This window comes from Burkholderia sp. 572 (assembly GCF_040545135.1).
Classification (GTDB): Bacteria; Pseudomonadota; Gammaproteobacteria; order Burkholderiales; family Burkholderiaceae; genus Burkholderia; species Burkholderia cepacia.
Window position 1 is genome coordinate 112,691 of record NZ_JBEPLH010000015.1, and the last position, 56,188, is coordinate 168,878.

The 56,188-nt window shown below is 66.4% G+C and carries 58 protein-coding genes and 1 riboswitch (2 of these 59 cut by a window edge); of the genes, 8 read left to right on the forward strand and 50 right to left on the reverse strand.

The annotated features are described in order from the left end of the window. The 6 genes from ABIC51_RS26895 to ABIC51_RS26920 all read right to left on the reverse strand — a co-directional run. Positions 1-73: the 5' portion of a ClpXP protease specificity-enhancing factor gene (locus tag ABIC51_RS26895; RefSeq protein WP_027788532.1), read on the reverse strand. It extends 455 nt beyond the left edge of the window; only the first 73 of its 528 coding nucleotides appear in the window; the start codon lies at positions 71-73; its stop codon lies beyond the left edge, outside the window. A 71-nt stretch (positions 74-144) separates the two neighbouring features. After that, on the reverse strand, positions 145-756 hold the full coding sequence (locus ABIC51_RS26900; protein ID WP_006400565.1) for a glutathione S-transferase N-terminal domain-containing protein: 612 nt from the start codon (positions 754-756) through the stop codon (positions 145-147). A gap of 93 nt (positions 757-849) precedes the next feature. Beyond that, the gene (locus ABIC51_RS26905; RefSeq protein WP_021161843.1) at positions 850-1,608 is read right to left on the reverse strand and encodes a cytochrome c1; all 759 of its coding nucleotides are present in this window, start codon (positions 1,606-1,608) and stop codon (positions 850-852) included. 21 nt (positions 1,609-1,629) lie between these two features. Then, positions 1,630-3,012: a cytochrome b gene (locus tag ABIC51_RS26910; protein ID WP_091924937.1), complete on the reverse strand. Its 1,383-nt coding sequence runs from the start codon at positions 3,010-3,012 to the stop codon at positions 1,630-1,632. Beyond that, positions 3,009-3,629 carry a ubiquinol-cytochrome c reductase iron-sulfur subunit gene (gene petA, locus ABIC51_RS26915; protein WP_011350741.1) on the reverse strand — a complete coding sequence of 207 codons (621 nt, stop codon included), beginning with the start codon at positions 3,627-3,629 and terminating at the stop codon, positions 3,009-3,011. Before petA ends, ABIC51_RS26910 begins: the two co-directional genes overlap by 4 nt. Before the next feature lie 218 nt (positions 3,630-3,847). Beyond that, positions 3,848-4,594, reverse strand: a complete 747-nt coding sequence (locus ABIC51_RS26920; RefSeq protein ID WP_175901194.1) for a Nif3-like dinuclear metal center hexameric protein — start codon at positions 4,592-4,594, stop codon at positions 3,848-3,850. A 21-nt stretch (positions 4,595-4,615) separates the two neighbouring features. Here ABIC51_RS26920 and ABIC51_RS26925 point away from each other — a divergent pair, with 21 nt between their 5' ends. Beyond that, a complete protein-coding gene (locus ABIC51_RS26925; RefSeq protein WP_175901197.1) occupies positions 4,616-5,821 on the forward strand; it encodes a Do family serine endopeptidase in 1,206 nt (401 codons plus the stop codon). A gap of 204 nt (positions 5,822-6,025) precedes the next feature. On the opposite strand, the gene tatC is transcribed toward ABIC51_RS26925, so the two are convergent. The 29 genes from tatC to ABIC51_RS27070 form a co-directional block, all read right to left on the reverse strand. Continuing rightward, a complete protein-coding gene (gene tatC / locus ABIC51_RS26930) occupies positions 6,026-6,814 on the reverse strand; it encodes a twin-arginine translocase subunit TatC (protein WP_021161848.1) in 789 nt (262 codons plus the stop codon). Between the two features lie 41 nt (positions 6,815-6,855). Next, positions 6,856-7,386: a Sec-independent protein translocase protein TatB gene (tatB, locus tag ABIC51_RS26935; RefSeq protein ID WP_060319287.1), complete on the reverse strand. Its 531-nt coding sequence runs from the start codon at positions 7,384-7,386 to the stop codon at positions 6,856-6,858. A gap of 26 nt (positions 7,387-7,412) precedes the next feature. Beyond that, positions 7,413-7,643, reverse strand: coding sequence for a Sec-independent protein translocase subunit TatA (gene tatA, locus ABIC51_RS26940; RefSeq protein WP_021161850.1), 231 nt, complete (start codon positions 7,641-7,643; stop codon positions 7,413-7,415). 93 nt (positions 7,644-7,736) lie between these two features. Next, positions 7,737-8,102 (reverse strand): histidine triad nucleotide-binding protein, encoded by a 366-nt coding sequence (locus ABIC51_RS26945; protein ID WP_021161851.1) that lies wholly within the window; start codon positions 8,100-8,102, stop codon positions 7,737-7,739. A 31-nt stretch (positions 8,103-8,133) separates the two neighbouring features. Beyond that, positions 8,134-8,526, reverse strand: coding sequence for a DUF4870 family protein (locus ABIC51_RS26950; protein ID WP_011350734.1), 393 nt, complete (start codon positions 8,524-8,526; stop codon positions 8,134-8,136). A 69-nt stretch (positions 8,527-8,595) separates the two neighbouring features. Beyond that, positions 8,596-8,961, reverse strand: coding sequence for a phosphoribosyl-ATP diphosphatase (locus ABIC51_RS26955; RefSeq protein WP_006485344.1), 366 nt, complete (start codon positions 8,959-8,961; stop codon positions 8,596-8,598). Next, complete coding sequence (gene hisI, locus ABIC51_RS26960; protein ID WP_039366640.1) at positions 8,958-9,374, reverse strand: phosphoribosyl-AMP cyclohydrolase; 417 nt, start codon at positions 9,372-9,374, stop codon at positions 8,958-8,960. Before hisI ends, ABIC51_RS26955 begins: the two co-directional genes overlap by 4 nt. Then, positions 9,374-10,147 carry an imidazole glycerol phosphate synthase subunit HisF gene (hisF, locus tag ABIC51_RS26965; RefSeq protein ID WP_011350732.1) on the reverse strand — a complete coding sequence of 258 codons (774 nt, stop codon included), beginning with the start codon at positions 10,145-10,147 and terminating at the stop codon, positions 9,374-9,376. The genes hisI and hisF overlap by 1 nt, the downstream gene beginning before the upstream one ends. 108 nt (positions 10,148-10,255) lie before the next feature. Next, a complete protein-coding gene (gene hisA, locus ABIC51_RS26970) occupies positions 10,256-11,011 on the reverse strand; it encodes a 1-(5-phosphoribosyl)-5-[(5-phosphoribosylamino)methylideneamino]imidazole-4-carboxamide isomerase (RefSeq protein ID WP_021161854.1) in 756 nt (251 codons plus the stop codon). A 163-nt stretch (positions 11,012-11,174) separates the two neighbouring features. Beyond that, positions 11,175-11,816 (reverse strand): imidazole glycerol phosphate synthase subunit HisH, encoded by a 642-nt coding sequence (gene hisH, locus ABIC51_RS26975; RefSeq protein WP_354006704.1) that lies wholly within the window; start codon positions 11,814-11,816, stop codon positions 11,175-11,177. Further along, complete coding sequence (locus ABIC51_RS26980; RefSeq protein WP_027788538.1) at positions 11,813-12,433, reverse strand: MarC family protein; 621 nt, start codon at positions 12,431-12,433, stop codon at positions 11,813-11,815. Before ABIC51_RS26980 ends, hisH begins: the two co-directional genes overlap by 4 nt. A 66-nt stretch (positions 12,434-12,499) precedes the next feature. Beyond that, positions 12,500-13,087 carry an imidazoleglycerol-phosphate dehydratase HisB gene (gene hisB, locus ABIC51_RS26985; RefSeq protein WP_011350728.1) on the reverse strand — a complete coding sequence of 196 codons (588 nt, stop codon included), beginning with the start codon at positions 13,085-13,087 and terminating at the stop codon, positions 12,500-12,502. Positions 13,088-13,152: 65 nt separating this feature from the next. Next, positions 13,153-14,226: a histidinol-phosphate transaminase gene (gene hisC, locus ABIC51_RS26990; protein ID WP_175901200.1), complete on the reverse strand. Its 1,074-nt coding sequence runs from the start codon at positions 14,224-14,226 to the stop codon at positions 13,153-13,155. A gap of 145 nt (positions 14,227-14,371) precedes the next feature. After that, entirely contained in the window at positions 14,372-15,688 is a 1,317-nt protein-coding gene (hisD, locus tag ABIC51_RS26995) for a histidinol dehydrogenase (RefSeq protein WP_027788539.1), read from the reverse strand. A gap of 24 nt (positions 15,689-15,712) precedes the next feature. Beyond that, positions 15,713-16,366 (reverse strand): ATP phosphoribosyltransferase, encoded by a 654-nt coding sequence (hisG, locus tag ABIC51_RS27000; protein WP_027788540.1) that lies wholly within the window; start codon positions 16,364-16,366, stop codon positions 15,713-15,715. An 8-nt stretch (positions 16,367-16,374) separates the two neighbouring features. Continuing rightward, on the reverse strand, positions 16,375-17,637 hold the full coding sequence (murA, locus tag ABIC51_RS27005) for a UDP-N-acetylglucosamine 1-carboxyvinyltransferase (RefSeq protein ID WP_205713752.1): 1,263 nt from the start codon (positions 17,635-17,637) through the stop codon (positions 16,375-16,377). A gap of 101 nt (positions 17,638-17,738) precedes the next feature. Then, a complete protein-coding gene (locus tag ABIC51_RS27010) occupies positions 17,739-17,978 on the reverse strand; it encodes a BolA family protein (protein ID WP_006477131.1) in 240 nt (79 codons plus the stop codon). Positions 17,979-18,034: 56 nt separating this feature from the next. Further along, a complete protein-coding gene (locus tag ABIC51_RS27015; protein WP_226127385.1) occupies positions 18,035-18,862 on the reverse strand; it encodes an ABC transporter permease in 828 nt (275 codons plus the stop codon). After that, positions 18,859-19,785, reverse strand: a complete 927-nt coding sequence (locus ABIC51_RS27020) for an ABC transporter ATP-binding protein (RefSeq protein WP_027788543.1) — start codon at positions 19,783-19,785, stop codon at positions 18,859-18,861. The genes ABIC51_RS27015 and ABIC51_RS27020 overlap by 4 nt, the downstream gene beginning before the upstream one ends. 192 nt (positions 19,786-19,977) lie before the next feature. After that, complete coding sequence (locus tag ABIC51_RS27025; protein ID WP_027788544.1) at positions 19,978-20,253, reverse strand: STAS domain-containing protein; 276 nt, start codon at positions 20,251-20,253, stop codon at positions 19,978-19,980. Continuing rightward, positions 20,250-20,879 (reverse strand): MlaC/ttg2D family ABC transporter substrate-binding protein, encoded by a 630-nt coding sequence (locus ABIC51_RS27030; protein WP_027788545.1) that lies wholly within the window; start codon positions 20,877-20,879, stop codon positions 20,250-20,252. The genes ABIC51_RS27025 and ABIC51_RS27030 overlap by 4 nt, the downstream gene beginning before the upstream one ends. A gap of 111 nt (positions 20,880-20,990) precedes the next feature. Beyond that, positions 20,991-21,956 (reverse strand): MlaA family lipoprotein, encoded by a 966-nt coding sequence (locus ABIC51_RS27035; protein ID WP_027788546.1) that lies wholly within the window; start codon positions 21,954-21,956, stop codon positions 20,991-20,993. Between the two features lie 31 nt (positions 21,957-21,987). Then, positions 21,988-22,539, reverse strand: a complete 552-nt coding sequence (gene mlaD / locus ABIC51_RS27040; protein ID WP_060082835.1) for an outer membrane lipid asymmetry maintenance protein MlaD — start codon at positions 22,537-22,539, stop codon at positions 21,988-21,990. Positions 22,540-22,563: 24 nt separating this feature from the next. Next, a complete protein-coding gene (gene mlaE, locus ABIC51_RS27045; protein WP_021164333.1) occupies positions 22,564-23,331 on the reverse strand; it encodes a lipid asymmetry maintenance ABC transporter permease subunit MlaE in 768 nt (255 codons plus the stop codon). Continuing rightward, a complete protein-coding gene (locus ABIC51_RS27050; protein WP_014898316.1) occupies positions 23,328-24,149 on the reverse strand; it encodes an ABC transporter ATP-binding protein in 822 nt (273 codons plus the stop codon). Before ABIC51_RS27050 ends, mlaE begins: the two co-directional genes overlap by 4 nt. 84 nt (positions 24,150-24,233) lie before the next feature. Then, complete coding sequence (thiE, locus tag ABIC51_RS27055; RefSeq protein ID WP_175901203.1) at positions 24,234-25,358, reverse strand: thiamine phosphate synthase; 1,125 nt, start codon at positions 25,356-25,358, stop codon at positions 24,234-24,236. Further along, positions 25,355-26,170, reverse strand: coding sequence for a thiazole synthase (locus tag ABIC51_RS27060; RefSeq protein ID WP_021163925.1), 816 nt, complete (start codon positions 26,168-26,170; stop codon positions 25,355-25,357). The genes thiE and ABIC51_RS27060 overlap by 4 nt, the downstream gene beginning before the upstream one ends. Before the next feature lie 38 nt (positions 26,171-26,208). Next, the gene (thiS, locus tag ABIC51_RS27065; RefSeq protein ID WP_011350713.1) at positions 26,209-26,406 is read right to left on the reverse strand and encodes a sulfur carrier protein ThiS; all 198 of its coding nucleotides are present in this window, start codon (positions 26,404-26,406) and stop codon (positions 26,209-26,211) included. Between the two features lie 32 nt (positions 26,407-26,438). After that, on the reverse strand, positions 26,439-27,575 hold the full coding sequence (locus ABIC51_RS27070) for an FAD-dependent oxidoreductase (protein WP_027788549.1): 1,137 nt from the start codon (positions 27,573-27,575) through the stop codon (positions 26,439-26,441). A gap of 225 nt (positions 27,576-27,800) precedes the next feature. Next, positions 27,801-27,924, reverse strand: a riboswitch (TPP riboswitch). 269 nt (positions 27,925-28,193) lie between these two features. Between ABIC51_RS27070 and ABIC51_RS27075 the strand changes: the two genes are divergently transcribed. The 4 genes from ABIC51_RS27075 (at position 28,194) to ABIC51_RS27090 (ending at position 33,603) form a co-directional block, all read left to right on the forward strand. Next, complete coding sequence (locus ABIC51_RS27075; protein WP_059698116.1) at positions 28,194-29,963, forward strand: ABC transporter ATP-binding protein/permease; 1,770 nt, start codon at positions 28,194-28,196, stop codon at positions 29,961-29,963. After that, entirely contained in the window at positions 29,960-30,736 is a 777-nt protein-coding gene (locus ABIC51_RS27080; protein ID WP_059698117.1) for an SDR family NAD(P)-dependent oxidoreductase, read from the forward strand. The genes ABIC51_RS27075 and ABIC51_RS27080 overlap by 4 nt, the downstream gene beginning before the upstream one ends. A gap of 244 nt (positions 30,737-30,980) precedes the next feature. Continuing rightward, positions 30,981-32,243: an MFS transporter gene (locus ABIC51_RS27085; RefSeq protein ID WP_027788552.1), complete on the forward strand. Its 1,263-nt coding sequence runs from the start codon at positions 30,981-30,983 to the stop codon at positions 32,241-32,243. Positions 32,244-32,268: 25 nt separating this feature from the next. Further along, positions 32,269-33,603, forward strand: a complete 1,335-nt coding sequence (locus tag ABIC51_RS27090) for a D-amino acid dehydrogenase (protein WP_060194609.1) — start codon at positions 32,269-32,271, stop codon at positions 33,601-33,603. Positions 33,604-33,711: 108 nt separating this feature from the next. On the opposite strand, the gene thpR is transcribed toward ABIC51_RS27090, so the two are convergent. Next, positions 33,712-34,290 carry an RNA 2',3'-cyclic phosphodiesterase gene (gene thpR / locus ABIC51_RS27095; protein WP_175901206.1) on the reverse strand — a complete coding sequence of 193 codons (579 nt, stop codon included), beginning with the start codon at positions 34,288-34,290 and terminating at the stop codon, positions 33,712-33,714. Then, positions 34,287-35,777, reverse strand: a complete 1,491-nt coding sequence (locus ABIC51_RS27100) for an alanine/glycine:cation symporter family protein (RefSeq protein WP_175901209.1) — start codon at positions 35,775-35,777, stop codon at positions 34,287-34,289. Before ABIC51_RS27100 ends, thpR begins: the two co-directional genes overlap by 4 nt. Before the next feature lie 525 nt (positions 35,778-36,302). Here ABIC51_RS27100 and ABIC51_RS27105 point away from each other — a divergent pair. Together ABIC51_RS27105 and ABIC51_RS27110 are read left to right on the forward strand one after the other, a co-directional pair. Further along, complete coding sequence (locus ABIC51_RS27105; protein WP_354006705.1) at positions 36,303-37,436, forward strand: lipid II-degrading bacteriocin; 1,134 nt, start codon at positions 36,303-36,305, stop codon at positions 37,434-37,436. Between the two features lie 76 nt (positions 37,437-37,512). After that, positions 37,513-37,911, forward strand: coding sequence for a hypothetical protein (locus ABIC51_RS27110; RefSeq protein WP_027788557.1), 399 nt, complete (start codon positions 37,513-37,515; stop codon positions 37,909-37,911). A gap of 60 nt (positions 37,912-37,971) precedes the next feature. Here ABIC51_RS27110 and ABIC51_RS27115 read toward each other — a convergent pair whose 3' ends face one another. The 3 genes from ABIC51_RS27115 to ABIC51_RS27125 form a co-directional block, all read right to left on the reverse strand. Continuing rightward, a complete protein-coding gene (locus tag ABIC51_RS27115; protein ID WP_021162703.1) occupies positions 37,972-39,438 on the reverse strand; it encodes a glutamate synthase subunit beta in 1,467 nt (488 codons plus the stop codon). An 85-nt stretch (positions 39,439-39,523) separates the two neighbouring features. Continuing rightward, positions 39,524-44,227 (reverse strand): glutamate synthase-related protein, encoded by a 4,704-nt coding sequence (locus tag ABIC51_RS27120; RefSeq protein WP_027788558.1) that lies wholly within the window; start codon positions 44,225-44,227, stop codon positions 39,524-39,526. Positions 44,228-44,515: 288 nt separating this feature from the next. Continuing rightward, on the reverse strand, positions 44,516-45,229 hold the full coding sequence (locus tag ABIC51_RS27125; protein ID WP_027783329.1) for a transposase: 714 nt from the start codon (positions 45,227-45,229) through the stop codon (positions 44,516-44,518). Between the two features lie 193 nt (positions 45,230-45,422). On the opposite strand from ABIC51_RS27125, the gene ABIC51_RS27130 reads away from it, so the two are divergent. After that, a complete protein-coding gene (locus ABIC51_RS27130; protein WP_027788559.1) occupies positions 45,423-46,154 on the forward strand; it encodes an OmpW/AlkL family protein in 732 nt (243 codons plus the stop codon). A 163-nt stretch (positions 46,155-46,317) separates the two neighbouring features. Here the strand turns inward: ABIC51_RS27130 and ugpQ are convergent, their stop codons facing one another. From ugpQ to ABIC51_RS27180, 10 genes are all read right to left on the reverse strand, one after another. Continuing rightward, positions 46,318-47,082 carry a glycerophosphodiester phosphodiesterase gene (ugpQ, locus tag ABIC51_RS27135; RefSeq protein WP_175862504.1) on the reverse strand — a complete coding sequence of 255 codons (765 nt, stop codon included), beginning with the start codon at positions 47,080-47,082 and terminating at the stop codon, positions 46,318-46,320. A gap of 28 nt (positions 47,083-47,110) precedes the next feature. Next, positions 47,111-48,196, reverse strand: coding sequence for a sn-glycerol-3-phosphate import ATP-binding protein UgpC (locus ABIC51_RS27140; protein ID WP_027788561.1), 1,086 nt, complete (start codon positions 48,194-48,196; stop codon positions 47,111-47,113). Between the two features lie 32 nt (positions 48,197-48,228). Next, on the reverse strand, positions 48,229-49,074 hold the full coding sequence (ugpE, locus tag ABIC51_RS27145) for a sn-glycerol-3-phosphate ABC transporter permease UgpE (protein ID WP_027788562.1): 846 nt from the start codon (positions 49,072-49,074) through the stop codon (positions 48,229-48,231). After that, entirely contained in the window at positions 49,071-49,955 is an 885-nt protein-coding gene (ugpA, locus tag ABIC51_RS27150) for a sn-glycerol-3-phosphate ABC transporter permease UgpA (protein ID WP_119338273.1), read from the reverse strand. The genes ugpE and ugpA overlap by 4 nt, the downstream gene beginning before the upstream one ends. 97 nt (positions 49,956-50,052) lie before the next feature. After that, the gene (gene ugpB, locus ABIC51_RS27155; RefSeq protein ID WP_175901215.1) at positions 50,053-51,387 is read right to left on the reverse strand and encodes a sn-glycerol-3-phosphate ABC transporter substrate-binding protein UgpB; all 1,335 of its coding nucleotides are present in this window, start codon (positions 51,385-51,387) and stop codon (positions 50,053-50,055) included. 90 nt (positions 51,388-51,477) lie between these two features. Next, a complete protein-coding gene (locus ABIC51_RS27160) occupies positions 51,478-52,686 on the reverse strand; it encodes a deoxyguanosinetriphosphate triphosphohydrolase (RefSeq protein ID WP_021162708.1) in 1,209 nt (402 codons plus the stop codon). Positions 52,687-52,728: 42 nt separating this feature from the next. Then, positions 52,729-53,808, reverse strand: a complete 1,080-nt coding sequence (gene aroB, locus ABIC51_RS27165; protein WP_027788565.1) for a 3-dehydroquinate synthase — start codon at positions 53,806-53,808, stop codon at positions 52,729-52,731. Next, positions 53,805-54,359 (reverse strand): shikimate kinase AroK, encoded by a 555-nt coding sequence (gene aroK / locus ABIC51_RS27170; protein ID WP_027788566.1) that lies wholly within the window; start codon positions 54,357-54,359, stop codon positions 53,805-53,807. Before aroK ends, aroB begins: the two co-directional genes overlap by 4 nt. Positions 54,360-54,399: 40 nt before the next feature. Next, positions 54,400-56,043 (reverse strand): type IV pilus secretin PilQ, encoded by a 1,644-nt coding sequence (locus ABIC51_RS27175; RefSeq protein ID WP_175901218.1) that lies wholly within the window; start codon positions 56,041-56,043, stop codon positions 54,400-54,402. Then, positions 56,040-56,188, reverse strand: the 3' portion of a protein-coding gene (locus tag ABIC51_RS27180) for a pilus assembly protein (protein WP_175901221.1). Its footprint extends 718 nt past the window's final position; the window shows 149 of its 867 coding nt (coding positions 719-867); its start codon lies beyond the right edge, outside the window; its stop codon occupies positions 56,040-56,042. The genes ABIC51_RS27175 and ABIC51_RS27180 overlap by 4 nt, the downstream gene beginning before the upstream one ends.

The window sequence follows — 56,188 nt, forward strand, 5'->3', positions numbered from 1 at the left end:
GTGTGTAACCGTTATCGGTGCACCACTCGTACAGCGCGCGCAGCAGATAAGGCTTCGTTGAAATCTCTTGCATCACAATCCTCGAACCCGGAGCGGGCGCGCGGCACGCCGCGCCGCCCTCCCCGTCTTGCCTTCATTGCATCATCAACGACGCATGACCTTTTCGGACGGCGTCAGTGCTTCGATATAGGCCGGCCGGCTGAAGATCCGCTCGGCGTACTTCATCAGCGGCGCGGCGTTCTTCGACAGCTCGATGCCGTAGTGATCCAGACGCCACAGCAGCGGCGCGATCGCGACGTCGAGCATCGAGAATTCCTCGCCGAGCATGTACTTGTTCTTCACGAAGATCGGCGCGAGCTGCGTCAGGCGATCGCGAATCGCGAGGCGTGCCTTCTCGTGATTCTTCTCCGCTGCCTTGCCCTTCTCGTTCTCGAGCGTGCTGACGTGGACGAACAGTTCCTTCTCGAAGTTGAGCAGGAACAGGCGTGCACGTGCGCGCTGCACGGGGTCGGCCGGCATCAGTTGCGGGTGCGGGAAGCGCTCGTCGATGTACTCGTTGATGATGTTCGATTCGTACAGGATCAGGTCGCGTTCGACCAGGATCGGCACCTGACCGTACGGGTTCATCACCGAAATGTCTTCCGGCTTGTTGAACAGGTCGACGTCACGGATTTCGAAGTCCATGCCCTTCTCGAACAGCACCAGCCGGCAACGCTGGGAGAACGGGCAAGTTGTGCCGGAATACAGAACCATCATGTTTGCGTTTCCTCAAAAAAGCCGAGGGCCGGCACGCGGCGAACCTCCTTCCGGGGTTCCACCTTGCGCCGGCCCCACGCCGGTCAGGCGTGATTACTTGATATCTTTCCAGTACGCGGCATTGAGCCGCCAGGCCAGGAAAGTCAGGACACCGAGAAAGATCAGCACCCATACGCCGAGGCGTTTGCGGGTCTGCTGAGCCGGCTCGGACATCCAGGTCATGTACGCCACCAGGTCGGCAACCGCAGCATCATAATCCACCGCGGACAGTGTCCCCGGCGTGACCTGCTGGAAGCCGACGAGCGTATGGACCTTCTCGCCCGTCTCCTCGTCCGTCTTGTCTTCGAATTTGGCAGTGCGCTGCCCTTGCAGCTGCCACAGTACATGGGGCATGCCGACGTTCTCGAACACCGCGTTGTTCCAGCCGGTCGGCCGCGTATCGTCGCGGTAGAAGCTGCGCAGATACGTATACAGCCAGTCGCGGCCGCGCGCGCGCTCCTCGACCGACAGGTCGGGCGGCGAGGTGCCGAGCCAGTTCTTCGCGTCTTCAGGCCGCATCGCGACGGACATCGTGTTGCCGACCTTGTCGGTCGTGAACAGGAGATTCTTTTCGATCTCCTTCTGGGATATGCCCAGATCCGTCAGACGGTTGTAGCGCATCAGGTTCGCGCTGTGGCAGTTCAGGCAATAGTTTACAAACAATTGCGCGCCGTGCTGAAGCGAAACGAGATTTTCCGTGTTATCGGGCGCCCGGTCGAGCGGAAAATTACCTTCCGCCCGCACCGCCGGCGCCACCAGCAGCGCACACGCGGTCGCCCCGATCAGCGCGAGTGTCGAAAGCAGTTTCTTCATGTCGTTCTCTCCTCGCTCACGTTAATGGGGCTTGAAGCGCACCCGCTCCGGCGGCTGCTTGAACGTGCCAAGCGGCGTCCAGACGGGCATGCCGAGGAAGAACGCGAAGTAGATCAGCGCGCAACACTGCGCGATCAGCGTGGCCGCCGGCGACGGTGGCCGCGTGCCGAGGAACGCGAGGGTCAGGAACGCCGCGACGAAGATCCCGAGGAACACCTTGTGGAACAGCGGCCGGTAGCGGATCGACTTCACCGGGCTGCGGTCGAGCCACGGCAGGAAGAACAGCGTGATCACCGCCGAACCCATCACGACGACGCCCCAGAACTTCGACTCCGTCAGGTACATGAAGACGACGATCGCCGCGGCCAGCACCGGCAACCCGGCCTTCCACTTGCCGCGCGCGCGGATCAGCGCGAGCACGCCGAGCAGCGCGATGACGATCATCAGGACGATCTTGAACGGGTCGGTGGTCGCGCGCAGCATCGCGTAGAACGCGGTGAAGTACCAGACCGGCGCGATCTCGGGCGGCGTCTGCAACGGGTTCGCCGGGACGAAGTTGTTCGCCTCGAGGAAGTAGCCGCCCATCTCCGGCGAGAAAAACACGATCAGTGCGAAGACCATCAGGAACACGCACACGCCGAGGAAATCATGCACCGAGTAGTACGGGTGGAACGGGATGCCGTCGAGCGGAACGCCGTTCTCGTCCTTCTTCGCCTTGATCTCGATGCCGTCCGGGTTGTTCGACCCCACTTCGTGCAGCGCCACGAGGTGCGCGATCACGAGGCCAACCAGCACGAGCGGAATCGCGATCACGTGGAACGCGAAGAAGCGGTTCAGCGTGACGTCCGACACGACGTAGTCGCCGCGAATCCACAGCGACAGGTCGGGGCCGACGAACGGGATCGCCGAGAACAGGTTCACGATCACCTGCGCGCCCCAGAACGACATCTGGCCCCACGGCAGCAGGTAACCGAAGAACGCCTCGGCCATCAGGCACAGGAAGATCGCGCAGCCGAAGATCCACACGAGCTCGCGCGGCTTGCGGTACGACCCGTAAAGCAGCCCGCGAAACATGTGCAGGTAGACGACCACGAAGAACATCGACGCGCCCGTGGAGTGCATGTAGCGGATCAGCCAGCCCCACGGCACCTCGCGCATGATGTACTCGACCGACGCAAACGCGAGCGTCGAGTCGGGCTTGTAGTTCATCGTCAGGAAGATGCCGGTGACGATCTGGTTGACGAGCACCAGCAGCGCGAGGGAGCCGAAGAAGTACCAGAAGTTGAAGTTCTTCGGCGCGTAGTACTCGGAAACGTGCTTTTTCCAGGTGGACGTGAGCGGGAAGCGCTGATCGATCCAGCCGGTGAGACCTGTCGTGGAGACTTCCTTGTTGTCGGCCATCACGCTTCTCCTTTCTCGTCCTTGCCGATCACGAGGGTCGTCGCCGACGTGAACATGTAGGGCGGGATGTCGAGATTCTGAGGCGCCGGCTTGTTCTTGAACACACGGCCGGCGAGGTCGTAGGTCGAACCGTGGCACGGGCAGAGGAAACCGCCCGGCCAGTCGTCCGGCAGGTTCGGCTGCGGACCCGGCGTGAAGCGCTGGCTTGGCGTGCAGCCGAGGTGCGTACACACGGCCATCACGACGAGAATGTTCTTGCGATCGGCCCGCGAGCGATATTCGTTCGCGCAATACGCGGGCAACGGCATCGTATAGGGCTTTTCGGTGGTCGGATCGGCCACTTCCTTGTCGGCCTTGACCACGTCGGCAAGCATCGCGTCGGTGCGGTTCAGGATCCACACCGGCTTGCCGCGCCACGGCACGGTCACCATTTCACCGGGCTTCAGCCCGCTGATGTCGACCTCGACCGGTGCTCCGGCCGCTTTCGCTTTCGCGGACGGCGCAAGCGACGCCGCGAAAGGTATGACGGTGGCGACGCCTCCTACGCCACCTGCTACGGATGTCGCAATCAGCCAGGTACGGCGGCCGCTGTCGACGCGTTTCTCTTCCTTGTCTCGCATCACACGCCCCACTTCTGAGTTGGATTTTCCGTCACGACTTTCCATTCCGCCGCTAGTTTGCTCGAATGGAGTCGCCATTTACAAGGCCCGGAGATGAAAATCCCTTCGAAGTGATTGATAGTTAAGGGTTTCCCCCCACTATCGGAGCGATTAAATCATTTCGCTATTAAGCATCCGCTACATTGAGAAATTTCGATGCGCTGCCGCAATTCCGGCACTCAGACCGGGTTATGGATATCGATAAAAAGGTGTTCGATACCGAATTCTTCGGACAAGTGAGCGCCGAGTGCCTGAATTCCATAGCGTTCGGTCGCATGGTGCCCTGCCGCAACGAACGCGACGCCGCTCTCCGCGGCCGTGTGCGTCACGTATTCGGACACCTCGCCGGTCAGGAACACGTCCGCGCCGGCATCGATCGCCGCGTCGAAATAGCTCTGCGCGGCGCCCGTGCACCACGCGATGCGCCGCAGCTGCATGTCCGGATCGCCGAGCACGAGCGGCGTGCGGCCGAGCGTACGCTCGACCTTCGCGACGAAGTGCTCGAGCGAAACGGGCATCGGCAGCGTGGCCATCCAGCCGAGGTCGCCTTCGCCGAAACGCTGCTCGCCGATCAGCCCGAGCCGCTCGCCGAGCTGCACGTTGTTGCCGAATTCGGGATGCGCGTCGAGCGGCAGGTGGAACGCGAACAGGTTCAGGTCGTTCGCGAGCAGCAGCTTCAGGCGCTGATACTTGCGGCCCGTGATCTGCGGCGGCTCGTTGCGCCAGAAATAGCCGTGATGGACGAGCACGGCATCCGCACCCCATTCGAGCGCGGCTTCAAGAAACGCGACCGACGCCGTCACGCCGGTGGCGATCTTCTCGATCTTGCGACGCCCCTCGACCTGCAGGCCGTTCGGGCAATAGTCCTTGAAGCGCGCGGTTTCAAGGGTATTGTTCAAGTACAATTCAAGTTCGATCCGATCCATATAAACCTCTAATCCATTCAGATGCTTAGACGCTTCTGGCTGTTCTTCGCGCAGGCGGTTACCGTGCTGCTCGCGCTGATGTTCATCGTCGTGACGCTCAAGCCGCAATGGCTGCAACGGCAAGGACAGCTCGGCAAGCAGCTCGCCACGCCGATCGTTGCGCTGCGGGAAGTCGCGCCGGGCATCAGCGGCGCGCCGGCGACCACGTCGTACGCGGAAGCCGCGCAGAAGGCGATGCCGGCCGTCGTCAACGTCTTCTCCAGCAAGGACGGCTCGCTACCGCCCGATCCGCGCGCGAAAGATCCGCTGTTCCGCTACTTCTTCGGCGACCGCAACGCCCGCAAGCAGCAGGACGAACCGGCCGCCAACCTCGGCTCGGGCGTTATCGTGAGCCCGGAAGGTTACATTCTAACGAACCAGCACGTCGTGGACGGCGCCGACCAGATCGAGGTCGCGCTCGCCGACGGGCGCACGGCCACCGCGAAGGTGATCGGCAGCGATCCCGAAACGGACCTCGCCGTGCTGAAGATCAACATGACGAACCTGCCGACGATCACGCTCGGCCGCTCCGACCAGTCGCGGGTCGGCGACGTCGTGCTCGCGATCGGCAACCCGTTCGGCGTCGGCCAGACGGTCACGATGGGGATCATCAGCGCACTGGGCCGCAACCACCTCGGCATCAACACGTTCGAGAACTTCATCCAGACCGACGCGCCGATCAACCCCGGCAACTCGGGCGGCGCACTGGTCGACGTGAACGGCAACCTGCTCGGCATCAACACCGCGATCTACTCGCGCTCGGGCGGCTCGCTCGGCATCGGTTTCGCGATTCCCGTGTCGACCGCGCGCACGGTGCTCGAAAGCATCATCACGACGGGCTCGGTCACGCGCGGCTGGATCGGCGTCGAGCCGCAGGACGTCACGCCGGAGATCGCCGAATCGTTCGGGCTTCAGCAGAAATCGGGCGCGATCGTCGCCGGCGTGCTGCAGGGCGGCCCGGCCGACAAGGCCGGCATCAAGCCGGGCGATATCCTGGTCTCGGTCAACGGCGAGGACATCACCGACACGACGAAGCTGTTGAACACGGTCGCGCAGATCAAGCCGGGCACGCCGACCAAGGTGCACGTCGTACGCAAGGGCAAGGAGTTCGACATGAACGTCGTGATCGGCAAGCGCCCGCCGCCGCCGAAGCAGACGCTCGACGAGCAGGACAGCGATACCGAATGACGTCAGGCGGGCGGCGCGCAGCCGCGTGCCGAACTCCACCGGAAACGAAAAAGGGCAGCCGCATGGCTGCCCTTTTGCTTTGCATCGAAAGACCTTCTTTGCCGGGACGCTGGCCTCGCCGCACGCGTTCCGGCCGGCCACGCCACCCGGCCGCTCAGGCCTGGCCGGAAACCCGCCTGCCGTGCATCGCCCGGCGCGCCGCCATCAGCTGGCGGCTTCGCCGTTCCCCGCCTCGCCTTCCTCGGCCGGCTTCTTCGGCACGAAGAACCGCGCGGCCAGCAGCCCGATCTCGAACAGCACGATGAGCGGCAACGCGAGCATCAGTTGCGAGAATACGTCCGGCGGCGTGACGACCGCCGCGACGATGAACGCGCCGACGATCACGTACGGCCGCATCTCCTTGAGCTTCTTCAGCGACAGCACGCCCATCCGGACGAGCAGCACGACGACGATCGGCACCTCGAACGTGACCCCGAACGCGATGAACATCCCGAGCACGAAGCTCAGGTAGTTGTCGATGTCGGTGGTCATTTCCGCCCCGAGCGGCGCGTTGTAGTGCGCCATCACACGGAAGATCGTCGGGAACACGAGGAAGTACGCGAATGCCATCCCGCACAGGAACAGGAAGTAGCTGCTGCCGACGAGCGGCGCGACGAGCTTTTTCTCGTGCTGGTACAACCCCGGCGCGACGAACGCCCAGATCTGGTACAGCACGATCGGCAGCGCGATCACCAGTGCGACGAGCATCGTGACCTTCATCGGCACGAAGAACGAGCCGGTGACGTCGGTGACGATCATCTTGCCGTCCTTCGGCAGGTTCTCCATCAACGGCCGCGCAAGCAGCCGGAAGATGTCGGGCGCCCAGTAGACGAGCCCGAGGAACACGACGATCACGGCCGCCCCCGCGCGAATGATGCGATCGCGAAGCTCGACGAGATGGGAAATGAAAGTTTCTTCCGGGGCGTCGCCCGGGTTCTGCTGGGGGTCGCTCACACCGGCCCTCGGTAGGATTGACGAGCGAGCATGCGCTCGGCTCAGAAGAAGCGCGTCGGCCGGCGCAGGCTGGCCGGCTGGTGGCGCGCAACGCGCGCGGCGCCCGACTGCACGTGCGTGCGGCGGGTGGTCGCGCGCTTGTACCAGACAGGCGCAGCCGCCTGCTTGACGCGCCAGTTGCGGCGCTTGGGCGCGAGCGCGGCCGTACTGCCGCGCCACGACGGCGCCGTGGGCGTGTCGGACTCATGGGACCCGGTGCTGCCCGACGCTTCGTCAAGGCCGCCAACCGCGGAATGCCACGTGTCGTTCAATTCCTTTTCGTGCTCGCGCAGGTTGTCGTGAATCGTCGTCTCGACATTGCGCGCAGCCGATTCGAAATCGGTCTTCATCGTCCGCAGCGCGTCGAGTTCGATTTCGCGCGAGACCTCGGCCTTCACGTCGTTGATGTACCGCTGCGCGCGGCCGAACAATGCGCCTGCCGTACGCGCGACGCGCGGCAGGCGCTCGGGGCCGAGCACCACGAGCGCGACGACGCCGATCAGCGCCATCTTCGAAAGACCGAGATCCAGCATCGCGAATGCCTGTCAGCGTGCCGGCGTTACGCCTTGTTCGAATCGGAACGCGTCGTTTCCTTCGCGTTGACGTCGACCGAGCCCGAGCGCGGCAGTTGCTGCGCGTCAGCCGGTGCTTCACCGTCCTTCATGCCGTCCTTGAAACCCTTCACGGCGCTGCCGAGATCGTTGCCGATATTGCGCAGCTTCTTCGTACCGAAAACCAGCGCGACGATCAGCAGCACGATCAGCCAGTGCCAAATGCTCAATCCACCCATGATGAAACCTCTCCTCAACCACGCCGCTACGCGGCGCAAATCGCCGGCAACGTGCCGGCTTCGACCATCGATGCGGGGAAACGCCCCGCGCCGTCAACCCATCCGCTGCCAGGGGCGCGGGCCGGCCAGGATATGCGCGTGCAGGTGGTAGACCTCCTGCCCGCCGCCCGGGCCTGTATTGATCACCGTACGGAAACCCGTTTCGCCGCCCGTATAGGCGACGCCGAGCTGGCCGGCGAGACGCGAGACGAGCAGCATCAGCCGGCCGAGCATCGGCGCATCGGCCTCGCTCGCCGCCGACAGCGTCGGCAGGTGCTGGCGCGGAATCACGAGCACGTGCGTTTCGGCCGCCGGGCGGATGTCGCGGAACGCGACGAATTCGTCATCCTCGTGCACCTTCGTGCTCGGGATCTCGCCTGCCGCGATCTTGCAGAACAGGCAATTCGGATCGTGACTCATGTTGCTCCTGCAGACGCCCGAACGCGGCCGGTCAGAACCAGGCCTGCGGATCGAGCGGCTTGTTGTCGTTCAGGTACAGCCAACCCTTGATGATACGGTACAGCGTCCAGATCCATGTGACAAACATCACTGCGAATCCGATCACCACGAACATCAGCGCGAACCCGATCACGTACGCGATCAACGCGCGCCAGAACGTGCGGATCTGCCACTCGAAGTGGGCGGCATACGGCGTACCGGCCACATCGTCGCGCTTCACGTAGTTGATGATGATCGCGATGATGCCCGTGACGCCGCCCGTGAGCCAATGAAACGCATAGAGGCCGTAGAGCACGTGAGTCAACGTGCGCAGCCCGTTCAGGCGTTCGGCGTCCGCGGCCCCCGGCACCGACGGCGGCGGAAACTGACTTGGCGTATCGGTCATGATGCTACCCCCGTTAGATGACAATTCTTACAGCTTACCGCACTGTGGCCATCCCGCGACAAGGGTCTGTCACCCGCCGTTTTCCTCACGCTCGCGACGCTTGCGCAGGGCCTTCTCCTCGATCCCCGACAGCCCTTCGCGGCGCTCGAGCTCGGCGATCACGTCGGCCGGGCTCAGGTCGAAATGCGACAGCATCACGAGGCAGTGGAACCACAGGTCGGCCACCTCGCCGACCAGCGCGGTCGGCGCGCCGCCCTGGCGCACGTCCTTCGCGGCCAGCACGACTTCCGTCGCCTCTTCGCCGATCTTCTTCAGCACCGCGTCGTCGCCCTTGTGGAACAGGCGCGATACGTACGATTGATCGGGGTCGCCGCCCTTGCGGCTATCGATCACGGCCGCGAGGCGCAGCAGCGTGTCTTCGGTCGATTGCGTCATTTGTAGATGTGTTCGGGATCTTTCAGCACCGGTTCGACCGCGACCCAGTCGCCGCTGTCGACGGTGCCTTCGAATTTCTGGAAGAAGCACGAATGCCGGCCGGTGTGGCACGCGATGCCCGACACCTGCTCGACCTTCAGCAGCACGACGTCCTCGTCGCAGTCGAGCCGCACTTCGTGCACGTGCTGCACGTGGCCCGACTCCTCGCCCTTGAACCACAGGCGCTTGCGCGAACGCGAATAATAGACCGCGCGCTGCGTCTCGATCGTCTTCGCCAGCGCCTCGCGGTTCATCCACGCGAACATCAGCACGTCGTTCGTCGACGCCTCCTGCGCGATCACCGGCACGAGGCCGTTGTCGTCCCAGCGGACCTTGTCGAGCCACGCGGGCAATGCGTTCGTTTCCGTATTCATCACAGCCTCACCGGGATGCCCTGGTCGGCCATGAAGCGCTTCGCCTCGCCGACCGTGTGCTCGCCGTAGTGGAAGATGCTCGCGGCCAGCACCGCATCGGCGCGGCCGTCCTTGATGCCGTCGGCCAGGTGCTGCAGCGAGCCGACACCGCCCGACGCGATCACCGGCACCGGCACCGCGTCCGACACGCCGCGCGTGAGCGCGAGGTCGAAGCCCGACTTGGTGCCGTCGCGATCCATGCTCGTGAGCAGGATCTCGCCCGCGCCGAGCTCGGCCATCTTGCGCGCCCATTCGATCGCGTCGAGGCCCGTGTTCTTGCGGCCGCCGTGCGTGAAGACTTCCCAGCGCGGCGTCTCGCCGTCGGCCGACACGCGCTTCGCGTCGATCGCGACGACGATGCACTGCGAGCCGTACTTGTCGGCCGCGTCGCGCACGAGCTGCGGGTTCGCGACCGCCGACGAATTCATGCTGACCTTGTCCGCGCCCGCGTTCAGCAGGCGCCGCACGTCCTCGACGGCGCGCACGCCGCCGCCGACGGTCAGCGGAATGAAGACCTGCGACGCGACGGCTTCGATGATCGGCAGGATCAGGTCGCGCTGGTCGGACGTCGCGGTGATGTCGAGGAACGTCAGTTCGTCGGCGCCCTGGTCGTCGTACCGGCGGGCGATCTCGACGGGGTCGCCGGCATCGCGCAGTTCGACGAAGTTGACGCCCTTGACGACACGCCCGGCAGTCACGTCCAGGCAGGGGATGATGCGTTTAGCTAGAGCCATGATGTTGCGCCAAATGCCGCGATGGGACGGCCGGTTGCGGAAAGCCTCGCGCGAGGCTTCCGTTGGGGCCGCCTGCTGGCAGCCCCGGCGAGCGGGACAACCGCGCGCTTATGCGTTGTCGAGTTCGCCGTTCAGTTCGTCCGCGCGCTTTTGCGCGGCCGCGAAATCGAGATCGCCGGAGTAGATCGCACGGCCGCAGATCACGCCTTCGACGCCGTGCTCTTCCACTTCGCACAGGTTCTCGATGTCCGTGAGGTTCGACAGGCCGCCGCTGGCAATCACCGGGATGCCGACCGCCTGCGCGAGCTTCACGGTCGCCTCGATGTTGATGCCCTGCAGCATCCCGTCGCGGCCGATGTCCGTGTAGACGATCGATTCGACGCCGTAGTCCTCGAACTTCTTCGCGAGATCGACCACCTCGTGGCCCGTGAGCTTGCTCCAGCCGTCGGTCGCGACCTTGCCGTCCTTCGCGTCCAGCCCGACGATGATGTTGCCCGCGAACGCGGTGCACGCGTCCTGCAGGAAGCCCGGATCCTTCACGGCCGCGGTGCCGATGATCACGTAGGACAGGCCCGCGTCGAGATACTTCTCGATCGTCTCGAGGCTGCGGATGCCGCCGCCGAGCTGTACGGGGATTTCATCGCCGACTTCGTCGAGGATCGCTTCGATCGCCTCGAGATTCTTCGGCTTGCCGGCGAATGCGCCGTTCAGGTCGACCAGATGGAGCCGCCGGGCGCCGAGATCGACCCACTTGCGGGCCATCGCCGCCGGGTCCTCGGAGAAAATCGTGGCCTGGTCCATATCGCCCTGTTTGAGGCGCACACACTGACCGTCTTTGAGATCGATGGCCGGAATCAGCAACATAGCAATCGGGTGTCGTCGTGGAAAAAGAAAAGAATCCGGCGCGTACCGGCCAATCCGGTACCGCGCCGTCTCGCTAGTTTAGTACAACTCTTTCGGCGCTTAGGCGCGCGAGCCCCGTAAGACGGGCCTCTGCGGCCCGCCGACTGTGGCACGCACGCGACGTTCACGGTTTCCAGTGTACGAAGTTGCGATACAGACGCAACCCGACCTCCGCGCTTTTCTCGGGGTGGAATTGGGTCGCGAAGAGGTTGTCCCGCGCGACCGCGGACGTAAACGGCGCGCCGTAGGCCGTTTCGCCGACCGTATGCGCCGGGTTGTCCGGCGTCACGTAGTAGCTGTGCACGAAGTAGAAATACGCGTCGTCGGGCACGCCGTCCCATAGCGGATGCGGCTGCGACTGGTGCACGCGGTTCCAGCCCATCTGCGGCACCTTGAAGCGCGAGCCGTCGTCCTGCACGCGGCCGTCGAGTTCGAAGCGCACGACCTTGCCGGGCAACAGGCCGAGGCCCTTCGTGTCGCCCTCCGCGCTCCAGTCGAACAGCATCTGCTCGCCGACGCACACGCCGAGCAGCGGCTTCGTGCGCGAGGCGTCGATCACGGCCTCCTGCAAGCCCGACTCGCCGAGGCAGCGCATGCAGTCGGGCATCGCGCCCTGGCCGGGCAGCACGACACGGTCGGCCGCGCGGATCGCGGCCGGCGTGTCGACGATCGCCACGTCGGCGGCCGGTTCGGCCTTCTTGAGCGCCTGCGCGACCGAGCGCAGGTTGCCCATCCCATAATCCACAATCGCAATCGAAGTTTTCATCTCAGTGCAGGCAGTAGCGCCCTCAGTCCATTGACGATGAATTCCACCGCCAGCGCCGACAGCATCAGACCCATCAGCCGCGTGGCGATGTTGATGCCCGTGCGGCCGATCCAGTTCGCGATCGGCTCGGCGAGCCGCATCGCGACGAAACACAGAAAAGCCAGGGCCGCGCCGATCGCGACCAGCCCGGCCCGCTCATACCAGTGACGCGAGTTCGCCGCGTAAATGATTACCGTGCTGATCGAGCCGGGGCCCGTGAGCAGCGGAATCGCCAGCGGCACGACCGCGATGTTGTCCTTCAGCTCGGCCTCGTGGCGCTCCTCCGGCGTCGATCGCGTGTTGCCGATCTGCGCGTTCAGCATGTTGATCGCCATCAGCAGCATGATGATCCCGCCGCCCACCTCGAGCGACCCGACCGAAATGCCGAAGAAGTCGATGATCTGCTGCCCGAGCAGCGCCGTCACCGTCATCACGCAGAACACCGACACCGACGCGATCCGGATCGTACGCCGCCGCTCGATGTCCGTCTGCTGCGCCGTCAGGCTCAGGAAGAACGGCACCGCACCGATCGGGTTGATCAGCGCCAGCAGCGAAATGAACGATTTGAGCAGATCCATCGCAAGCCGGCGCCGCGCGCCGAAGCCGTGAGGTTGTCCTTGACGCTCCGTCCGGTCAGTTCAGGTTCAGAGGCTGCCCTTCGTCGACGGGATCTGCCCCGCCGCACGCTCGTCCAGCTCCACCGCCGCGCGCAGCGCACGGCCGAAGGCCTTGAACACGGTCTCGAGCTGATGGTGCGCGTTGATCCCGCGCAGGTTGTCGATGTGCAGCGTGACGCCCGCGTGGTTCACGAAACCGCGGAAGAACTCGATCGACAGGTCGACGTCGAACGTGCCGATCCGCGCACGCGTGAACGGCACGTGGAATTCGAGGCCCGGCCGGCCGGAGAAGTCGATCACGACGCGCGACAGCGCCTCGTCGAGCGGCACGTACGAATGGCCGTAGCGACGGATGCCCTTGCGGTCGCCGATCGCCTTCGCGACGGCTTGCCCGAGCGTGATGCCGACATCCTCGACCGTGTGGTGGTCGTCGATATGCGTATCGCCATGCGCTTCAACCTCGAGATCGACCAGACCGTGTCGAGCGATCTGGTCGAGCATATGGTCGAGGAACGGCACGCCGGTAGCCAGCTTCTGCTGGCCCGTGCCGTCGAGATTGAGCTTCACACGGATCTGCGTTTCGCTGGTATTGCGAACGACTTCCGCCACACGCATGGCAATTCCTTGACTGAGTCGATGTAAATGGGGATTGATCGTTTCGCGCCGCGGCGCCCGCAGGCTCAACCGTGCAGCGCGAGTTTCAAAGCGGCCAGCAGGCGCGCGTTTTCGTCGGGAGAACCGACGGTGAGCCGCACGCATTCAGCCAGCAACGGATGCATTTTACTCACGTTTTTGACCAAAACCCGCTCGGTGAGCAGCGCGTCGAACACGGCGGCCGCGTCCGGCACCCGCACCAGCAGGAAATTGCCGGCGCTCGGGAACACCGTCGCGCCCGGCAGCGCGGCCACGGCCTGCGCGAGACGTGCGCGTTCCGCCCGCAGATCGGCCGCCTGCGCGTCGAGCACGCCGAGGTGGTCGAGCAGGAAATCGGCGGTCGCCTGGGTCAGCACGTTGATGTTGTACGGCGGGCGCACCTTGTCGAATTCGGTCAGCCATACGGGCGAACCGACCAGATAACCGAGGCGGATGCCCGCGAGGCCGAGCTTCGACACCGTGCGCATCACGACGACGTTGTCGAATTCGGCGGCGCGCGGCAGCCACGAGCGCCCGGCGAACGGCTGGTATGCCTCGTCGATCACGATCAGGCTGTGCCGCGCGGCGGCGACGATCCGTTCGATGTCGGCATCGTCGTACAGCGTGCCGGTCGGGTTGTTCGGATAGGCGAGATAGACGAGCGCCGGACGATGCTCGGCGATCGCCGCGAGCATCGCGTCGACGTCGAGCGTCAGGTCGGCCTTCAGCGGCACGCCGACGAATTCGAGCTGCGCGAGCTTGGCGGACAGTTCGTACATCACGAAGCCCGGCACCGGCGCGAGCACCTTCGCGCCCGGCTTCGCGCAGGCCACCGACATCATGCTGATGATTTCGTCCGAGCCGTTGCCGAGCAGCACGTCGCAGGCAGCCGGCACGCCCATCGCGTGGCGCAGCTTGTCGATCAGCGCGGCCGGGCGCGGCGCCGGGTAGCGGTTCAGCGCGACCTGCGCGAGACGCTCGCCGAGCGCCGCGGCGAGCGGTTCGGGCAGCGGGTACGGGTTCTCCATCGCGTCGAGCTTCACGAATCCGCTCGCGTCCGGCACCGGATAGCTCGTCATCGCGAGCACGTCGCGGCGAATGATGTCTTGTGGCGTCGTCATGATCTCAAGCCGGCGTGCGTCGCGCCGGCGTCAAATGATCGGCAGGGCGGCGGCCGCCGCCCTGCACAGGTGTCTCCAGCCCCGGCCTTCGGGGTGCGGGCCGGGCGGCACATCCGCGCCTGCCCCGGCCCCGCGCTGCGTGCGCTCAGTTCTTCATCCGGAATTCGGCGCTCTTCGCATGCGCCTGCAGCCCCTCGCCGTACGCGAGTTCGGACGCGATCTCGCCGAGCGTCTGCGCGCCTTCGGCGCTGACCTCGATCAGGCTCGAGCGCTTGATGAAGTCGTACACGCCGAGCGGCGACGAGAAACGCGCGGTGCGCGACGTCGGCAGCACGTGGTTCGGGCCCGCGCAGTAGTCGCCGAGGCTCTCGCTCGTGTAGCGGCCGAGGAAGATCGCGCCCGCATGGCGGATCTGCTGGCCCCATTGCTGCGGCTCCAGCGCGGAAATTTCCAGGTGCTCGGGCGCGATGTCGTTCGCGATCCGGCAGGCTTCGGCCATGTCGCGCACCTTGATCAGCGCGCCGCGGCCTTCGAGCGACGCGCGGATCACGTCCTGGCGCGGCATCGACGGCAGCAGCTCGTTGATCGCCTTCTCGACGCGCTCGAGGAACGCACCGTCCGGACACAGCAGGATCGACTGCGCGAGCTCGTCGTGTTCGGCCTGTGAGAAGAGATCCATCGCGACCCAGTTCGGGTCGGTCGTGCCGTCGCACAGCACGAGGATTTCCGACGGCCCGGCGATCATGTCGATGCCGACCGTGCCGAACACGCGGCGCTTCGCCGACGCGACGTACGCATTGCCGGGGCCGCAGATCTTGTCGACGGCCGGCACCGTCGCCGTGCCGTACGCGAGCGCGCCGACCGCCTGCGCGCCGCCGATCGTGAACACGCGATCGACGCCGCCGAGCAGCGCCGCGGCGAGCACGAGGTCGTTCTTCACGCCGTCCGGCGTCGGCACGACCATCACGATCTCGCCGACGCCCGCGACGCGCGCGGGAATCGCGTTCATCAGCACCGACGACGGATACGCGGCCTTGCCGCCCGGCACGTACAGGCCGACGCGGTCGAGCGGCGTGACCTTCTGGCCGAGCACCGTACCGTCGCTTTCCGTGTACTGCCAGCTATGCGTGCCGCACTCGATCTTCTGCTTCTCGTGGTACGCGCGCACCCGCGCAGCCGCCGCTTCCAGCGCCGCGCGCGCCTTCGGCGCTAGGCCGTCGAGCGCCGTCTGCAGCGCGTCCTGCGGCAGCTCCAGCGCGGCGATGCTGTTCGCGCTCAGCCGGTCGAAGCGGTTCGTGTACTCGAGCACCGCGGCGTCGCCGCGCGACTTCACGTCGGCGAGGATCTGCGCGACCGATTGCTCGATCGCCGCGTCTTCGCTTGCCTCGAATGCGAGCAGCGCGCGCAGCTCGGCGCCGAAGCCTTCGCTCGTCGAATCGAGCTTGCGGATGGTGATGGACATGGGAGTTCCGTTACGGTGATGCGCTCAACCGCCATTCTGCGACGCGCGTTCGAACGCGTCGAGGATCGGCTTGAGTGCCGTGCGCTTCAACTTCAGCGCAGCCTGGTTCACGACGAGGCGCGACGAGATCGCCATGATCTCCTCGACCTCGACCAGATTGTTCGCCTTCAGCGTGCCGCCCGAGCTGACGAGGTCGACGATCGCGTCGGCCAGCCCCACCAGCGGCGCGAGCTCCATCGAGCCGTACAGCTTGATCAGGTCGACGTGCACGCCCTTCGCGGCAAAGTGTTCGCGCGCCGTTTCGACGTACTTCGTCGCGACGCGCAGCCGCGCGCCCTGGCGCACGGCGCTCGCGTAATCGAAGCCGGCCGATACGGCCACCGACATCCGGCAGCGCGCGATGTTCAGGTCGATCGGCTGGTACAGGCCCGAGCCGCCGTGCTCGACCAGCACGTCCTTGCCGGCCACGCCGAAATCGGCCGCGCCGTATTCGACATAGGTCGGCACGTCGCTCGCGCGCACGATGATCACGCGCAGGTCCGGGTTCGTCGTCGGCAGGATCAGCTTGCGCGACGTTTCCGGATCCTCCGTCACCTGCACGCCGGCAGCAGCGAGCAACGGCAGGGTTTCCTCGAAAATCCGGCCCTTCGACAACGCAAGGGTCAACGGCGGGGTCAGCGGCGCGGTCATGCTTGGCTCCCGGAAAGGCGGCGCACGTTCGCGCCGACGGCGGTCAGTTTGGCTTCCATGCGGTCGTAGCCGCGGTCCAGGTGATAGATGCGGTCGACGAGCGTTTCGCCGTCGGCACGCAGCCCGGCGATCACGAGGCTCGCCGACGCACGCAGGTCGGTCGCCATCACGTTCGCGCCCGACAGCTTCTCGACGCCCGTCACGAGCGCGGTGTTGCCGTCGATCGTGATGTTCGCGCCGAGCCGGTTCAGCTCCTGCACGTGCATGAAACGGTTCTCGAAAATGGTTTCGACGACCTGCGCGGTGCCCGTCGCGACCGTATTGAGGGCCATGAACTGCGCCTGCATGTCGGTCGGGAACGCCGGGTATTCCGACGTGCGGATCGTGACCGCCGACGGCCGGCGGTCCATCTTCACGCGCAGCCAGCTGTCGCCTTCCTCGATCGACACGCCGGCTTCGCGCAGCTTGTCGATCACCGCGTCGAGGATGTGCGGGCGCACGCCCGTCAGCATCACGTCGCCGCCCGCCGCCGCGACCGCGCACAGGAACGTGCCGGCCTCGATGCGATCGGGGATCACCGAATGGCGCGCGCCGTGCAGCCGCTCGACGCCCTGGATCACGAGGCGATCGGTGCCGATGCCGTCGATTTTCGCGCCCATCGCGACCAGCAAGTGTGCGAGATCGCTCACTTCCGGCTCGCGCGCCGCGTTTTCGATCACCGTCTCGCCGTCTGCCAGCGTCGCGGCCATCAGCAGGTTCTCGGTGCCCGTCACCGTGATCATGTCGGTCACGATGCGCGCGCCCTTCAGGCGCTTCGCGCGGGCTTCGATGAAACCGTGCTCGATGCTGATCTCGGCGCCCATCGCCTGCAGGCCCTTGATGTGCTGGTCGACCGGACGCGCGCCGATCGCGCAGCCGCCCGGCAGCGACACCTTCGCCTCGCCGAAACGCGCGAGCAGCGGCCCGAGCACGAGGATCGACGCGCGCATCGTCTTGACGAGCTCGTACGGCGCCACGAGGTTGTCGACACGCGACGCGTCGAGCTGCACGCGGCAGCCGTCGGTCTCGCTCTTCACGCCCATCTGGTTCAGCACCTTCAGCGTGGTGCGCACGTCTTTCAGGTTCGGCACGTTGTCGAGATCGACCGGATCGGCGGTGAGCAGCCCCGCGCACAGGATCGGCAGCGCGGCATTCTTCGCACCCGACACGACGATCTCGCCCGACAGGCGGTGGCCGCCTTCGATCACGAGCTTGTCCATCCCATGGCCATGCGATTCCCCGTTGGCGGCCGGGTGTGCCGTGGCGACGCTCTGGACGGCGTCGCGCTCGTTGACGGTGACTTGCACTCAGTGAGTTCCGGTTATGCGTTCTGCCATTCGGCGGGCGTCAGCGTCTTCATGCTGAGCGCGTGAATTTCCTGCTTCATGCGATCGCCGAGCGCCGCATAGACGAGCTGGTGCCGCTGGATCGGCCGCTTGCCTTCGAAGGCCGCCGACACGATCGTCGCGAAGAAATGCTGGCCGTCGCCTTCGACTTCCAGATGCGTGCAGGCGAGACCGCCGGCGATGTATTGCTTGACCTGTTCGGGAGTCGGCAACATGGTGTAAGGCTCCTGTCGGCGCGCGCCGCCTGCATGGCGGCCGCTGCCTGTCGATATCAATGACGCAGTTTGTAGCCGGTCGCGAGCAGCCGCATCGCGATCAGCGCGAGCAGCACGAAGAAACCGGTGACGATCGCGAGGCTCGCGAACGGGTTGATGTCGGACGCGCCGAAGAACCCGAAACGGAAGCCGTCGATCATGTAGAAAAACGGATTGAGACGCGAGATCTCGCGCCACACGGGCGGCAGCGAGTGCGTCGAATAGAACACGCCGGACAGGAACGTCAGCGGCATGATCAGGAAGTTCTGGAACGCGGCGAGCTGGTCGAACTTCTCGGCCCAGATCCCGGCGATCAGGCCGAGCGTGCCGAGGATCGCCGAGCCGAGCAGCGCGAACGCAATGATGAACAGCGGCGCCGCGAAATGCATCGGGATAAACCAGATCGTCACGACGAACACGCCCGTGCCGACCGCGAGGCCGCGCACCACGGACGCGAGCACGTACGCGCCGAAGATGTCGCGGTACGACAGCGGCGGCAGCAGCACGAACACGAGATTGCCGGTGATCTTCGACTGGATCAGCGACGACGAGCTGTTCGCGAACGCGTTCTGCAACACGCTCATCATCACGAGGCCCGGTACGAGAAAACTCACGTACTCGACGCCCGGATAGACCTCGACGCGGCCCGACAGCGCGTGGCCGAAGATCGTCAGGTACAGCAGCGCCGTCACGATCGGCGCGAGCACCGTCTGGAACGACACCTTCCAGAAACGCAGCAGCTCCTTGTAGAACAGCGTTTGAAACCCGCTACCCGACACTCGCCCGATAGCGCCCGGCTCAGGAGTTTGGAGGGAACGCAGTTCGCGTGGGGGTTGTTGATTCATGCCAGTCCCTCGATCACCTCGGCCCCGTTCATCACCTGGACGAACACGTCCTCGAGGTCGGCCTTGCGGACCTCGATCTCGTCGAATGTGCAGCCCGCCGCGCGGCATTGCGCAAGGATCCGCTCGACATCGTCGTAGCTCGACAGGCGCAGCAGGTGTTCGCCCGGCGCGCGCGCGGCCGGATCGGTCTCCAGCCCGCGCAGCTCGGCGGGCAGCGCGCCCGTTGCCAGCCGCAGGTACAGCTGCAGCCCCGCGAAGCGGCGCAGCAGCGCGTCGGTGCGGTCGAGCGCGACGACTTCGCCACGGCGCAGCATCGCGATGCGGTCGCACAGCGACTCGGCTTCCTCGAGGTAGTGGGTGGTCAGCACGATCGTGTGACCTTCGCGGTTCAGGCGCGAGATGAATTTCCACAGCGTCTGGCGCAATTCGACGTCGACGCCGGCGGTCGGCTCGTCGAGCACGATCACGGGCGGCCGGTGCACGAGCGCCTGCGCGACCAGCACGCGGCGCTTCATCCCGCCGGACAGCGCGCGCATGTTCGCGTCGGCTTTCTCGGTGAGGTCGAGATTGGCCATCACTTCGTCGATCCAGTCGTCGTTGCGGCGCAGCCCGAAATAGCCGGACTGGATCCGCAGCGTCTCGCGGACGGTGAAGAACGGGTCGAACACGAGCTCCTGCGGCACGACACCGAGCGCGCGGCGCGCGCCACGGAAGTCCTTGACGACGTCGTGACCGCGCACCGAGATACTGCCTTCGTCGGCCCGGGCGAGCCCGGCGAGGATACTGATGAGCGTGGTCTTGCCTGCGCCGTTGGGGCCGAGCAGACCGAAAAACTCGCCTTCCTCGACCGACAGGCTGACGCCCTTGAGCGCCTGAAGCGATTTGTAGCGCTTCTTGACGTGACGGATTTCTATGGCTGACATGACTGTGCGCGGCGCAAGGGCCGCGACGCCTATTCTGTGCTTGCTGCGAATGAAAATGGGGGCCGGACGCCGATTGGCTGCCCCGCAAAACGCTTGATTATAGGGCAAACCGGCTGGTGGAGCCGGTGCCGGAGGCACGCGGCCTGAAGCGTGCGCGCGCCGGCTGGCGCGGCAGGCTCCGGTCGGACAGGGTCAATGTCGCCCGGTGCCTTCGATGAGCGCGTCGACGCCGTAGGCGCGCGCGAGGCTGGCGAGCTTCGGGGGGAGATTGAGGATGTCGAGGGTCGCGCCGCGCGCCTTGGCGGCACGTTGCCATGCGAGCAGCACGGCGAGCGCGGACGAGTCGAACTGCGTCAGCGCCGCGCAATCGACGGCGGTCGCGCCCGCGCCGATGCGCGCAAGACCGTCCGCGAGCGCGGACTTCGCGCTCGCGACGGTCAGCGAGGAACCGGCTTCGAAGCCGCTCACGACGCTTGCTTGCCGGCGGCAAGTTGCTGGTTGCGCTGCGTGAGGAACTGGATCAGCCCTTCCACGCCGCTTTGCTGGATCTTCTCGTTGAACTGCTGCTGGTACGTCTGGATCAGCCATGCGCCGAGCACGTTCAGGTCATACACCTTCCAGCCGTTCGACGTCTTGTACAGGCGGTAGTCGATCTGGACCGGCTGGCCGTTGTTCATCGCGACCGTCTTGACCACGACGTCGGTATCGGCCGGATCGGCGCGGAACGGCGGGTACTGGATCTGCTGGTCCGGCTTCAGTTGCGCCAGCGCGCCCGAATACGTGCGGATCAGCAGCAGCTTGAACTGCTCCTGAACCTGCTGCTGCTGTTCGGCCGTCGCCGCGCGCCAGTTGCGGCCCATCGCGAGCTGCGTGGTGCGGCGGAAATCGGTGTACGGCAGGATGTCCTTGTTGACGATCGTGATGATGCGGTTGGTGTCGCCCTGCTTGATCGTCTGCTGCTTGACTTCGTCGAGCACCTGCTGCGTCGCCGTCTTGATCAGCGCCTGCGGGTTCGACTGGTCGACTTGCGCGTGGGCTGCGCTGCCGAACGAGAACAGCGCCGCGAAAACGGGGATCAGGAACAGTTTTTTCATCATAGTGACCTGCATGAATATGTCGATGCGAAGGTTGGAGCAGGTAGCTTACGCGCAAGTTCGCGCACGCTACCGACTGAATCGTTTCTGGCTGTAACGAATGTAAATCCGTCAGTGCAGACGAATGCTCGGGAAGCGGAACCCGCCCGGCGACGGCGGCGCCACCTGCATCGGCGGCACGTTCGTTTCGCTGGCCGGGTTCGGCGATTCGGCCGTGCCCGAGGCCGGTGCCGCCACCGCCGCGCCCGATGCGCCTGCCGGCGCCGTCGCGCCGCCCACCGCTGCCGCGCCCGCCGTACCGGCCGCGCCGGCTGCCGCCGGTGCCGCGCCGTCTTCCGGCAAGTCGTACTTCGGCAGCGCGTCGTTGCTCGACGTCGCGGCCGCCTCGCCGCGCGCGTTGCTGATCAGCATCTGGCGACGCTGCAGGTACGCGTTACGCACGAACGAATACTTGTCGAGCGCCGCGGCATCCAGCACGTCGCCCGCGCCGAGCAGGTTCGCGCGCGTGTTGACGAGGTTCACGCCGAACAGGCCCCAGCTCAGGCCATCCGGCTTCACGTAGGTGAGCGGGTTGCCGACGTAGTCGACGCCCAGGCCGGCCGTGTCGCGCAGCGTGCTCGGGCCGAGCAGCGGCAGCACCAGATACGGGCCCGACGGCATGCCGTAGCGGCCCATCGTGATCCCGAAGTCGGCCGTGTGCTTCGGCAGCTTCGCGATCGTCGCGACGTCGAACAGGCCGCCGACGCCGAACACCGTGTTGATCACGACGCGCATGATGTCGCCGACGCCGTCCGCGATCCGCAGCTGCACGATGTTGTTCGCCGCGATGTAGACGTCGCCGATGTTCGAGAAGAAGTTCGTCACGCTGTCGCGCACCGGCTGCGGCACCACGTACTGGTAGCCCTTCGCGACCGGCTTCAGCGCATACGTATCGACCGTGTCGTTGAACTTGTACATCGTCCGGTTGAAGCCTTCGAGCGGATCGCCCTTGGTCGGCGTCTGCACGGTCGCGCAGCCGCTCAACGCGGCGACTGCCGCTACCGCCAGCGCGGCGTGCCTGATGCGGATCGTCTGCATGGTCATTACCCTCTTCTATTCTCTCGTGTGGTTATTGGGCCGCGGAACCGGACACCGCCGACGCCGGCACCGCCACCGGTGCAGGCGCGGCCGGCGCGCCGGCTGCCGGCTTCGCACCGCCCGCATCGGCGGCCTTGCTGTACAGGAACTGGCCGATCAGGTTCTCGAGCACGATCGCCGATTGCGTCATCGTGATCGTATCGCCCGACTTCAGCATTTCGGTGTCGCCGCCCGGATCGAGGCCGATATATTGCTCGCCGAGCAGGCCCGACGTCAGGATCTTCGCCGACGAATCCTTCGGGAACTGATACTGGCCGTCGACATCGATCGTGACAAGCGCCTGGTACGTGTTCGTGTCGAAACCGATCGCCTTCACGCGGCCGACCACGACGCCCGCGCTCTTCACGGCCGCGCGCGGCTTCAGCCCGCCGATATTGTCGAATTTCATCTTCACCGAGTAGGTCGGCTGAAACGAAAACGAGCTCATGTTGCCGACCTTCAGCGCCAGGAACAGCACCGCAAGGAAGCCCACCACCACGAACAGGCCGACCCAGAAGTCGAGAGCAGTCTTTTTCATCGTCATCCCAAAATTTGGCTTGGCTGAGGCTTAGCTGAACATCAGCGCGGTCAGCAGGAAATCGAGGCCGAGTACGGCGAGCGACGCGAACACGACCGTCTTGGTCGTCGCGCGCGACACGCCCTCGGGCGTGGGCTTCGCTTCATACCCTTGAAACAGTGCAATGAAGGTCACGGCGAACCCGAACACGATGCTCTTGATCACGCCGTTGCCGACGTCGGCCCAGACCTGGACCCCGCCCTGCATCTGCGACCAGAACGCACCCGGATCGACGCCGATCAGCACGACACCGACGAAGTAACCGCCGAGCACGCCGACCGCGTTGAAGATCGCGGCCAGGAGCGGCATCGCGATGATGCCCGCCCACAGGCGCGGCGCGATCACGTTCTTGATCGGGTCCACCGCCATCATCTCGAGCGCGGTGAGCTGCTCGCCGGCTTTCATCAGACCGATCTCGGCCGTGAGCGACGTGCCCGCGCGGCCCGCGAACAGCAGCGCGGTGACGACCGGCCCGAGCTCGCGCACGAGCGACAGCGCGACCAGCAGGCCGAGCGCCTGCTCGGAACCGTAGCGGTTCAGCGTGTAGTACCCCTGCAGGCCGAGCACGAAGCCGACGAACAGCCCCGACACGGCGATGATCACGAACGAATAGTTGCCGAGGAAATGGATCTGCTTCGTGACCAGCCGCGGCCGGCGCAGCAGCGGGAAGAATTCCAGCACGAGGCGCACGAACAGCCGCGTGCCGTAGCCCGCGCGCTCGAGGCCGCCGATGACGTAACGTCCGATCGCGCTGATCATGCGCGCCCTCCGCCGAGCCCGAAATCCGCCGCCAGCGGCGGGCTCGTGTAATGAAATTTGAACGGGCCGTCCGGCGCGCCGTCGATGAACTGCCGCACGCTCGGATCGGTCGACGCGCGCAGCTCGTCGGGCGTCCCCTGCGCGAGCACGCCGCCGTTGGCCAGGAAATACACGTAGTCGGCGATCGCGAACGATTCGGGCACGTCGTGCGTGACGAGGATCGACGTGGCGCCCAGCGCCTCGTTCAGCGTGCGGATCAGGTTCGCGGTGATGCCGAGCGAGATCGGATCGAGGCCGGCGAACGGCTCGTCGTACATGATGAGCTGCGGATCGAGCGCGATCGCGCGTGCCAGCGCGATGCGGCGCGCCATCCCGCCCGACACCTCGGACGGCATCAGGTCGCGCGCGCCGCGCAGCCCGACCGCGTTGAGCTTCATCAGCACGAGGTCGCGGATCAGGTCCTCGGGCAGGTCGGTATGCTCGCGCAGCGCGAACGCGACGTTCTCGAACACCGACATGTCGGTGAACAACGCGCCGAACTGGAACAGCATGCCCATCTTGCGGCGCAGCGCATACAGGCCGTCGCGCGTTTGCGCGCCGACATCGGCGCCGTCGAACAGCACCTGGCCTCGGCGCGCGCGCACGAGGCCGCCGATCAGGCGCAGCACGGTCGTCTTGCCGCAACCCGACCCGCCCATGACCGCGACGACCTGCCCACGCCCGAAGCGCAGGTTCAGGTTGGACAGGACGAGGCGGTCGCCGTAGCCAAAGTCGACGTCGCGAAGTTCCAGCAGGGTCTCGGTAGGAGTGGGGCTCACGGAGCTGACAGTCCTTTTACGCAGAACGCCGAATTATAGGGCCTGCATTGGAATGATGTCGTGACGCCGTTCCGGGCCCTGCGGTCAATGATTGTCAAATTGTCCGGGAAAACATTGCTGCAATGCAACAACGGCAGCCCGATAGTCGGCCGCGCCCGTCACCGCACTGACCACCGCGACACTGCCGACACCCGTCGCCAGCACGGCCGGCAGCGCGTCGAGCCCCACCCCGCCGATCGCGACGAGCGGCACCCGCGCCCCCGCGAAGCGCGCATAGCGGGCAATCCGCGCCAGGCCCTGCGGCGGCGCGGCGACGGCCTTGGTCGCGGTCGCATACACGGGGCCGAGCGCGAGGTAGCTCGGGCGCTCGTGCAATGCCCGCAACATTTCGTAATAACCGTGGCTCGAAAGTCCGAGCCGCAGGCCTGCGCGCGCGATCGCGGCCAGATCGGCCGTTTCGAGGTCTTCCTGGCCCAGATGAACGCCGTACGCCCCCTCTTCCACGGCGATCTGCCAGTGATCGTTGATGAACACGCGCGCATTGGGATGGCGGCGCCCGGCCGCGACCGCGCGTGCGATTTCCCGCCGCAACGTGTCCGGCGTCGCGCCTTTCACGCGCAGTTGCACGGTCCGCACACCGCAGTCGAGCACGCGCTCGACCCATTCGGCGTCCGGCACGACCGGATAGAGGCCGAGCTGCGCGGGGCACGGCGCGAACGCGGGTTCCGGCGCGGCCGGCAGCCCGGCGACACGCGGGAACCGCGCGGCGTCGACCGGCCACGCATCGGCGGTGCGCGTTTCGTCGCCGTCGCGCCAGGCCAGCGCCAGCACCAGCGCGTCGACCGGCGCAAAGCCGCAGTCGAGGAACGCGGCGAGCGCGGCAATCCAGTCGTCCGCGAGCGGATGCGCGGCGTCGAGCGCGTAGCGCGCGCCCGCCGTGTGCAGTACCGCGCCCTGCTCGTCGAATTCGATCGCGACCGCGCCCGGCGCCGCGGGCCGCGACGCGGCCGACGCGCGTGCCTGCGCGGCGCGGTCGCCGGCCGAAACGATCAGCACGTCGCCGTCGGCCGGCGCGTCGGGCACCGCGACGCAAAGCCGCCACGGCGCGGCGGCGCCCGGCCAGTCGCCCAGCCGGGCGCGAATCCGTTCGGCCGCTTCGGCCAGTTCGTCGGCCGGCGGCCAGAATGCATCGGCGAAACGCACGCTCATGCGCCGCCCCCGTCCTGGTGCCAGAACGGCATCCCGACGACCGGCGTGCTGGCGTGCGCGGTCTCGCGCGCATCCATCGGCCCGGCGAGATACGCAGCACGGCCGGCCTCGACGCCCTGCGCGAACGCACGCGCCATGATCTCCGGGTGCGTGGCCTGCGAGACGGCCGTGTTCAGCAACACGCCGTCGAAGCCCCATTCCATCACCTGGCACGCGTGCGACGGCACGCCGAGCCCGGCGTCGACGATCAGCGGCACGTCCGGCAGGCGCTCGCGCAGCACGCGCAGCCCGTACGGGTTCACGACGCCCTTGCCGGTGCCGATCGGCGCGCCCCACGGCATCAGCGCCTCGCAGCCGGCGTCGAGCAGGCGCCGGCCGATCACGAGATCCTCGGTGCAGTACGGCAGCACCTTGAAACCGTCCTTGACCAGTTGCGCGGCCGCCTCGATCAGGCCGACCGGATCGGGCTGCAGCGTGTAGTCGTCGCCGATCAGTTCGAGCTTGATCCAGTCGGTGCCGAAGACCTCGCGCGCCATGTGCGCGGTCGTCACGGCTTCGGCGACGGTCTGGCAGCCGGCCGTGTTCGGCAAGAGCGGCACCGCGTGACGCTTGAGCAGATCGAAGAAGCCGGCTTCGGCCGTGCCGCCCGTCATCTGGCGGCGCAGCGCGACCGTCACCATCCCGGGGCGCGACGCGGCGATCGAATCGGACAGCGACTGCAGCGACGGATAGCGCGACGTGCCGATCAGCACGCGGCTTGCGAAGGTTTCGCCGTACAGCGTCAGCGCGTCGGCGGAGGTGAGGGACGTCATGTCGTTTTCCTGAAAGAGCGGGGACGAACCGGCGGCGCTCAGCCGCCCGCGACCGGGTGCACGACGTCGAGCTTGTCGCCCGCCGCGAGTGCGCGCGCCGCATGCTGCGTGCGCGCGACGAAGTTGCCGTTCAGCGCGACCGCGTACGGCGGACGCGCACCGTACGCGGCGAGCGCGTCGGCCACCGTTGCGCCGTCGGGCAACGTCAGGTTCTGTTGGTTGATCTGGATGTCCATGAGGCTTCGTCGAATTCGGTCGGCGGTGCGCGTCAGGCCGGCTGGCGCGCGTCGTTGCGGTGATGAAGGAGCGTCGGCCAGCGCTCGGCGCCACGCCACGCGGCGAACGCGTCGGGATCGCCGAACGCGCCGCCGAGCGCGGCTTCGGCAAGCGCGACGGCCGCGTGCGCCACTTCCGGCGCGATCATGAAGCCGTGCCGGTACAGGCCGTTGACGGCGAGCGTCGACGCACCATCCCAGATCACCGCCGGGCGATGATCGGGCAGCGTCGGCCGGCACTGCGCATTGAGTTCGAGGATGCGCGCCTCGCCGAACGCCGGATGCACGGAGAACGCCGCGCTCAGCAGTTCGAGCGCGGAGCGCACGCTGACGGGCGACATGTCCTCGCCCTCCACCTCGGTCGCGCCGATCACGTAGAGATCGTCCTGCTTCGGTGCGATATAGAGCGGGTAGCGCGGATGCAGCAGCCGCACGGGCCGGGTGAGCCCGATGCCGGGGGCGCGCACGCGCGCGACTTCGCCGCGGATGCCGCGCAACGCGGGCAGCGCGGGTTTCGCGCCGAGCCCGCGGCAATCGATCGTGAAATGCGCGGCGGGCAGGTTCGCATCGTCGATCGTGACGTGCCAGTGCAGGTCGACGCCGCGCTCGGCGAGGCCGGCCGCGAGCGCGCGCAGCGCCTGGCGATTGTCGAGCTGGCCTTCGTTCGGCAGCAGCAGGCCGCGCGCGAAACGGCCCGCGAGCACCGGCTCGGCCGCGTCGACCTGCGCGCCGGCGAGGGTCACGAAACCGCTGTCGAACAGGCCGGCCGGCGCGTTCGCGCGCACGCGCCGCTCGAACAGCGGCGCCTCCGCGCGGTCCGCGTGATGCCAGACGACGAGCGTGCCGTGATGCTGGAAGAAGACGGGTTCGGGCAGTTCCGCGAGCCACTGCGGCCAGCGCGCGAGCGACGCGGCGCCGAGCTCGGTGATCAGCAGCTCCGCGCTCGCCGCTTCCGCGAGCGGTGCGAGCATGGCGGCCGCGATCCACGCGGCCGACTGCTCGCCGTCCGGGCCGCCGCGCTCGTAAAGCGCGACGCGATGGCCGTCGCCTGCGAGCCGCCATGCGATCAGACGGCCGACGAGGCCGCCGCCGAGCACCGCGAAATCGGGGCGGGTGTCCCGGACGTTCATCGCGCCCCCTCCGCACGGGCGCGCTCGACGAACGTCGACGCGCACGCGCCGCCGCATGCGAACGCACGCGACATCGGGCCGGGAACCATGCAAAAGACTGAAGATTGTGCGGTCATCATTCCTTCCGTAACGCGCAATGCGCGTACCCAAAAGGACGAAACCGGCAGCAAAGGCCGGCCGGGCGGGACTCGGGCGCTGACCATGTGGGATGGCAGCCAGCGCGACCCGGCGGGATCAGAAACTTCCCTCGCCGGTATTACCCGGATCGGGTGCGAAGGGTCTTTCTCAGCCTCATTGCGCTGCCCGGAACATCCGCCGGCCGCGCTACAAAGCACCCCTGTTTCGTCGTCGGCCATTAGACCATAAAAGCGGAAAGCGCCGCAAACTGTCCCCCTTGCGGCAAATTCGCCGTCGTGCCGCGCCGCTCTGGCACAATGCCCGCAGGCCGGCCGCGCGAGCGGCCGGTTGCCGCGTCACCGCCGGCCTTAAGTGCCGTTTAAGACACGCGGGCGACCATCCGGACGCCCGCCGTCAGTCGGCGCCGCGTCCCGGCATGCCGTATCGCGGCGCGCGCCCGGCTTCGCCCGGCCCGCGCGCCGGCTACTCATCAGGAAGCACATGACCCAATCGATCGATCCCGTCCGCTCCGCCTCCGACGCGCCGCAGGACGAGCGCCCGGTATCCGCATGGAGCCTCATCAAGCCCTACTGGGTATCGTCCGAATGGAAAATCGCATGGGGCCTGCTGGTCGCGATCATCGCGATCAACCTCTGCGTGGTCTGGATCAACGTCCGGCTCAACAAGTGGAACGCGGAGTTCTACAACGCGCTGCAGTCGAAGGACGTCCACGACTTCCCGAACCTGCTGATGCAGTTCTCCGCGCTCGCGTTTGCCTTCATCATCCTCGCCGTGTACGGCCGCTACCTGCGGCAGATGCTCGGCTTCCGCTGGCGCCAGTGGCTCACCGACCGTTTTCTCGGCCAGTGGCTCGGCGATCGCGCGTTCTACCGGATCGAACGTGACCGTCTCGCCGACAACCCCGACCAGCGGATCACCGACGACCTTCAGTCGTTCTCGACGACCACGCTCGCGCTGTCGCTCGACCTGCTGTCGACGGTCGTCACGCTCGTGTCGTTCATCACGATCCTGTGGTCGCTCGCCGGCGCGCTGACGTTCTCGCTCGGCGCGACGCCGATCACGATCCCAGGCTACATGGTGTGGGCGGCAGCGCTGTACGCGGTGGTCGGCTCGCTGATCATCCAGAAGGTCGGCCACCCGCTCGTGTCGATCAACTACCAGCAGCAGCGCGTCGAGGCCGACTTCCGCTTCGGGCTGATCCGCGTGCGCGAGAACGCCGAGCAGATCGCGTTCTACGACGGCGAGAAGACCGAGACCGGCAACGCGCAAAACCTCTTCATGCGCATCCGCGACAACTGGTGGCGCGTGATGAAGTACACGAAGCGGCTCACGTTCGTGCTGAGCTTCTACGGGCAGATCGCGATCATCTTCCCGCTCGTCGTCGCCGCGCCGCGCTATTTCGCGGGCGCGTTCTCGTTCGGCGTGCTGATGCAGATCTCGTCCGCGTTCGGCACCGTCAGCGATTCGTTCTCGTGGTTCATCAACAGTTACTCGACCCTCGTCGAATGGCGCGCCACCGTCAACCGTCTGCGCGAATTCAAGCGCGTGATGGGCACGTCGCACCTGAAGGAAAGCCTGTCGCCCGCGACCGAGCACGGCGGCATCAACCTGCATTACGTCGACGGCGCGAAACTGTCGACGTCGTCGCTCAAGCTCGCGCTGCCGAACGGCAACGCGCTCGCGAACATCGGCAGCGTCACGATCGAGCCCGGCTCGCGCTGGCTCGTGATCGGCAAGTCGGGTTCCGGCAAGAGCACGTTCATGCGCGCGCTCGCGGGGCTCTGGCCGTTCGGCGACGGCGCGATCGATGCGCCGGTCGGCGCGCGGATGATGTTCGTGCCGCAAACGAGCTATCTGCCGATCGGCACGCTGAAGGCCGCGCTCACCTATCCGGCGACGGCCGACGCGTTCAGCGACGAAGCCTGCCGCGACGCGCTGCGCGCATGCCGCCTCGAGGATTATGCCGAGCGCCTCGACGAGACCGCGCACTGGACCCGCGTGCTGTCGCCGGGCGAACAGCAGCGCCTTGCCGGCGCGCGCGTGCTGCTGCACAAGCCCGACTTCCTGTTCCTCGACGAAGCGACGAGCGCGCTCGACGCCGACAACGAGGCGCGCCTGTACCACCTGTTCGCCGAACGGCTGCCGAAGGCCGCGATCGTCAGCATCGCGCACCGCGAGTCGCTGGCCGCGTTCCACGCCGGCACGATCAACGTCGAGCGCGTGAACGACAGCGACAAGGTCGCGGCGTGAAGCCACGCGCCGCGCACGTCGCCCGGATCGCGCTGATCACCGGCGCCGGTTCGGGGATCGGCGCGGCGCTCGCGCGGCGGCTCGCGGCGCCCGGCATCGCGCTGGCGCTGCACGCACGCGGCGCGGACGAAGCGGCACGCGCGCGGCTCGCCGAAGTCGCCCGCGCGTGCACGGCGGCCGGTGCGGAGTGCGTCACGCTCACCGGCGATCTCGGCGAGCCAGGCGTGGCCGCGTCGCTCGTCGATGCCGCCGCCACGCGCTTCGGCGGGCTCGATCATCTCGTCGCCAACGCCGGCTTCGCCGCGCGGCAATCCTTTTCCGGTCTTTCCACGGACGCGCTCGCGTCCGCCTTCGCGGCGATGCCCGGCGCGTTCTCCGCGCTCGCCGGCCGCGCGCGGCCGCTGCTCGAGGCGTCGGCCGCGCCGCGGATCGTCGCGGTCAGTTCGTTCGTCGCGCACCGCTACCGCGCCGACGCGCCGTTCGCGGCCACCGCTGCCGCGAAGGCCGCGCTCGAATCGCTGGTGCGCACCGCCGCCGCCGAATTCGCCGCGCGCGGCATCACCGTCAACGCAGTCGCGCCGGGCTTCACGCGCAAGGACCACGGGCCGAGCGCCGGCAACGCCGACGCGTGGGCGCAGGCCGAACAGGCGACACCGCTCGGCCGGATCGCCGAACCCGACGACGTCGCCGCGCTGATCGCGTTCCTGCTGTCGGATGCGGCGCGACAGATCACCGGGCAGATCGTCCACATCGACGGCGGCCTGACGCTCTGAATCGAGCGGCCGTACGTCGTGCGGACGCGCGGGACGTCGCTGCCACCGACGTTGGCGTGGCACGCGAGCGCGATCGGCGCTCGCACGTTCCCGGAACACCCGCCCCGTTCCACGCAGCCCTCCCACCCTCGCCGCCCGCCGCGCCATCGCGCGCTCCCGTCTTTTTGGCGCCCCGCTCCCCACCCGTAAAATAACCGCCACGCGGCAGCGCGAGACAGGACGAGACAACAGGGGGACGGCAAGCATGCAGGCATTCCAGTGGTTCGACGAGCTGTCGACACGCGAACGCAGGACGCTGTATGCCGGATTCGGCGGCTACGCGGTCGATGCGTTCGACTTCATGATTTATTCGTTCCTGATTCCGACGCTCATCGCAGCCTGGGGCATGACGAAGAGCGAGGCCGGGATGATCGCGACGAGCTCGCTGATCTCGTCGGCGCTCGGCGGCTGGGTCGCCGGCATCCTCGCCGACCGCTACGGCCGCGTGCGCGTGCTGCAGTGGACGATCGCGACGTTCGCGCTGTTCACGTGCCTGTCCGGCTTCACCCACTCGTTCTGGCAACTGCTCGCGACACGCACGCTGCAGGGCTTCGGCTTCGGCGGCGAATGGTCGGTCGTGACGATCATGATGGCCGAGACGATCCGCTCGCCCGAACACCGCGCGAAAGCCGTCGGCACCGTGCAGAGCAGCTGGTCGTTCGGCTGGGGCGCGGCCGCGATCCTCTACTGGGCGTTCTTCGCGCTGCTGCCCGAGCAGGTCGCATGGCGCGCATGCTTCTGGATCGGCATCGCGCCCGCGCTGTGGATCCTGTACATCCGCCGCAACGTCAGCGATCCGGACATCTACACGGCCACCCGCCGCGCGCGCGACGAAGGCCGCGTGTCGGGCCACTTCCTCGAGATCTTCTCGCCGCCGCACCTGCGCGCGACGCTGTTCGGCAGCGCGCTGTGCACCGGGATGCTGGGCGGCTACTACGCGATCACGACGTGGCTGCCCACCTACCTGAAAACCGTCCGCCACCTGTCGGTGTTCAATACGAGCGGCTATCTCGTCGTGCTGATCGTCGGCTCGTTCGTGGGCTACGTGGTCGGCGCGATCCTGTCCGACCGGCTCGGCCGCCGCGCGTCGTTCATCCTGTTCGCGATCGGCTCGTTCTCGCTCGGCATGGCGTACACGATGCTGCCGATCACCGACACCGCGATGCTGCTGCTCGGCTTCCCGCTCGGGATCGTCGTGCAAGGGATCTTCGCGGGCGTCGGCGCGTACCTGTCGGAGCTGTATCCCGGTGCGATCCGCGGCTCGGGCCAGGGTTTCTGCTACAACCTCGGGCGCGGGCTCGGCTCGTTCTTCCCGATCCTCGTCGGCTCGCTGTCGCAGTCGATGTCGCTCGTGAAGGCGATCGGCCTCGTCGCGGGCGGCGGCTACCTGCTCGTGATCGTCGCGGCGCTCGTCCTGCCGGAAACGCGCGGCAAGTCGCTCGTCGACGATCCGGCCGTCGCGTCCTGAGCAACCGCCACGTTCCGGAAACCGCATGCACGTGATCGTTCTCGGCGCCGGCGTGATCGGCGTCACCACTGCCTGGCACCTGCGCGAAGCCGGTTGCGAGGTCACCGTGATCGAACGCGAGGCCGATGTCGCGCAGGCGACGAGCCTCGGCAACGCGGGCGTGATCGCGCCCGGCTACGTGACGCCGTGGGCCGCCCCTGGGATGCCCGGCAAGATCCTCAAGTACCTGTTCGAGCCCGCGTCGCCGCTGATCTTCCGGCCGACGCTCGAAGCCGCGCAGTGGCGCTGGATCGCGCGCTGGCTGCGCGAATGCGAATTCGAGCGGTTTCGTGTGAACAAGCAGCGGATGCAGCGCATCGCCTATTACAGCCGCGCATGCCTGCACGCGTTTCGCGACCGGCATCCGTTCGACTACGGCGCGAGCCGGGGCTACCTCCAGCTGCTGCGGGGCGCGTTCGACGTGCAGATGGTGCAGCCCGCGCTGAAGGTGCTGCGCGACGCCGGCATCGCGTTTCGCGAGCTCGATGCGGCCGGCTGCACGGCGATCGAGCCGGGACTGCGCTGGGCGCGGCAGGCGCCCGTCGGCGGCATCTACCTGCCCGACGACGAAGCGGGCGACTGCGCGCGCTTTACGCGTGAACTGCGGGCGCTGTGCGAAGCAAACGGCGTGACGTTCCGCTTTCACACGGACGTGCAGGCGCTCGACGTTGAAGCGGGCCGGGTGCGCGGCGTGCGGATCGTCGGTAACGGCAACGAGGATGGCGATACGCCGGATCGCGCGCGAGCGCATCCGCACGCATCGAACGCCGGCGGCAAGCAACGCGACGCGCGGCTCGCCGCCGACGCGATCGTCGTCGCGCTCGGCGTCGACAGCGCCGCACTGCTGCGGCCGCACGGCATCGACGTGCCGCTCTATCCGGTGAAGGGTTACTCGGCGACGCTCTCCGTCGTCGACGACGAAAAAGCGCCGCATGCCGCGCTGATGGACGAATCGCTGAAGACGGCGATCACGCGCTTCGGCCCGACGTTGCGCGTCGCGGGTACCGCGGAACTCGGCAACCGGCACGCAGCGCTGCGCCGGCAGGCGCTCGATACGCTGATGAAGGTGCTCGACGACTGGTTCCCGCACGCGGCCGATCGCGCATCGGCGCGCTTCTGGGTCGGCCGCCGGCCGATGACGCCCGACGGGCCGCCGCTGCTCGGCGCGAGCGGGATCGACGGGCTCTGGCTCAACGTCGGCCACGGCTCGACGGGCTGGGCGATGTCGATGGGGTCGGGGAAGGTGGTGGCGGATCTCGTCACGGGGCGGGAACCGGAGATCGACTTGTCGGGCCTGACGCTCGCGCGCTACGGCCGGTAGGGCTGGTGGCGCGGTGGAGCGGCTGGCACGGCTGGCACGGCTGGCCGGACGATATCGCCGACGCGATACACACCGCGTCCGGCAATCACACCGCGGCGCGCAAGCCGCTCACTGCGGCGCCAGACCGTCCGCCTCGCCGTCCGCCCATGCGATCGGCGCGGATGCGACCGGCCGATGCGTCACGCCCTCGTGCGACAGCCGGCTTTCGAACAACGTCAGCGCGTCGACACGCACCGCGACCGCCCGCCCGGGCGCACCGCCGTGCGCGGGCTGGCCGACCGCATCGCGCGGCAGCCGCGCGAGCGTCACGTGCGGCCGGAACGGCCGCCGGTCGGCCGGCACGCCGAGTTCGCCCAGCAGCGCGACCAGCCCGGCATTCAGCGCCAGGCAGGCCGGATCGGCCGCGAGCTCCGCGACGATCAGCCTCGCGCGCGGCAGGCTCGGCCACCACGCGATCCGCTCGACCGGCAGCAACGGCAGCGCATGGGCGGCCGCAAGCGCGGGCAGATGCGCGGCCAGCGCCTCGCATCGGTCCCGTTCGATCGCGCCGATGAACGCGAGCGTCATGTGCAGTTGCGCGGACTGCGTGCGCCGCGCTCCGCGGGTGACCGGCAACGCGTGCAGCGCGTCGCGCGAAGCCGCATCGGGCATCAGCGCGACGAACGCACGAAGCCGGTCGCCGTTCATGACTCGCTCACCGCGGCACGCGGGGCGCGTGCCGTTTGAGCCGAAGCGGGACGCCGCGGCAGCGGGCCGTGCTCGCCCCACACGTCGGCCGGCAGCACACGCGCGAGTTCGGGGATCGTGTTGCGCGTGAATACCGGATCGGCGATGCCCGCCGCGCGCTGGCGACGATAGTCGGCCCATGCGGCGTGCGCATGCTTGCCGAGCGCGAGGATCGCGATCAGGTTGATGATCGCCATCAACCCCATGCTCGTATCGGCCATCGCCCAGACGAGCGGCAGTTGCCCGACGCTGCCGAACATCACCATGCCGAGCACCGCGACACGGAACAGCGGCAGCACGCCGCGCCGCTTCGTGATGAATTCGACGTTGCCCTCCGCATACGCGTAGTTGCCGATCACCGACGAAAACGCGAGGAAGAAGATCGCGACGGCCATGTAGATGCCGCCCCAGTCGCCGACGTGGCTCGAGATCGCGCGCTGCGTGAGCGCCGCGCCTTCCATCCCCGTGCCGAGCTCGTACTGGCCCGACAGCAGGATCACGAACGCGGTCGCGCTGCAGATCACGATCGTGTCGACGAACACGCCGAGCATCTGGATCAGCCCCTGCGTGACGGGGTGCCGCGTGCTCGCGGTCGCGGCCGCGTTCGGCGCGCTGCCCATCCCCGCTTCGTTCGAGAACAGCCCGCGCTTCACGCCGATCGCGATTGCCTGGCTGACCGCGTAGCCGGTCAGGCCGCCTGCCGCCTGCTCGAGACCGAATGCGCTCCTCACGATCAGCGCGATCACGTCCGGCACGAGCGCGATGTGCGTCGCGACCGCATAGACCGCGAGCGCGAGATAGCCGATCGCCATCAGCGGCACGATCACCTGCGCGACCGTCGCGATGCGGCGGATGCCGCCGAAGATGATCGGCGCGGACAGCAGCACGAGGCCGAGGCCGACCGTCTCGCGGCTCCAGCCGAACGACGTATGGAATGCGTCGGCGATCGCGTTCGCCTGCACCGCGTTGAACACGAAACCGAACGCGAGGATCAGCGACAGCGAGAACAGCACGCCGAAGCCGCGCGAGCGCAGGCCCGTCTGGATGTAGTACGCGGGGCCGCCGCGATAACTACCGTCCGGGTGCGACACCTTGAAGATCTGCGCGAGCGTCGCCTCGACGAACGCGGACGACATCCCGACCAGCGCCGTCATCCACATCCAGAAGATCGCGCCCGGCCCGCCGACCGTCAGCGCGACCGCGACGCCCGCGATGTTGCCGGTGCCGACACGGCTCGCGAGCCCGGTCGCGAACGCCTGGAACGACGAGATGCTGCCCGGCTCGCCCTTGCTGCCGACCAGTTTCATGCTGAGGAACAGCGCCTTCAGCTGGATCATCCGGAACCGCAACGTGAACCACGCACCGGCGCCGAGCAGCAGCGCGATCAGCACGTAGTTCCACAACACGCCATTGACGGCGTCGATCAGCCCATGCAGGAGTGCTTCCATCCGGTTTCCTTGTAAATAGGGTCAGTCATGAGCATCGACCGCGAACGCGGCCCGAGGGGCGACATGATATGACAGTTCGCAAGAAACATTACAAAATGAAAGAATTTGGTGTCGTGACGAATCATGGGGTGATCCTGACCAGATTCGTCGACACGCCCCCGCCACTTCAGTCAATCTCCCGTGACTGTTGGACACATTACTCCGCCAACAGGAGATAGCGTTTCCGCATTTAGACTTTTCTCTGCGCTTACCCGGACGATACGTAACGGTTGCTGGTCGGTCTACCAGCCACGCGCTCCCATCATCCCCGTGTCCAGAACCGGCGCCCGACCAATTTCGAGATAAGGGAGCGCGACCGCGTGCTCTCGCAAATCTCTTTCGATTTCGCTTCGTAGTGACGTCCCAGATGATTTCCCCATGATTGCGCGACTGACAAAATCCTTGCAGGCGGCAGAAAAAGATATGACCGTTCCACTCTCACGTATGCGAATCAATCATTGAAATCACCACTACGCGAGATATGAAATGATGAAACGGAATCCTCTTAAAAATACAAACCACGCCTCCGAAGAAAAGCAACAGCCTTTGATGCGACGACGCCTTTTGGCTGCGTCAACTATGCTCCCATTTGGCATGCTACTGAAGCACGCGACGGCCATGGCTCAGAGTAACGTCCTCCCGCCCATCTTGATCACTGAGTCAAGGCCACCCGACTTTAATTTTGGTGATTTCACTATCAAGGCAAACGAAATTCCCGGCGCCAATGCTGGCGCAGGAATGCCGGCACCTTCTATTTGCTTCAATCAATATTGCACATCGAATTTCATGTTGCTTTTCGCAAACACGGGCAACATGATCCGCGCCACCGAGATGTTTCTCAAACACCTTGAGGTATTTGGCAAAAACGATACGGCGTTCTGGCGAAATCAACTAACACTGGTGGGCGGCTTCACCCCGTGGCTTGCCCTTGGTGGCTACAAGCATTTACCCGGCGCCAACCAATATGGATTTAGCTTCGAACCTGGGCAATATGCCAACATCACTGCATTATTCGGCATTTACGTTGGTCAGTCACACGGCATCCCTCCGACGCGCGGATTTGCATCGTATGGAAATCCATTGATGTTCGTTGAAGCAATTAATCACTGGATAAACGGAGACGGGACCCAACGAACCGTCAACATTGAATCTCTAAACTTAAAAATGAGTGTCGCCGATTTCAAAGAAATAACGAAGGCTATCGAGAATCCCGGATATGGTCCCGGCACCTACTCGTTCGACACGGCTTTCAGCACCAACATTTTCAATCACGGAACAAAGGACCTCTGGAGTGCCTCAACTTTTGGGCGAGTATCCGGCAGGATACGTGGCACACTTGTGATGCTTGAGGACGATACATATCGGTTTGACGGCTACTACTCACTCAATCCCGATAGATTCGATGCAGATCCCTCAAACCGCCCATTCCTGCAGGAAGCTGCAACGACATTTCTGGCCAAGCTCGGCGCCATCCTGGGCCGCAAGGACTATCAAATCAATTTTTTCGGCGAAAAAAGTCTTTCGTTCTCGGGCCAACGGCCGGTCAAGAATGCAGGCACACGCCCCCCTCAGGCAGTCCATAGACCGTCGCTCGGTGGACTGATGCGCCCACTTCGCTAGCATGCCGCCGGGCGGCTCCGGAAATGTGGCTGCCCGAATCCATCACACATGTTCTTTACGTCCCATCGGGCACGTCATGATTTCCAGAACCATGCGCGGAGTTCTCAGGCTAGTTCTTTGGCTAGCTGGCGCAGTAATCTGCGCCTATACGCTGCTGTTCATCGTCGTCGCGGCTTCCCGGTATGAGAGAACGGAAGGCAGTTGCCCCGACATGCCCCTCGATGCGCTACGGAAAAAAGTCCAGGCTCGTCTTCTCGAAGCGCATGGGATACCGCCGGACAGCATCCGGTTCGACGGCGCGCCGCAGTATCACGCATGGAAGCTGGGTGTGTGGGAACTCCCGCTGCGCGTTGACGAAACCCGATACACCGCGATGATCGACTGCAACGAGCAACTTGCAAGCTACGGGCGAACCATCGATCCGTTGGGCGCCCCAACCGGACAAGCCCGCGATCGCCCACAGCATCAGAAATAAAAAAACCGGGCGCCCTTTCGGACGCCCGGCTCTCATCGAAACCCGCTCGCGATATTCAGCTTATCGCGGCAGGTTCGAATGCCCCATCAGGTACGCATCGACCGAGCGCGCGCACTGGCGGCCTTCGCGGATCGCCCACACCACGAGCGACTGGCCGCGACGCATGTCGCCTGCGGCGAACACCTTGTCGACCGACGTGTAGTACGAGCGATCGCCTTCGGTCGCCGCACGCGCGTTGCCGCGCGCGTCCTTCGCGACGCCGAACGCTTCGAGCACCGGCGCCGCCGGCTGCGTGAAGCCCATCGCGAGCAGGACGAGATCGGCCTTCAGTTCGAACTCCGAGCCCGGCACTTCCTGCATCTTGCCGTCCTTCCACTCGACGCGCGCGGCGATCAGCTTCTCGACCTTGCCGTTCTTGCCTTCGAGACGCTTCGTCGCGACCGCCCAGTCGCGCTCGCAGCCTTCCTCGTGCGACGACGACGTGCGCAGCTTGATCGGCCAGTACGGCCACACGAGCGGCTTGTTCTCCTCTTCCGGCGGCTGCGGCAGCAGCTCGAACTGCGTGACCTGCTTCGCGCCGTGACGGTTCGACGTGCCGACGCAGTCGGAACCCGTATCGCCGCCGCCGATCACGATCACGTGCTTGCCCTTCGCGAGCAGCTGGTCGGCGAGCTTGTCGCCCGCGTTCACGCGGTTCTGCTGCGGCAGGAAGTCCATCGCGTAATGCACGCCGGCGAGCTCGCGGCCCGGCACCGGCAGGTCGCGCGGTGTTTCCGAACCGCCCGCGATCACGACCGCGTCGAATTCTTCCTTCAGCGTGTCCGGAGAAATGGTTTCCTTCGCGAGACTGCCGATCGACTCGGGCAGCGGATCCTTGCCGATGAACACGCTGGTGCGGAACGTCACGCCTTCCGCTTCCATCTGGCGCATGCGGCGATCGATCAGCCACTTCTCGAGCTTGAAGTCGGGGATCCCGTAACGCAGCAGGCCGCCGACACGATCGTTCTTCTCGAACACCGTCACGTCGTGGCCCGCGCGCGCGAGCTGCTGGGCGGCGGCGAGGCCCGCGGGGCCCGAACCGACGACCGCAACCTTCTTGCCCGTCTTGTGCTCGGCCGGCAGCGGCTTCACCCAGCCTTCCGCCCAGGCCTTGTCGATGATCGCGTGCTCGATCGACTTGATGCCGACCGGATCGTTGTTGATCCCGAGCGTGCATGCCGCCTCGCACGGCGCCGGGCAGATGCGGCCCGTGAACTCCGGGAAGTTGTTGGTCGAGTGCAGGACTTCGATCGCCTGCTGCCAGTCCTGGCGGTAAACGAGATCGTTGAAATCCGGAATGATGTTGTTGACCGGGCAGCCGTTGTTGCAGAACGGGATGCCGCAATCCATGCAGCGCGCGCCCTGGACCTTCGCGTCCGCGTCGGTCAGTGCCGCGACGAATTCCTTGTAGTGCTTCACGCGCGTGAGCGGTGCTTCGTACGCCTCGTGGCGGCGTTCGAACTCCAGAAAACCGGTTGCCTTGCCCATAAGGTGCTCTTCTGTTCGGTGTATCGGGTGGGGGAGCCGCGCGCGGCCGTCAGGCGCGCGCGGCATTCGCTATGTCGTTCGTCGCTCAGGCGGCCAGTTCTTCCTTCGCCGCCTTCTTCGCACCGATCTCGCCCAGCGCGCGCTTGTATTCGTGCGGGAACACCTTCACGAACTGGCGGCGCGCCGCGTCCCAGTTTTCCAGCAGCGACTTCGCGCGCGGCGAACCCGTGAACTGGAAATGACGCTCGACGAGCCCCTTGAGCAGCGCTTCGTCCGTCGTGCCTGCGTGCCAGAGTGCGCGGTCGACCGTGCGCTCCTGCTCGGCCTGCTGCAGCACCGGCTCGAGCGCGACCATCGACTTGTTGCACTTCGCCGCGAACGTGCCTTCCGGATCGTAGATGTACGCGAGACCGCCCGACATGCCGGCCGCGAAGTTGCGCCCGGTCTCGCCGAGCACGACGACCGTACCGCCCGTCATGTATTCGCAGCCGTGGTCGCCCGTGCCTTCGACGACCGCCGTCGCGCCCGAGTTGCGCACGCAGAAGCGCTCGCCCGCGACGCCGCGGAAGAACGATTCGCCTTCGATCGCGCCGTACATCACCGTGTTGCCGCAGATGATGTTTTCCTCGGACTTGCCGCGGAAGTCGTTGGTCGGACGGATGATGATCCGGCCGCCCGACAGGCCCTTGCCGACGTAGTCGTTGCCGTCGCCGACGAGGTCGAGCGTCACGCCCTTCGCGAGGAACGCGCCGAAGCTCTGGCCGGCCGTGCCCTTCAGCTGGATGTGCACCGCGTCGTCGGCCAGGCCTTCGTGGCCGTGCTTCTTCGCGATCACGCCCGACAGCATCGCGCCGACCGTGCGGTTCACGTTGCGCACCGGCTGGATGAACGACACGTGCTCGCCGTTCTCGATCGCCGCCTTCGCCTTCTCGATCAGCACGTGGTCGAGTGCGCGCTCGAGGCCGTGATCCTGCACGTCGACGTGACGCGGTGCGACGTCCTCGCACTCTTCCGGCTGGTAGAACACGCGCGAGAAGTCGAGGCCCTTCGCCTTCCAGTGCTCGATGCCCTTGCGGGTGTCGAGCAGGTCGGCGCGGCCGATCAGGTCGTCGAACTTCGCGACGCCGAGCTGCGCCATGATCTCGCGCACTTCCTCGGCGACGAAGAAGAAGTAGTTCACGACGTGCTCGGGCTGGCCCTTGAACTTCGCACGCAGCACCGGATCCTGCGTCGCAACGCCGACCGGGCACGTGTTCAGGTGGCACTTGCGCATCATGATGCAGCCTTCGACGACGAGCGGTGCCGTCGCGAAGCCGAATTCGTCCGCGCCGAGCAGCGCGCCGATCACGACGTCGCGGCCCGTCTTCATCTGGCCGTCGGCCTGCACGCGGATCCGGCCGCGCAGGCGGTTCAGCACCAGCGTCTGCTGCGTTTCGGCGAGGCCGAGTTCCCACGGCGTGCCAGCGTGCTTCACCGACGACAGCGGCGATGCGCCCGTGCCGCCGTCATGGCCGGCGATCACGACGTGATCGGCCTTCGCCTTCGCGACACCGGCCGCGACCGTGCCCACGCCCACTTCCGACACGAGCTTCACCGAGATGCTCGAACTCGGGTTCACGTTCTTCAGGTCGTGGATCAGCTGCGCCAGATCCTCGATCGAGTAGATGTCGTGGTGCGGCGGCGGCGAGATCAGGCCGACACCCGGCACCGAGTAACGCAGCTTGCCGATGTACTCGGACACCTTGTGGCCCGGCAGCTGGCCGCCTTCACCCGGCTTCGCGCCCTGCGCCATCTTGATCTGGATCTGGTCGGCCGATGCCAGGTACTCGGCGGTGACGCCGAAGCGGCCCGACGCGACCTGCTTGATCTTCGAGCGCAGCGAATCGCCGTCCTTCAGCGGAATGTCGCTGACGATCTCGTCGCCGATCACCGACTTCAGCGTCTCGCCCGACTTGATCGGAATGCCGCGCAGCTCGTTGCGGTAACGCTTCTCGTCCTCGCCGCCTTCGCCTGTGTTCGACTTGCCGCCGATCCGGTTCATCGCGATCGCGAGCGTCGCGTGCGCTTCGGTGCTGATCGAACCGAGCGACATCGCACCCGTCGCAAAACGCTTGACGATGTCCTTCGCCGGCTCGACGTCGTCGATCGGAATCGCCTTGGTCGGCTCGACCTTGAACTCGAACAGGCCGCGGAACGTCATGTGACGCTTGGTCTGGTCGTTGATCAGGTGCGCGTATTCCTTGTACGTCTGGTACGAGTTGCTGCGCGTCGCGTGCTGGAGCTTCGCGATCGAATCCGGCGTCCACATGTGGTCTTCGCCGCGCACGCGGTACGCGTACTCGCCGCCCGCGTCGAGCATGTCGCGCAGGACCGGGTTGTCGCCGAATGCGTCGCGGTGCAGGCGGATCGCTTCTTCCGCGACTTCGAACAGGCCGATGCCGCCGACCTTCGACGCCGTGCCCTTGAAGTACTTCTCGACGAGGTCGCTCGACAGGCCGAGCGCTTCGAAGATCTGCGCACCCGTGTACGACATGTACGTCGAGATGCCCATCTTCGACATCACCTTCTGCAGGCCCTTGCCGACCGCCTTCGTGAAGTTGTAGACGGCCTTCTCCGGCGACAGGTCGCCCGGCAGGCCTTCGGCCATCTTCGCGAGCGTTTCCATCGCGAGGTACGGGTGCACGGCTTCCGCGCCGTAGCCCGCGAGCAGCGCGAAGTGGTGCGTCTCACGTGCGGAGCCCGTCTCGACGACGAGGCCCGTGCTCGTGCGCAGCCCTTGCTGGACGAGGTGCGTGTGGATCGCCGACGTGGCGAGCAGCGCCGGGATCGCGACATGCTCGGCGTCCGTCTTGCGGTCGGACACGATCAGCATGTTGTAGCCCGACTTCACCGCGTCGACGGCTTCCGCGCACAGCGACGCGAGACGCGCCTCGATGCCTTCCTTGCCCCAGGCGACGGGATAGCAGATGTTCAGTTCGTACGCGCTGAACTTGCCGCCCGTGTACTGGTCGATCGCGCGGATCTTCGCGATGTCCTTGAAGTCGAGCACCGGCTGCGACACTTCGAGACGCATCGGCGGGTTGATGTTGTTCGTGTCGAGCAGGTTCGGCTTCGGGCCGATGAACGACACGAGCGACATGACCATGTTCTCGCGGATCGGGTCGATCGGCGGGTTCGTGACCTGCGCGAACAGCTGCTTGAAGTAGTGATAGAGCGTCTTGTTCTTGTTCGACATCACCGCGAGCGGCGAGTCGTTGCCCATCGAACCGACGGCCTCTTCGCCCTGCTGCGCCATCGGCGCCATCAGGAACTTCAGGTCTTCCTGCGTATAGCCGAACGCCTGCTGGCGGTCGAGCAGCGCGGCGCCCTGCGTACGGCCGGCCGCGACTTCCTCGGCCTTCGGCTCGATCTCGTCGAGCTTGATGCGCACCGCGTCGATCCAGCTCTTGTACGGCTTCGCGTTCGCGAGGTTGTCCTTGAGCTCCTTGTCGTCGATGATGCGGCCGTGTTCCATGTCGATCAGGAACATCTTGCCCGGCTGCAGGCGCCACTTCTTGACGATCTTCGATTCGGGGATCGGCAGCGTGCCGGCTTCCGACGCCATGATGACGAGGTCGTCGTCGGTGACGATGTAGCGCGCCGGACGCAGGCCGTTACGGTCGAGCGTCGCGCCGATCTGGCGGCCGTCGGTGAACGCGATCGCGGCCGGGCCGTCCCACGGCTCCATCATCGCGGCGTGGTATTCGTAGAACGCGCGGCGGTTCTCGTCCATCAGCGTGTGCTGTTCCCACGCTTCCGGGATCATCATCATCACCGCGTGCACGAGCGGGTAGCCGGCCATCACCAGCAGTTCGAGACAGTTGTCGAACGACGCCGTATCGGACTGGCCCGGGTAGATCAGCGGCCACAGCTTCGGAAGATCGTCGGCGAGCACGTGCGACGCGATCGCGCCGGTACGCGCGTTCAGCCAGTTCACGTTGCCCTTCACGGTGTTGATCTCGCCGTTGTGCGCGATCATCCGGTACGGGTGAGCCAGCTCCCATGCCGGGAACGTGTTGGTCGAGAAGCGCTGGTGCACGAGCGCGAGCGCCGACACGACGCGCGCGTCCTGCAGGTCGCGGTAGTACACGCCGACCTGGCCCGCGAGCAGCAGCCCCTTGTAGACGATCGTGCGCGCCGACATCGACGGCACGAAGTATTCCTTGCCGTGCTTGAGCTTCAGCGCCTGGATACGGTGGCTGGCCGTCTTGCGGATCACGTACAGCTTCCGCTCGAGCGCGTCCGTCACCATGATGTCCTTGCCGCGGCCGATGAAGATCTGACGGATCAGCGGCTCGCTCGCCTTCACGGTCGGCGAAATCGGCATCGCGTGGTCGACCGGCACGTCGCGCCAGCCGAGCACGACCTGGCCTTCGGCCTTCACCGTGCGCTCGAGCTCCTGCTCGCACGCGAGACGCGATGCGTTTTCCTTCGGCAGGAAGATCATGCCGACCCCATATTCGCCGGCCGGCGGCAGGTTCACGCCCTGCTTCGCCATTTCCTCGCGATAGAACGCGTCCGGAATCTGGATCAGGATGCCCGCGCCGTCGCCCATCAGCGGATCGGCACCGACCGCGCCACGGTGGTCGAGGTTCTCGAGGATCTTCAGACCCTGCTGAATGATCTCGTGGCTCTTCTTGCCCTTGATGTGAGCGACGAAGCCGACGCCGCAGGCGTCGTGTTCGTTTTGCGGGTCATACAGACCTTGTGCGGCGGGCACCGCGGCGAGCGGCTGCTGGTGGTCGTTCATGGGGACACCGTCGTAAAGGGGGCCTGGAGGCCGTTGAACCATTTTCTTGTTGCCGTCGATCCCGCTCCCGACGGGAGACGGCGCGGCCGACAGTGGGTGGGCATGCTTCGCCCGGGCCACCGGAATTCGGAATATACGCGACGAATCAAGGGAATAGCAACAAAAACCGCTCGATCGAACCCCAATTAAACGGATGCTTCGATCTGGTGCCGTTTTATTGGGGCCGTATCATTTTGGTGCAAAAAGAAGCGGCGCCCGCAGCGCCGCTTCTGGCCCGCCTTTCCGGCGTTACTGCTGGATCGGCGGCGTGTTCTCGCGCACCTTTCTGGGGCGTCCGCGCGGCAGCGGCGACACGCGCCGGTTTGCCGTGCGCGCCGCCCACTCGCGATAGTTCTCGCCGCCGAGCACCCAGCCTTTCAGCGTCGCCTGCTGCAGCTGGTCGGCCTGCCGCTCGTCGAGCGGCTGCTCGCACAGCTCCTTGTACGCGCGCTGGCGGTCGAACGGCGTATTGCCGAGCGCCCAGTAGAGCGGATGGTCGGTGATCAGGCTGTCGACGGTGAGCCCGACGTGATGCCGGTAGCTCGACCAGCGATAGGCTTCGGGCGTCGCAACGAGTTGCGAGCGTACCGGGCTCATCTCGACCACGCGGCTCGCGAGCAGGAAATAGCGCTCGCCTTCGATCACGGTCGCGCGGTAGCGGCCTTCCCACAGGGTGCCGCGCCGCGAATAGCGCCGGTTGAAATGCGCGACGTAGCGACGGCCGACGGCCTGCATCGCCTTCGGCAGGCTCGCCTCGTCGCTCGGGGTCACGAGGAGTTGCACCTGGCGCGGCAGCAGCACATAGGCATGCACCGACAGGTGGTGATCGCGCGCGGCGGCCTTCAGGCAGTCGATGAAGAGTTCGTAGTCCTGGTCGTCGACGAACGCGGGTTGCTGATCCAGGCCGCGCAGTATCACGTGCTGCGGCTGGTCGGGAACGTAGAGTCGGGCTAACCGTGCCATGCTGAATGTCCGTTTGAACGCGTTAGGAAATACCCGGAGGTCCGAAAGTGCGCACCTGCGTAGAATGCCCGTCCTGTCGGTGCGCGGATACGTACGGTCGTACTAATCCTAGGGTGAAAACTCTAACTTACGAGCTTGTTTGGTTTTAAACGCAGTCGTCATAATGAGCACGCCTTAGATCGGAGGAGACACAATGAAACGAAAACTGGCCATTACGGGGGCCGCAGCGCTCGCATTCACGTTCGCGGGCGGTACGGCACATGCACAATCCGCAGGTGATTTCTACGTCAGCACCGGCTGGCTGCACCTGTCGCCGCAGGACAGCAGCGACCCGCTGTTCCTGTATCGCGTCGGCGGCACGCCCATCAACCAATCGATTCCCAACACGGGCGCCGGCATCAACGACGCCGATACGCTCGGGCTCGCCGCTGGCTACTTCGTCACCGACCACATCTCCACCGAGCTCGTGATGGGGATACCGCCGAAGTTCGACATTACCGGCAAGGGTCAGTTCGAAAAGTTCGGCGTACTCGGCCGTGCGTACCAGTGGAGCCCCGCCGTATTGCTTCGCTACCACTTCAACGACGCCAACGCGAAGTTCCGTCCGTATGTCGGCGTCGGCGCGACGTACGTCTGGTTCACCGGCGCAAAGATCACGAACAGCAGCTTCGAGAACGGCGTGCTCGGCGGTCCGACCAGCGCGACGACCAGCAACCAGTGGGCGCCCGTGTTCAACGCCGGCTTCACGTACAACTTCACGAAACACTGGTTCGCGGGCCTGTCGCTCTCGTACATCCCGGTCAGCGTGACCGCAACCTTCACGACGGCCCGCCGGACGCCGGTCGGCACCCTGACCGAAACGTCGAAAGCGAAGATCTCGCTCAACCCGATCGTCACGTACCTGAACGTCGGTTACCGCTTCTAAGCGTAGTCGAATATTTGGGGAATGGTTAATCCTGCTGCAATTTGTAGCGGAATTTTCGTGACGTAACGTCTCCACGATGTAAAACGCCCCGGCGAAATCCCGCCGGGGCGTCGTTTTTTTGTCTCAGGGTCTTCCCTTGCCCGCCATCGCGCGGGACCGGGCGCTACGCGATGTCGTCCAGCGCATCGGGACCAATCAGGTCGATGCGGTCCGTGCAGATCGCGTCGACACCCCAACGCGCGAGTTCGCGCGCCCGTTCGAGGTCGTTCACCGTGTACACCAGGATGCGCAGCCCGGCCGCCTTGATCGCGCGCACGAGCAGTTCGTCGAGCCGTTTGTGGTCTGCATGCAACGATACGCAGCCGAGCGCGCCGACGACCTGCGCATGCCAGTCGTCCGGCACGGACTCGTAGAGCATCCCGCGCGGCAGCGCCGGCACGGTCTCGCGCGCCTGTTGCAGCGCATCGAACGAGAACGACGACAGCAGCGGCGGGACCGCCGCATCGCGCCAGTACGCGGCCGCGTCGGCCGCCACGCGCTGCCCGGTCTCGCGCTCGCGCCCCGGGCACGGCTTGATCTCGACGTTGGCGGCCAGCCCGTGCGCGATGCAGCGTGCCGCCGCCGCCTCGAGCGTCGGCATCCGCTCGCCCGCGAAGCGCGCGTCGAGCCAAGCCCCCGCGTCGAGCTCGGCCAGCGCCGCATAGCGCATGCCCGCCGCCGCCCCCTGGCCGTTCGACGTCCGGTCGACCGTGTCGTCGTGCAGCAGGAACGTCACGTCGTCGGCCGACAGCTTCGCGTCGAACTCGACCATCCGGTAACCGCGTCGCGCGCCCTCGTCGAGCGCGGCGAGCGTGTTCTCCGGCGCGAGCGTGCCGCCGCCGCGATGGGCGACGACGCGCGGATAGGGCCAGTCGGTACGGGTTGTCATCATCAGTCTCCCGGCAGGTGCAGCAGGTTCAGCCGGCACGCTTGCCGGTCTCCGGATCGAAGAAATGCAGCCGGTGCGCGGGCAGTGCTGCGGCCAGCGCCGTGCCGCGCGCGGGGCGGTCCGCGTGCGGCAGGCGCACCGCGACGTCGTGGTTGCCCCAGCGGCCGTGCGCGAGGTTGTCCGCGCCGAGCAGCTCGCACGAGTCGACCGGCAGCGTCGCCTGCGCGACGCCCGGCTGCGGTGTCATGTGTTCCGGACGCACGCCGAGCACCCAGTCGCGCCCGGTGGCGATCTCCGCGCCTATGCCGGGTGCGCCGGCGACCGGCAGCGCGGGGCCGCCGCCCGCGACCGTGAAGGTCGCGCCGTCGTCCGACAGCCGGCCGTGCATGAGGTTCATCGCGGGCGAGCCGATGAAGCCCGCGACAAACACCGTCGCCGGCTTCTCGTACACGTCGACCGGCGCGCCGATCTGCTCCGCGTAGCCGCGATTCATCACGATCACACGCTGCGCAAGCGTCATCGCCTCGATCTGGTCGTGCGTCACGTAGACGCTCGTCGTCGCGAGCCGCGCATGCAGCCGCTGGATCTCGAGCCGCATCTGCACGCGCAGCTTCGCGTCGAGGTTCGACAACGGTTCGTCAAAGAGGAACACCGACGGCTCGCGCACGATCGCGCGCCCCATCGCGACGCGCTGCCGCTGGCCGCCCGACAGCTCGCGCGGGCGCCGCGCGAGCAGCGGCTCGAGTTCGAGGATCTTCGCGGCCGCCGCCACCCGCGAGTCGATCGTCGCACGCTCGATCCCGCGGATCTTCAGCCCGTAGCCCATGTTCTGCGCGACCGTCATGTGCGGATACAGCGCATAGTTCTGGAACACCATCGCGATGTCGCGATCCTTCGGCTCCAGCGTGTTGACGACGCGCTCGCCGATCGCGATCTCGCCGTCCGTCACCGTCTCGAGCCCCGCGATCATCCGCAGCAACGTCGACTTGCCGCAGCCCGACGGGCCGACCAGCACGATGAATTCGCCGTCGGCGATCTCCACGTCGATGCCATGCAGCACGTGCTGCTTGCCGTCGTAGGATTTCCTGACGCCCTTCAAGCTCAGCGCAGCCATACCTGGTCCTTCTCCCGGTTACCGTCCGTGGTTCATTTCTCGGAATCGACGAGGCCGCGCACGAACCAGCGCTGCATCGCCAGCACGACGACGAGCGGCGGAATCATCGCCAGCAGCGTCGCCGCCATCACGTATTGCCATTCGGTCGCGGCGTCGCCGCTCGCGATCATCATCTTGATGCCCACCACCGCCGTCGACAGCGATGCTTCCGTCGTGATCAGGATCGGCCACAGGTACTGGCTCCAGCCATAGATGAACGTGATCACGAACAGCGCCGCGATGCTCGTCTTCGACAGCGGCAGCACGACGTCCCAGAAGAAGCGCATCGGCCCCGCGCCGTCGATGCGCGCGGCGTCCATCAGTTCGTCGGGCAGCGTCATGAAGAACTGCCGGAACAGGAACGTCGCGGTGGCCGACGCGATCAGCGGCAGCGTCAGCCCGGCGTAGGTGTTCGTCAGGTGCAGCGTCGACACGACCTGCACGGTCGGGAAGATCCGCACTTCCACCGGCAGCATCAACGTGACGAAGATCAGCCAGAACGCCGTGTTGCGGAACGGGAAGCGGAAATAGACGATCGCGTACGCGGACAGGATCGACACCGCGATCTTGCCGACCGAGATGCCGAGCGCCATCGCGAAGCTGTTGACGAGCAGGCGGCCGAACGGCGCCGTCGCGGCGCCGCTGCCGTGGCCCCAGATATAGGCGATGTTCTCGAACAGGTGCGTGCTCGGCACGAGCGACAGCGGCACCGTGAGCACTTCCTGCGCGCTCATCGTCGCCGCACAGAACGCGACGTAGACGGGGAACACGATCAGCACGACGCCCGCGATCAGCACCGCGTGGCAGAACAGGTCGAAACCCTTGCGATTTTCGATCATGCGTATTGCACCCTGCGTTCGACGAAACGGAACTGGATCACCGTGAGCCCGACGACGATGATCATCAGTACGACCGACTGCGCGCCGGAGCTGCCGATGTCGAGCCCCTGGAAGCCTTCCGCGTAGATCTTGTAGATCAGCGTCTTCGTGCTCTGCGCGGGGCCGCCGCCGGTGGCCGCGTCGATCACCGGGAACGTGTCGAAGAACGAATAGACGAGGTTGACGACCAGCAGGAAGAAACTGGTGGGCGACAGCAGCGGCAGCACGAGGTTGAAGAAGCGTCGCACCGGCCCCGCGCCGTCGATCGCCGCCGCCTCGATCAGCGAACGCGGAATCGCCTGCAGGCCCGCGTAGAAGAACAGGAAGTTGTAGCTCACCTGCTTCCACACCGACGCGAGCACGACGAGGAACATCGCCTGCCCGCCGTTCAGCGCGTGGTTCCACACGATGCCGCCCTTCGCGAGCGCATAGGTGATCAGGCCGATGCTCGGATTGAACAGGAACGCCCACAGCACGGCGGCGATCGTCGGCGCGACCGCGTACGGCCAGATCAACAGCGTGCGATATGTGCGCGCGCCACGGGTCACGCGGTCCGCGCACGCGGCGAGCAGCAGCGACACGACGAGCCCGCTCACCGTGACGAGCGTGCTGAACACGAGCGTCGTGCGGAACGAATCGAGATACAGCGGATCGCCGAACAGGTGCGTGAAGTTCGCGAAGCCGACGAATTCACTCGACGTGCCGAACGCGTCCTGCATCTGCGTCGACTGCCACAGCGCGACGCCGGCCGGCCACAGGAAGAACACGGCGGTGATCGCGAGTTGCGGCGCGATCAGCAGGTACGGCAGCAGGCTCGTGCCGAAACGGGAACGGGATTGCATCGCGGATATCCGGTCAGGCGAAACGGAAAGGAAACCGCGCCGCCGGCCGGCCCGCACGCTTGCGCGGCGCGGCCGGCGGCACGAACGCGATGCGCGCTCAGCTGCCCGACTTCTCGAAGCGGCGCAGCAGCTCGTTGCCGCGCGAGGCCGCCGAATCGAGCGCGTCCTTCGGCGATTTCTTCTGCGCCCAGACCTGTTCGAACTCCTCGTCGACGACCGTGCGGATCTGCGGCATGTTGCCCAGGCGCAGCCCCTTCGTGTACGGCAGCGGCGGCTTGTTCAGCATCTGCTTGATCGCGGTTTCGGCGCTCGGGTTCTTCGCGTAGAAGCCCTGTTCGCGCGTCAGGTCGTACGCCGCCTTGGTGACCGGCAGGTAACCCGTGTCCTGGTGCCACTTCGCGGCGACGGCCGGCGATGCGAGAAACGCGAGGAATTTCGCGACGCCCTTGTAGGTCGCCGGATCCTTGCCCGCCAGCACCCACAGGCTCGCGCCGCCGATGATCGCGTTCTGCGGCGCGCCCTTCACGTTCGCGTCGTACGGCATCATGCCCGTGCCGAAGCTGAACTTCGCGAACTTCTGCAGGTTCGCGAGCGCGCCCGACGACGTCGTCATGATCCCGCAGTCGCCGCTGTAGAACTTCGCCGATGCTTCGTCCTTGCGGCCCGCGTACGTGAACGTGCCGTCCTTCGCCATCTGCTGCAGGAACGACACGTGCGCGATCTGCTGCGGCTTGTTGAATTCGAGCACGGCGTCCGTACCGTCGAAGCCGTTGTTGCGGCTCGCGAACGGCAGTGCATGCCACGCGCTGTAGTTTTCGAGCTGGATCCAGCCCTGCCAGCCGGTCGTGAAGCCGCACGCCATCCCCGACTTGCGCAGTTTCTCGGCATCGTCCTTCACGTCGGCCCACGTCTTCGGCGGCTGGTTCGGATCGAGCCCGGCCCTCTTGAACGCGTCCTTGTTGTAGTACAGCACCGGCGTCGAGCTGTTGAACGGCATCGACACGAGATGGCCCGTCTTCGCGTCGCTGTAGTAGCTCGCGATGGTCGGCACGAACGCCTTTTCGTCGAGCGGCACGCCGGCCTGCCTGAACACGTCGTAGACGGGCACGACGGCCTTCTTCGCCTGCATCATCGTAGCCGTGCCGACTTCATAGACCTGGAGGATCGCCGGCGCATTGCCGCTGCGGTAGGCCGCGATGCCGGCCGCGAGCGCCTGGTCGTAGGTGCCCTTGAAGACCGGCACGATCTTGTAGTCGCTCTGCGACGCGTTGAACTGGTCGGCGATCGCGTTGACCCGCTCGCCGAGCGCGGCCTCCATCGCATGCCAGAACTGGATTTCCGTCGCGGCGAGCGCCGCGTGCTGCACCCCGAACATCAGCGCGCCGCCGAGCGCGATCGAACGAACCAGTGTCCCCGCAGGCTTCTTCTTCATCGACCTCTCTCCTATGAAAACGTTACCAACAGCGTGTGCAACATTCCCATCGCCATTGAACCGGCGAAGTCTAGTGATCGTTTGTGACAGTCAGTTGTCGTTGATGACGAACAGGCGCTGATACTCCTTCAGCGCGAAGCGGTCGGTCATGCCGGCGATGTAGTGCGCGACGAGGCGCGGCTGCTGCGCGGCGTCGTCGGACTGGTACGGCGGCGGCAGCAGCCGCGGATCGTCGATGAACGCATCGAACAGCCCGGTGACGACGCGCTGCGCCTTGCTCGCCATGCGCATCACCTTGTAGTGGCGATAGAGGTTCTTGAAGAGGAAACGCTTGAGGGCGGCCGCCTGGGCGGCAACGGATTCGCTGTGCGACACGAGCGGCGGCGCCGCGCGCACGTCGTCGAGCGATGCCGGCGCGACGCGCGCGAGATTGCGCGTGGTTTCGTCGATCAGGTCGACGATCAGCGTGTTGATGATGCGGCGCACCGTCTCGTGCACGAGACGGCGGCCTTCGAGGTGCGGGAACTCGGCGAGCGCCGCCTCGTAGTGGCGCTGCCACAGCTCGACTTCCGCGAGCTGCTCGATCGTGATCAGGCCGGAACGCAGGCCGTCGTCGACGTCGTGGTTGTTGTACGCGATCTCGTCCGCGATGTTGGCAAGCTGCGCTTCGAGCGACGGCTGGCGGCCCTGCAGGAAGCGCTCGCCGAGCGCACCGAGCTTGCGCGCATTCTCGCGCGAGCAGTGCTTCAGAATGCCTTCGCGTGTCTCGAAGCACAGGTTCAGCCCGTTGAACGCGCCGTAGTGCTCCTCGAGCTCGTCGACGACCGCCAGGCTCTGCAGGTTGTGCTCGAAGCCGCCATGCTCGCGCATGCAGGCGTTCAGCGCGTCCTGCCCGGCATGGCCGAACGGCGTATGGCCGAGATCGTGCGCGAGCGAGATCGCCTCGACGAGATCCTCGTTCAGGCGCAGGTTGCGCGCGACCGAGCGGGCGATCTGCGCGACTTCGAGGCTGTGCGTGAGACGCGTGCGGAACAGGTCGCCTTCATGATTGACGAAGACCTGTGTCTTGTATTCGAGCCGGCGAAACGCGGTCGAATGGACGATGCGGTCGCGGTCGCGCTGGAATTCGGTGCGCGCCGCCGGTGGCGTTTCCGGATGGCGGCGGCCGCGCGACTGCGACGCGTGTGCGGCATACGGAGCGAGATGGGCTTCCAGCGCCGCCAGTGTCGGCGGCTCGGCCACCGGCGCAGCGGATACGCGGCCGGCTTCGGGCAGTGTGCTGCTGGATGTCTCGCTCACGTCTCCTCCATGTCAGGGGCGCCGTTGCATCCGGGCCGCCCGTTAGCGCGTCGTCTGCGCCAGTGTAGCGAATACGGCTTCGTCCGGCGCCTGCGTGATCAGCGTATCGCCGAATCGCTTCAGCAGGATGAACTTGATCGCGCCGGCCTCCGCCTTCTTGTCGACGCGCATCAGGTCCATGTAGCGCGCGTCGCCGAGCGCGGGCCCGCGGGTCGGCAGGTGCGCCGCCGCGATCACCGCATCGAGGCGCTGCCGCGACGCTTCGTCGAGCAGGCCGAGCCGCACCGACAGGTCGCCCGCCATCACCATCCCGCAGCCGACCGCCTCGCCGTGCAGCCACTCGCCGTAGCCGAGCCCGGCTTCGATCGCATGACCGAACGTGTGGCCGAAGTTCAGGATCGCGCGCAGGCCGCCTTCGCGTTCGTCGGCCGCCACCACGCTCGCCTTGATCTCGCACGAGCGCTTCACCGCGTGCGCGAGCGCAGCCGGGTCGCGACGGTTCAGCGCGTCGACGTTGGCCTCGATCCAGTCGAAGAATGCCGCATCGGCGATCGCGCCGGTCTTGATGATCTCGGCGACACCGGCCGCCAGTTCACGGTCGGGCAGCGTCGTCAGCGCGCCGATGTCCGCGATCACGGCCTGCGGCTGGTAGAACGCGCCGATCATGTTCTTGCCGAGCGGGTGGTTGATGCCCGTCTTGCCACCGACCGACGAATCGACCTGCGACAGCAGCGTCGTCGGCACCTGGATGAACGGCACGCCGCGCATGTAGCATGCGGCCGCAAAGCCCGTCATGTCGCCGATCACGCCGCCGCCGAGCGCGACGAGCGTCGTCTTGCGGTCCGCGCGGTCGGTCAGCAGGCCGTCGAAGATCAGGTTCAGCGTCTCCCAGTTCTTGTACGCCTCGCCGTCCGGCAGCACGACCGTCGACACGCGCTTGCCGAGCGGCGCGAGCGCCGCGCGCAGCGCGTCGCCGTAGAGCGGATCGACCGTCGTGTTCGTGACGATCGTGACGGAAGAACCCTTGATGTGAGGTGCGAACAGCTCGGCGCGGCCGATCAGGCCGGCGCCAATGTGAATCGGGTAGGCGCGGTCGCCCAGGTCGACGTTGACAGTAATCATGCTTGTAGCGGCTTGGCGATGACGCCCGCCAGTTCGAGTTGCATCAGCACCATGTTGACGAGACCGTTGACCGACGGACGGCCGGTCTCGATGACGAAATCCGCGCATTCGCGGTACAGCGGGTCGCGCACTTCATATAGCGCTTCGAGGCGCCCCTTCGGGTCTTCGGTCTGCAGCAGCGGGCGGTTCTTGTCCTTGCGCGTGCGCAGCCACAGGTCGTGCGGGTTCGCGCGCAGGTAGACGACGATACCGTTGCTTTTCAGGCAGTCGCGATTTTCCGGGCGCAGCACCGCGCCGCCGCCCGTCGCGAGCACGATGTTCTCGCGCTGCGTGAGATCGGCGATGACCTGCGTTTCGCGATCGCGAAACCCGGCCTCGCCCTCCAGCTCGAAGATCACCGGAATGCGCGCGCCCGTGCGGGCCTCGATTTCGTGGTCGGAGTCGAAGAACGTCCTGTCGAGACGACGCGCGACCGCACGGCCCACGGTGGTCTTACCCGCTCCCATAAGGCCGACGAAAAATACGTTTGCATGTGGGTCCCGCGCTTGCAACGGCTTCCTCTGCTTCAATCTTGCTGGTGTGTGGCGCAGCTTACTGGCAAAGCGGCTGCCTTGTCGAGCCTGCGCCGGCGGCTTCCGGCCCCGTTTTATCGGCATCCGCGCTGCCCATGCCGCGTGCATCGCAGCGCGCATCGACGACCGTCGGCGTGATGAAGACGACCAGTTCGCTGCGCTGGTCGCGTTGCGCGCGGTGCCGGAAAAGCGCGCCCAGAAACGGTATTTTGCCCAAGAGCGGCACGCGCGTCACATCGTTCCGGTTCAGTTGCTCATAGATCCCGCCGATCGCGACCGTCCCGCCGTTCTCGACCTCGACGCGCGTCTGTACGTGCTTCGTATGAATCGCCGGGCCGGCCGCCGTCGGCTCGCCGACGCTGTCCTTCGTCACGTCCAGGTCGAGCACGACGCGCCCGTCCGGCGTGATCTGCGGCTCGACCTCGAGCTTGAGCGTCGCCCGGCGGAACTGCACGCCGCTCACGCCATTGCCCACCTTCGCCTGGTACGGCAGCTCCGAACCCTGTTCGACGATCGCCTTGACGCGATCGGCGGTCACCACGCGCGGGCTCGAAACGATCTGGCCCCGCCCCTGCGCCTCGAGCGCGCTCAGTTCGACGTCGAGCACACGGCTGAGCGGCGCGGCAAACAGCGTGAAGCCGGCGGTCGCCGCTTCGAAGCCGCCGAGCGGCCGCCCGGCAAGGTCGAGCGCGTTGCGCGCGCCGGTCGTGAACGAGGCGCTTTCGCTGGCGCTCTCGCCCGACGGCGGCCGCGCCTGCGCCCTCAGCGCGACACGTGCGCCGAGATTGCGCGAAAAGCCTTGCTCGCCCTCGACGATGCGGGCCTCGATCCGGACCTGCCGCGACGGCCGGTCGATCGCATCGATCAGGCTCGCGATCTGGTCGAGACGCGGCGCGAGATCGGTGACGAACAGCAGGTTCGTCCGCGGATCCGCCGCCGCGGCGCCGCGCTTCGACAGCAGGCGCTGGCCGGTCGCGCCGGCCAGCAGCCGTTGCACGTCCTGCGCGCGCGGGTAGCGCAGCGCGAACGTCCGGCTCGCAAGCGGCTCCAGATCCGCGGCCCGCGCGTGCATTTCGAAGCGCGCGCGTTCGCGCGCCGCCAGCTCGGCCGCCGGCGTGACCCATATCACGTTACCCCGCCGCGACATCGCGAGCCCGTGCGTGTCGAGCAGCGTGTCGAAGGCATCGCGCCAGCGGACATTGTTCAGACGTAACGTGACGGTGCCGCGCACCTGCTCGCCGACGACGATATTGAGCCCGGTGAACCGCGCGAACGCGTCGAACGCGGCCGCAAGCCCCGCTCCCTGCAGATTCAGCGAAATCCGCCGTGCGTCGTCCGCATCGCCCGGTTGCCGCGCGGCGGCGTCGCCCATCCGGGCCGGCGGCGCCAACGGGATCGGCGGCCCCTCCAGCCCGGGGACCGGGGCGGCGGCTTCCGCCTGAAGCGCCGTGCGAGCCGCCTGGTCGAACGGCGGCGGGCCGGCCTCCGCAGATGCGGGGCCGTCCGCCCCGTCCACCGGGCCTTGGGGCAACGGCAGGCCCGGCACCGGCACCTCCATCGATGCCGCTGGCCAGACGGCCGGCAGCGGCGGCAACGAGGCGCTTGCACCGGCCGCCGTCAATCCGGCCCAGACGGCGAGCGCCCGACATCCGTGCTTCATCATGGGTGCCTCCCGTCGTCCAGAGCGACTCGGTACGCGCCATCCGCCGTCGCGAGCGTCACGGCGACGGGATCGACTCGCACCACCCGCGCGGCCCCGAGGGCTTCGCCGGGCACCAGGGCAGCGAATGCGCCGCCACCGTCGTCGA

Coding starts and splice junctions, on each gene's coding strand:
- mlaD (WP_060082835.1), bottom strand. CDS start 22,539: ATGACGATGAAAAAGACTGCTCTCGACTTCTGGGTCGGCCTGTTCGTG.
- ABIC51_RS27120 (WP_027788558.1), bottom strand. CDS start 44,227: ATGAACGACCACCAGCAGCCGCTCGCCGCGGTGCCCGCCGCACAAGGT.
- thpR (WP_175901206.1), bottom strand. CDS start 34,290: ATGAACGGCGACCGGCTTCGTGCGTTCGTCGCGCTGATGCCCGATGCG.
- ABIC51_RS26955 (WP_006485344.1), bottom strand. CDS start 8,961: ATGACGCAATCGACCGAAGACACGCTGCTGCGCCTCGCGGCCGTGATC.
- ABIC51_RS26945 (WP_021161851.1), bottom strand. CDS start 8,102: ATGAGTCACGATCCGAATTGCCTGTTCTGCAAGATCGCGGCAGGCGAG.
- ABIC51_RS27175 (WP_175901218.1), bottom strand. CDS start 56,043: ATGATGAAGCACGGATGTCGGGCGCTCGCCGTCTGGGCCGGATTGACG.
- aroB (WP_027788565.1), bottom strand. CDS start 53,808: ATGATTACTGTCAACGTCGACCTGGGCGACCGCGCCTACCCGATTCAC.
- ugpQ (WP_175862504.1), bottom strand. CDS start 47,082: ATGACAACCCGTACCGACTGGCCCTATCCGCGCGTCGTCGCCCATCGC.
- ABIC51_RS26905 (WP_021161843.1), bottom strand. CDS start 1,608: ATGAAGAAACTGCTTTCGACACTCGCGCTGATCGGGGCGACCGCGTGT.
- ABIC51_RS26980 (WP_027788538.1), bottom strand. CDS start 12,433: ATGGATCTGCTCAAATCGTTCATTTCGCTGCTGGCGCTGATCAACCCG.
- ABIC51_RS27110 (WP_027788557.1), top strand. CDS start 37,513: ATGATTTCCAGAACCATGCGCGGAGTTCTCAGGCTAGTTCTTTGGCTA.
- ABIC51_RS26950 (WP_011350734.1), bottom strand. CDS start 8,526: ATGACCGATACGCCAAGTCAGTTTCCGCCGCCGTCGGTGCCGGGGGCC.
- ABIC51_RS27020 (WP_027788543.1), bottom strand. CDS start 19,785: ATGTCAGCCATAGAAATCCGTCACGTCAAGAAGCGCTACAAATCGCTT.
- ABIC51_RS27105 (WP_354006705.1), top strand. CDS start 36,303: ATGATGAAACGGAATCCTCTTAAAAATACAAACCACGCCTCCGAAGAA.
- ABIC51_RS27075 (WP_059698116.1), top strand. CDS start 28,194: ATGACCCAATCGATCGATCCCGTCCGCTCCGCCTCCGACGCGCCGCAG.
- ugpA (WP_119338273.1), bottom strand. CDS start 49,955: ATGCAATCCCGTTCCCGTTTCGGCACGAGCCTGCTGCCGTACCTGCTG.
- hisI (WP_039366640.1), bottom strand. CDS start 9,374: ATGAATACGGAAACGAACGCATTGCCCGCGTGGCTCGACAAGGTCCGC.
- ABIC51_RS27100 (WP_175901209.1), bottom strand. CDS start 35,777: ATGGAAGCACTCCTGCATGGGCTGATCGACGCCGTCAATGGCGTGTTG.
- ugpE (WP_027788562.1), bottom strand. CDS start 49,074: ATGATCGAAAATCGCAAGGGTTTCGACCTGTTCTGCCACGCGGTGCTG.
- ABIC51_RS26925 (WP_175901197.1), top strand. CDS start 4,616: ATGCTTAGACGCTTCTGGCTGTTCTTCGCGCAGGCGGTTACCGTGCTG.
- tatA (WP_021161850.1), bottom strand. CDS start 7,643: ATGGGTGGATTGAGCATTTGGCACTGGCTGATCGTGCTGCTGATCGTC.
- hisH (WP_354006704.1), bottom strand. CDS start 11,816: ATGAAAACTTCGATTGCGATTGTGGATTATGGGATGGGCAACCTGCGC.
- hisA (WP_021161854.1), bottom strand. CDS start 11,011: ATGTTGCTGATTCCGGCCATCGATCTCAAAGACGGTCAGTGTGTGCGC.
- thiS (WP_011350713.1), bottom strand. CDS start 26,406: ATGGACATCCAGATCAACCAACAGAACCTGACGTTGCCCGACGGCGCA.
- ABIC51_RS27115 (WP_021162703.1), bottom strand. CDS start 39,438: ATGGGCAAGGCAACCGGTTTTCTGGAGTTCGAACGCCGCCACGAGGCG.
- ABIC51_RS26900 (WP_006400565.1), bottom strand. CDS start 756: ATGATGGTTCTGTATTCCGGCACAACTTGCCCGTTCTCCCAGCGTTGC.
- ABIC51_RS26920 (WP_175901194.1), bottom strand. CDS start 4,594: ATGGATCGGATCGAACTTGAATTGTACTTGAACAATACCCTTGAAACC.
- ABIC51_RS27015 (WP_226127385.1), bottom strand. CDS start 18,862: ATGAATCAACAACCCCCACGCGAACTGCGTTCCCTCCAAACTCCTGAG.
- hisD (WP_027788539.1), bottom strand. CDS start 15,688: ATGTCCATCACCATCCGCAAGCTCGATTCGACGAGCGAAGGCTTCGGC.
- ABIC51_RS27140 (WP_027788561.1), bottom strand. CDS start 48,196: ATGGCTGCGCTGAGCTTGAAGGGCGTCAGGAAATCCTACGACGGCAAG.
- petA (WP_011350741.1), bottom strand. CDS start 3,629: ATGCGAGACAAGGAAGAGAAACGCGTCGACAGCGGCCGCCGTACCTGG.
- ABIC51_RS27035 (WP_027788546.1), bottom strand. CDS start 21,956: ATGCAGACGATCCGCATCAGGCACGCCGCGCTGGCGGTAGCGGCAGTC.
- thiE (WP_175901203.1), bottom strand. CDS start 25,358: ATGAGCGTGCGTTTCGCCGATGCATTCTGGCCGCCGGCCGACGAACTG.
- ABIC51_RS27070 (WP_027788549.1), bottom strand. CDS start 27,575: ATGAACGTCCGGGACACCCGCCCCGATTTCGCGGTGCTCGGCGGCGGC.
- ugpB (WP_175901215.1), bottom strand. CDS start 51,387: ATGAAGAAGAAGCCTGCGGGGACACTGGTTCGTTCGATCGCGCTCGGC.
- ABIC51_RS27085 (WP_027788552.1), top strand. CDS start 30,981: ATGCAGGCATTCCAGTGGTTCGACGAGCTGTCGACACGCGAACGCAGG.
- tatB (WP_060319287.1), bottom strand. CDS start 7,386: ATGCTGGATCTCGGTCTTTCGAAGATGGCGCTGATCGGCGTCGTCGCG.
- hisF (WP_011350732.1), bottom strand. CDS start 10,147: ATGGCTCTAGCTAAACGCATCATCCCCTGCCTGGACGTGACTGCCGGG.
- mlaE (WP_021164333.1), bottom strand. CDS start 23,331: ATGATCAGCGCGATCGGACGTTACGTCATCGGCGGCCTCGAGCGCGCG.
- ABIC51_RS27130 (WP_027788559.1), top strand. CDS start 45,423: ATGAAACGAAAACTGGCCATTACGGGGGCCGCAGCGCTCGCATTCACG.
- ABIC51_RS27010 (WP_006477131.1), bottom strand. CDS start 17,978: ATGTTGCCGACTCCCGAACAGGTCAAGCAATACATCGCCGGCGGTCTC.
- hisB (WP_011350728.1), bottom strand. CDS start 13,087: ATGCGTGTGGCGGAAGTCGTTCGCAATACCAGCGAAACGCAGATCCGT.
- ABIC51_RS27125 (WP_027783329.1), bottom strand. CDS start 45,229: ATGGCACGGTTAGCCCGACTCTACGTTCCCGACCAGCCGCAGCACGTG.
- hisC (WP_175901200.1), bottom strand. CDS start 14,226: ATGACGACGCCACAAGACATCATTCGCCGCGACGTGCTCGCGATGACG.
- ABIC51_RS27030 (WP_027788545.1), bottom strand. CDS start 20,879: ATGAAAAAACTGTTCCTGATCCCCGTTTTCGCGGCGCTGTTCTCGTTC.
- ABIC51_RS27090 (WP_060194609.1), top strand. CDS start 32,269: ATGCACGTGATCGTTCTCGGCGCCGGCGTGATCGGCGTCACCACTGCC.
- ABIC51_RS27060 (WP_021163925.1), bottom strand. CDS start 26,170: ATGACGTCCCTCACCTCCGCCGACGCGCTGACGCTGTACGGCGAAACC.
- murA (WP_205713752.1), bottom strand. CDS start 17,637: ATGGACAAGCTCGTGATCGAAGGCGGCCACCGCCTGTCGGGCGAGATC.